Below are 57671 nucleotides of genomic sequence, written 5' to 3'. Positions count from 1 at the left end.
GAAACCATCCTGATGCACACCCTCTGGTGCTGGCGGTGTATCACTCTCAATGGCCAACATGCGGAACTGGTGTACTTCAATATCACGCTCATCACTGATGCCTGTCATTGCTTTAAACTCATTCAACAGATGTTTAAAACCGTCACTGTGGATCAGCTCATCTTCCAGGTTTTCATACACACGCTCAACATTACCCTGAAAGGTATTGATTGAGTCGTCCTGGACAAAGGCTTTGGTCGGCTGCAATGCCACCTCGCCACCGGCGAATTTCAATACAGAGTAACGGCGTTTTCTGAATGCGCCGTCTGCATACGGGTTATCTGGCAGACGGTTAAACGAAGGTTTAACGGCATCGATCTGCGCTTGTTGAATAAAACGAAGTTGTAGCAAATTCTGGTTGTTTACTGCGGTCATTTTGCTCTCGCCTAGGGATGACAATTTGGCGGTGATCTTAATCCATTTTTGAGGAAATTGTGATTTTGAATCTGTCTATTTAGTCGGTTTAAAAGAATAATTAGCCTGCTTTTTGCAATTTTTTAAATCAAAAATACACAAGTTACAAGTTGACAGCTTGCCACATAAAAAAACAGGACTTTGCACGCAAAGTCCTGTTTTTTCGTCAGCGCAATCGCAACTCTGGTTGCATCGCATAACACTATATTAGTACTGGGTCACGGTAGCGGTACAAACTCCACCTGCAGTACACAGAAGCCTTGCAGTGGACCTAGCGTGTAAAGCCTGTTTAATAAAACCCCCGGACAACCTGTGGCACTTCCCACTTGATAACCAGTATCTGGCTGCAAGAACAGATCAAGATACTGGTTATTTTCAAGTTCAATAGCAGATTCACTGACACTGCCCCGGCCCGTAATGACTATCTCGGCCAAAGAAGACTGACCGAAAGTCAGGTCATTGTACCCATCGTTTCGCAACTGTAGAAGGTAAGAAAGCGTATCGTTGCTCAGAGGGTTTTGACTAAGCTCAAGCCGCACATCTTTATTTTCTATCGCCTCAATCCCAGTTATTGAACGCAACGCATTAGCCCGCACATAGACATTATTCAGCAGCGGGTTATGCCGCAAATCTAGCTCAGCAATCGATGTGTAAGAAAAAGACAGACTCTCCAATAAAGAGTTGTGACTCAAGTCAATTTGCTTAATCGGGTTTCTGCTGAGTTTCAGACTTGTCAGCTGGACATGATGACTCAAGTCCAGCTGTTCAAGTGGTATAGCGCTAATATCAAGAATTTGCAGCTCTGGATTATTAGAAATATCCAACGTCGACAGCAAGTTATTACTGATTTTCAGCTCATTTAACTTAAAGTTTTGACTAAGATTTAGTACTTCTAGCTGATTATCCGCTAATGTCAGAGCAACCAAGTCAGGCCAACTCTCACCATTAAAGGTGCTGAGTGCATTACCGGTTAAATCGAGCCGCTGCAGTGAAGTAAAGCGTGCCAGTTCCAACGACGTCAGCACGCCATCACTTAGTTCAGCCTCACTTAATGTCAGCTCAAGCAACTTTTCAGGATGAGAAATCGTTAAGCTGGTGATCCCTCGCTCGCTTCCCTCAATGGCCAAAGATGTCAGCTGACTCAAAGCAGACAGATCAAAGTCAGTTACAGCCACAGGACCAAGCGTAAGGTCTTGCAAACCGGTTAAACTATTTAATCCATTGAGTGACTGAATGGCATCTTCTGGGGTGCAAGCCAGCGAGGTAATTGCCTGAGGCGAGAGAACTGATGCCTGGTTGACACACTCAGCAAGACGGAGATCCGTAATACCGGCCAGCTCAGCCAGGTTGGGCTTTTCAACAAAAGTTGCTGTAATTTCACAATCCGTATCACGTGCTGTAATGAGATAATCTAGACCATTTTGCTCACCATCACAGCCAATGATACTCTGCAGCATGTAACCAGCCTCCGGCTCAACATAGAAAAATGCAGAGTCTCCTTCTGGAGACTCCTGATAGCTCGGGTAAAATTTGCCCTGACCTATTACCTGAGTCGTTACCGCGTAACCGTCAAAATTGTAGTACCACTGTTGCTTATCTGACTCCTGACACCCTCGGCTGGCAGCATAAAAACAGATCTGCATACCATCTACATCATAGTTCAGGAGTTCCACATAATGTGCTTGCCCGTCAAGCATGATCGCCAGTTTGCCATTTTCTAGTTCATACTGATATACAGTGTTATCAATAATCAGCCGGTTTGTAACACTATCAGAACTCTCTGAGTACCAACGCATAGGTCCAAAAGTGACATTGCTCCAACCAGAGCTCTCGTCATTTGCCCACATATGGTGAATATCGTCCAAATTGCTTGGCAAAAACTCAGTTTGAACTATTTCAGGGGTATAATGATAGACCAGCAGACTGTGATAGAAAGAAGTGGTATTACCTTCACGATCAAATTGCTCAAACTGGCGGTTTACATAATAATGATCACCTGATTGTGCCACTAACTGATGTGTCACTTTAGCTTCCAAAATACAGTCAGGCATACCCGGCTTACATTCCGGAGTTAGTGTGTTGTCATACCTAAAACGCTCTCGGATTAACTCGCCATTGTCGACACGCCAGGCATATTGCCTGTCAAAAGTATCAATATATAATTCACCACTGCTAAACAAATCCATGTCGAAGGGCGCCTGACTCATACCAATAAACCCTTGCCAACGGCCAATCACATTGTTGTCGGTAAATGCTGCATCAGACTGCTGTTTAACCAGGATCCCATAACGTGTATCAGCCATGCCTGCCTCTCCTTTAGCCAGACTGACATATTGATAAGCAGCACCGAGTTTCTTGGTTATCCAGAACACCTCTGTTATGGTTTGTTCTCCTATTCGGTAGTCCACCTCAAGCATATTGTCATGTATACGCCAGGCCAGCACCTCACGTTGTGAGTCTTGTAAAGGTGTGGAGATTTCTCCGTTTCGCTCCAGCAGATACTGATCAGGGGAGCCTCGACCAGCCTGACCGTCGCTTTCGCGCACCTCAATATGCCACAAACCCAGCATCTCCTCTTCGCCAGGCAGGGCCAGGGTCATCTCTTTATTCAGCAAATTGCTGGTGTAGGATTTTACATAAGGTTCCGTATATGGGTCATTGCCGCTGAATACAGTCGTGCCCTGCTCAATAATGTCGACTGTTCTGAACACTGAATTCTCCGCCAGAATTGTCATTTCCAGTGAATCAATGTAGACGGAACGGTCAGGATTGTTCTCCCACGTTGAGATATGTAGCGGCTCAGCCAGAGAGATCCGAACTGTATTGTTGTCTTGTTGCCAGCTTTCGATCTTCACAGTATTGATTGCTGAGAGCGTGCCTTGTCCCGCATCGTTCAGGCTGACATGATATGCAGCTGCATTAAAGTGTTTCACAGCCTGCAGGATAAATTCGCCTCCCAGCGGAGCGGTTGTGTCGTCAATCAAGTCGCCATCTTGCTTTATCGCAGTTTTAATCGTCTCTATCAGCGTTGGATCTGCGACATTGATGTCATTCTCAAATTGTTGAGCTGTATGCTCATCGTCAATCAAGTCCAATGTCGAAGTAACGCCTTCCGGGAGGCTGTAATCACTATTATCAACAACAATTTTAATCAATGAAGCCAGCAACATTTTTTCGTCAGCATCGACATTGAGTAGCGCCTGGTTTAACTCGACGTCACTGTTAAGCGCAGTACCTGCGCGCGTCATCAGAGCATATTCTGCAGTCGACACGTTCGTGACATTAACGCCAAAGTTCTCGGTCTTATCAAGCTGAGCATCTTCACCCGCTTGTTGAACAAGATGTGTCATGGAGTTCAGCACAGAAACAAACTTAACCTCGCTCTGTGCATCAACACCAGTTGCTGAAATCATGACCGGGTAATGTACCTCGTTCTCATCCACAACCAATGTCGCAGAATAATGACCATCTGTGTTCGCCTTGACCTGCAACTTAGACTCACCCGCAGTCAATATCACATCAGCATTGGCAATCGGCTCATCCGTCACGCGCCCATTCAAGGTTACTGACGCTGTATTACGCCTGATCAACACACTGTGACTAGATTGTTGAGTTGCGCCCTGGTCGTCGGTCACCGTAACCGTAAAGGTAATATTCGCATCTTCGTGAATGTCGGGCACAGTGTAGGTGGGTGTTGCCGTATCCGTGTCGACTTCCAGCAAAGAAAGTGATGAGCTGTGAGACCAGGCATAGCTGGCCACTCTCCCGTCGGCATCACTTGCACTGGCTGTCAGCGAAAATGCGATGCGCTCCCGCTGTTCGGGCAAGGTAGCGATGCTCACCACCGGCACCTGGTTCTTTTCAGGTGTGACAGTACGCTGAACAGAATCAGATGTTCCGGCACTGTCACTCCCCCCTCCACATCCGCTCAATGTGAGCGCTAAGGCTGCACTAAGCGACCATTTACTCTGACCTAAATCCATTAGTCTCTTAATTTTAATCATTATTGTACTTCCTGCATTAAGGTTATCCATCCTCGTATTATTGTGTTGTCTCATCGCTTTGTAGCGTAATTTCAACGTTCATTTTAACATTGTTTCCATATTGTCAACAGGTAAATAAATAGCAATTATTGTCATTGCTGACTATTAACAATGTAGCGAAGAGAGTGAAGGCAAGAAGCAGATACAAAAAGACAAGGCTTTGCGCAAAAGCCTTGTCTTTTTATGGGTGCATCAGTTGAGTTTAAGGAAAGAGCTTCACTTGTCATTAACTCTTCTGTAAGTACTAATATTCAGAGCTCTATTGCTATAAATAAGCCCCCAGCACTCACAGCCTTTCATGGTCTGTTTGTGTATAATCTTTTGTGACAAGCGTTTGTATGACTGCCCATGTATTACAGGCGCTGTGTACCCTGTTGCTATAGCTTGTTGTTAATCGCCTCCAACTGCTCGCTAAAACTCAGATGACGCAAATCCCCCAGGCCTGCTTTTTGGGTCATTTGAAAAAGCTGAGTTTCAAGTGTCAGTAAATGTGCTTCAACACGCTTATCTTCTACAGCGGCTTTTCTGCTCAAGTGCTCCGAGAAAAGCTGTTCCATCCTTTTTATCTGTAACTCAGCGAGGTTAACAGTGTGTTTTATGTCGTCGTAAGCTCGCACATTTTGACGAATAAACCCCCGCGCCGACTCTGTCTTGGTTTTGACATCCTGATAAACTGTAGGTAAAACCTCGGCCTTGTCTGAGCTTGCTAATCGTTTCACATCTTCAAGTACTTTACCCAAAAAGTAGTGCTCGGCAGCATCTTGCTCTAATGCATGAAGCTGAGACTGAAATTCAGGTAACGCCTCTTCAACCTGTGCACGCTTACCCGCCACCAGCATTCCCTTGAATTCAAGGTGGCGACTTTGCGCACGCTCATAGCGGCGCGCAAAATGGCCTTGGGTTTCTAACTTATCGAGTACAGCAAAATGAGAACGGATCGGCTCCAGTACGCTTACTATGGCTTGTTTTGCGCTTTGCGCGGCTGCGAGCAAACTCACAATCTCCTGACTGCTTGCCATCACCTCATCGGCTTTTGTATCAGACGAAAACAGCGAGGCACTTTCGAGAGATTCACCTGGGTTCGCACGCAGCTCTGCGAAGTCTTGCTGCAGAGACTGCCACAGCTTGTTTGCTCTGGTGTGGCACTGTCACCGCTGACGATATTACTCACTGAATCAAGCGTTTTACACCCGCCTAACAAGGTTACTGCCAGTAATAAGGCGATACTGCTTTGTTTGTACATTAATAGCTCCACTGTAATCCAGCTGAAAAAGACACATTAGTATATTCGATATCTGGCACGGTGCGGCGGCTGCCATCTGACTCTGAGATAGCATCACGCTCCTTATAGGACACATCAACCCCCGCCATCACAGCAATCGTTTTAAAAACCTGATAACGAACACCCGCGCGGCCCTGAATGCCCCAGCCGTTAAACGTTTCACTGAGTGTTTTTTCTATGGTGCGGGTATTTTGCACCCGAGTATACACTGGGAGCGTAACTTCAGCATCGGCATACCAGCTGAATTTATTGCCGATATCCTGCAACTTACTATCATATCTGACTCCAACGGCCGCAATAATACTCATTTGATCTTCGGTCGTTGACACCACAGATTGCAAGTTACCTGGCAGGCCTTCTAAATCCCCTGTACCAATGTTGTTTTGCCCGGGCAAATTAAAACGGGCTACCGGATCATTTTCACCACGTGGTGCTGACTGTAAAACCTCATCAAACTGACCTGCACCGGGCTGTGCAAATTGAAAATCCGAGCGAGTGAAACTGGTGGTGAATACCCGTCCCCCCATAGTCACCTGCAATGCCCGCGTCATATTATAGGCGGCACTCATCGCAATTTCGTTGGACTTAACTTTAAAATCGTTGAGCTGTACGGCGCCAAATTGGTGTATCACTGAGCTGTCGTTAGGGTCCGTAAAATCATGCACATACCAGGTCTCTGTATCCAGGCCTGGATATATCGTTGCAGCCGTCCCGATATAGACTCCCCAGTCATCGTTGATGCCAGAATATGAAAGTTGTCGGATAGTCGGGTTCCTAACAGTCGCATCCTGGGTAAGACGACCCAGTCCGCTCAAATCATTGAGCGCTTCACTATAATCAATGGATTCAAAGCCAAGCCGGATTTCACTAAAAGAGGGGTTAGGTGCAGCGGCTGCTGTGCCTGTTGCGAAACAGCACACCATAATGAACGATTTATTCATAGAGTTAGACCTTGCGCAGAGTGGACGTGAACGCAACACAAGGAGCATGTAACGTTCCCTGGTCACAATTTCTTACATCATTGTACAATTTTAATCCAGCACACTGGATAGTCAAGGCGCCCAGGCCAATCAAGAAAAAACCTATAAACAGTTGAAATCGAAAACAAAAGCCACTTAACCCATAGGTTAATAAGAGGTTTTTTGATATACATAAGCGGCATCAAAGTGACCCATAAACCTAAAAAAGCCAGCACTAGGCTGGCTTTTTCTAATCAACAATCCTTACACGGCCTGCTGAATAATCACACTGTCCGCTTTTTTGGTGTAATGAGGCATTTTGTGGAAGTTCAGATAACGATACGTATCAGCCGCAGTGGCATTGATCCGTTCGGCATATTCCTGATATTCCGCAGGGGTCGGTAATTTACCCATAATCGCCGCCACAGCAGCCAGCTCTGCAGACGCCAGATAAACATTGGCACCAGTCCCTAAGCGGTTGGGGAAATTACGGGTCGACGTAGACACCACAGTGGCTTTGTCCGCCACCCGAGCCTGGTTACCCATACACAAAGAGCATCCTGGCGTTTCGATACGCGCACCAACACGACCATAAATCCCATAATAGCCTTCGTCCGTTAGCTGATCCCTGTCCATTTTTGTCGGAGGCGCCACCCACAGTTGAGTGGGTAGACGACCGCCGAAGTTATCCAGTAACTTACCCGCAGCCCTGAAGTGGCCAATGTTGGTCATACAAGAGCCAATAAAGACTTCGTCGATTTTCTCGCCAGTCACCTCTGATAGCAAACGTGCATCGTCCGGATCATTCGGTGCACACAATATAGGTTCTTTGATTTCTGCCAGATCAATCTCTATCGTATGCGCATATTCAGCATCAGCGTCCGCCGTCATCAGTTCAGGGTTGGCCAGCCACTCTTCCATTTTAGTAATGCGGCGCTCTATCGTACGAACATCGCCATACCCCTCGGAAATCATCCACTTCAACATGACGATGTTGGAGTTCAGATATTCTTCGATGGACTCCTGTGACAACTTCACCGTACAGCCTGCCGCAGAACGCTCAGCCGATGCGTCAGATAATTCAAATGCCTGCTCAACAGTCAGGTGTTCAACCCCTTCTATTTCCAGAATACGACCTGAGAATTCATTGATTTTTCCTTTCTTTTCGACCGTCAACAGACCTTGCTGAATGGCATAGTAGGGAATCGCATGAACCAAATCACGTAATGTAATACCTGGCTGCATCTGACCTTTAAAACGAACCAATACTGACTCTGGCATATCCAGTGGCATCACACCGGTTGCAGCAGCAAATGCCACTGCACCAGACCCGGCCGGAAACGAAATACCCAACGGGAAACGTGTATGAGAGTCGCCACCTGTGCCTACTGTATCTGGTAATAACATGCGATTGAGCCAGGAGTGGATAACCCCGTCACCCGGGCGCAACGACACACCGCCGCGGTTCATAATAAAATCAGGCAAAGTATGATGCGTATTCACATCGATAGGTTTTGGATAAGCTGAAGTATGGCAGAACGACTGCATCGTCAGATCGGCAGAGAAACCCAAACAGGCCAAATCTTTCAGTTCGTCCCGAGTCATAGGACCTGTGGTATCCTGTGAACCGACCGTAGTCATTGTAGGCTCACAATATTGACCAGGACGCACACCTGGCATATTGCAGGCACGACCTACCATTTTCTGAGCTAACGTGAAACCCTTGCCAGAATCCTGGATCAACTTCGGTTTACAGAATATCTCTTCCTGTGCCATGCCTAAAGACTGACGAGCCTTATCCGTCAAACCACGACCAATGATCAACGGGATCCGGCCTCCTGCACGCACCTCATCCAAAATCACTTCTGATTTCAGACTAAATGTGGTGATCACTTCATCACTGCCATGGCGCTTCACAACTCCCTCATATGGGTAGATATCAATCTGATCACCCATATTTAAATCATCAACGGGCAATTCAATAGGTAAAGCGCCTGAGTCTTCCATAGTGTTAAAGAATATCGGTGCAATCTTACCACCAAGGCAAACACCACCTACTCTCTTATTCGGTACAAACGGAATGTCGTCACCCATAAACCATAACACTGAGTTTGTCGCCGATTTACGTGAGGAACCGGTGCCTACAACATCACCGACATACGCCAATGGTAAGCCTTGTTGTTTCAAGGCTTCCAACTGGTCCACCGGGCCAACTTCACCCGGCTTGTCCGGATTAATACCATCACGTTCATTTTTCAGCATCGCTAAAGCATGTAATGGAATATCCGGCCTTGACCAGGCATCAGGCGCCGGTGATAAATCATCGGTATTTGTCTCGCCGGTGACTTTAAATACTGTCACGGAAATTTTTTCTGCAACAGCCGGTTTTTCCAAAAACCACTCAGCGTTAGCCCAGGATTCAATCACTTGCTTGGCAAAGACATTACCTGCTTTAGCTTTTTCTTCAACATCATAAAATGCATCAAACATCAGCAGGGTATGAGATAGCCCTTTAACGGCAATAGAAGCCAGCTCATCGTCATCCAGAAGATCTATCATAGGCGCAATGTTGTAACCGCCCAGCATGGTGCCCAACAATTCGGCTGCATACGCTTTTGAGATCAATGCGGACTCCGCCTCACCTTTTGTGATAGCGGCCAAAAATCCCGCTTTTACGTATGCAGCGTCGTCCACTCCAGGTGGTACACGATTGATAAATAAATCAACGATAAATTCTTCTTCACCTGCCGGTGGTGTTTTCAATAATTCGATCAGTTCTGCCGTTTGCTGCGCATCGAGCGGCTTAGGGACGATCCCTTGTGCCGCGCGCTCCTCAACATGTTTACGATATTCTTGAAGCACTGTTTTGCCCTCTTGGTGACGTGAACGGATAGTTAAATGCAGGTACCAAATAGCACCAATAAATTTACTTAACCATAAAATATGATGATTGATTATAAGGTCTTAGAGTATAGATGAAAATCAAACGACCACTTAGTCGCCTTATACTCACTATAAATTCCATGAATGAATAGAGTAAAAAGAAGTTCATTCATGAATAGAAGTAACAGCAAGTAATCAGTAATACGGATATAAAAAAGGCACAAAAAAGCCCGGTTCTTGCCGGGCTATCTTTATGCGAATGTGATTAGCGTTGAACTTTTACGCGTTCGATTGATTTCACTTTTGCTTCCACACGGCGGTTTTCCGCGTGAGCTTGTGCAGAATCACCCATGTTTTTCAGGCGCTCTTCACCAAAGCCAACCGTTGTAATACGCATTTCATCAATGCCTTTGTCTACTAGCTGTTTTGCTACGGCATCCGCGCGCTTCTTAGACAACCATTTGTTGTACTCGGCTTTACCTACCGCTGAGGTATGACCTTCAAGCACCACCGTTGTTTCTGGATGCTCATTCAGGAATCGTACCACGGCCTGAATGTCGTCCAGATACTGCTGAGACACACTAGAGTTATTGTTTGGGAAGCGCACCAGAAGGCTGACCGTTACTTCTTTGTCTTCATACAGTGTGCAACCCGCAGCATCGACGGCATCACTCATTGGTGTGTTAGCACACTGATCATCCATGTCATAAATACCGTCTTTATCGCTATCGACAGGCGCCGCAACCACAACCACAGGCTCAGGCTGCGGAGCTGGAGCTGGTTCAACAGGCTTACTGTGACCAGAGCTACCAAAGAAATAATTAATCCCCAGCTTGGCACCAATATCCGTGTACCCACGGTCGATGCCCTGATAAATCGCAGTCTCAAAGTTAGCTGCAAAGTTATCGCTGAAGTGGTGGCGATATCCTGCACCCACATTCACAAAGGTATTGCTATCAAATACATCTATTGATTTGAGACCCGCCAGCGCATAGAACGGACCACCGTTGAAGTGATACAAAGCATCAAGGCCTATTCTGTCGCCATCAACAGAATCGCTACGGACACCCGACAGATCAAAATCCATGTCTGCATATTCAATTCGGCCACTCCAGTACTTACTGAAACGGTAACCCAGCTCAGCACCCCAGCCAGTTGAGTCATCCACCGTCACACCTGCGGCATCTCGGCTATTTTCCCACTCTGCATTGTAGTAATCGCCAAAGACGCCCAAATAAACGCCTTCTTTATGTTCGTCGGCCTGCGCTCCCGTTGCAATTAAAGCTGATACAACAACGCTTAGCATTCTTAGTTTCATCATCCTTCCCTCTGTAAAATAATAGTGCAATCTGACATTTGCAGTAATAATAGTAGATGATGTCTTAATATTTACTTAACACCAGGTAGGAATTTTTTGTTAATTTTACATTCAGCTCTGATGACCAAATAAAACACGGTAAAGACCTTCCTCAGCAACCAGGCTAAGATGATCACCAGCCTGACTCACCACCCCATCATCTAACACATAGATTTGATCTGCCTGGCGAATCGCACTTAAACGGTGTGCGATAATGAGCGTGGTTCTGCCTGATAAGAAAGTATTTAAGTTGCGGTGGATTTTCGCCTCTGTCTCAACATCCAATGCCGAAGTCGCTTCATCGAGTATCACCACTTTAGGGTCGGCAGCCACCATACGCGCAATGGCCAGCCGCTGCTTTTGACCTCCCGACAAGCGCACGCCATTTCTGCCTACCACAGTGTCTAGCTGCTGTGGCATTTCCATGACAGTGTGGGCCAATTCAGCCACCTTTAAGGCATGCCATAATTGCTCATCGTCACATGATTTACCCATTGCCAAGTTTTCCCGAATACTGGCATTGAACAGAATTGGCTGCTGCAGCACAGTAACAACATGCTCCCGAATAGCATGAAAGCCCACTTTTTCAACTGGTATATCATTAATCAAAATATCCCCGGCCTGCTTTTGGTATAGTCCCAGCAGTAACTGAACAACCGTTGATTTTCCCCCACCAGACACCGCCACCAAAGCCGTTTTTTTACCACTGGGCAAAGTCAGAGACACATCGTTGAGCACCGGCAAACCATCCTGATAGGCAAAACTCACATGCCTGAAATCTATGCGAATATTGGGCTGTTGAAACACCTTGCTGTCTACCACCTGATAAGGCTCAGTGTCGAATGCCAGAACCTGATTGAGACGTTGTAGCGCAGCCGTTGCACCATAGTAAGCATACTGAATACTGAGTATTTCCTGTACCGGCCCCATCATAAACCACAAGTAACCAAACACCGCAAATATCTGACCAACGGTCAGATCGGAAAAAACCACCATCAGCATAGCAATGGCGCGAAACACCTCAAAGCCTAATAGGAATACCGTAAAGCTCAGGCGATTGACTGCATCGGTCTTCCATTGAGATTGAACAGAGTGATGACGCAGTGACTTTGCGGCATCCACAACGGTATCAAAATAACTTTGCTCTCGTCGCATGGCTTTTAACTGGGCGATGGCATCTAAGGTATCAACCAGTGCGCTCTGAAACGCTTCAAATGCATTGTTTTGACGCTTTTTAAGATCCTTAACACGTTTGCCAAATTGGCGGGAAAAGTAAATTACTGCCGGGTTCAGAGTCAGAATGATCAATCCCAGCACCCAATCAATCCAGAGTAACACCACAGCCGTTCCTATAATCGTCAAAATTCCGATTAAAAAACGGGATAAAGTTTGGCTGATGAACCCATCGAGCGTTTCGATATCTGTGATACAACGGGAGCTTATCGCCGCAGCTCCCTGTGTTTCATATTCCTTCAGCTGAACTTTTGCCAAATGCACCAGCAGCCTTTCACGGATCCGATAAGAAATATCCTTACCGATAATAGTAAACTGCCGAGACTGAGCAACACCCAATAGTAGCGCTGAGAGCCTCATACACACCACTGCAATCAGGATCGACACGATGTAGCCCGTTGCACCTTGCCACTGTGTCGGTAAGAAGGCATTCAGGGTATCTACAGCCGCCCCGGGGTGTGCCAGTAGTACTTCATCAACCAGTAAAGGCATCATCAAAGGAATAGGAACACTCACTAGCGCAGCACACAATGCAATGAGGTGGGCATAAATCAGTGGCGTTCTATGTGTGAGGATCTGTCTCTTTATTTCCTGCCAGGTCAATACCTGGTCGGTCTGTTCACTCATAACTTAAGTACCACAAAATGTTTGATAAGCTTGTTCGTTAGTCATGGTTGCCAACCACTGCGCTGGGTATGCCTGATACACATAAGGCGTTTTAAGTGCATTCAGCCATTGCGTAAACTCATCACTATGCTTTGCCAGGTTAAACTCGCTAATAAAGTGCTCAACCATGCCATTACGTGGAATTATCGCAGGGTTAGCCGACTGCATGATGGAGTGTGCTGCTGGCAAATTACTCTCACCAACTCGTTTACGCCATTTTCCCACCCAGTCAGCTAAGGCCTCTGGTATCGCATAACCTGGAAGTGGAGTGGGCTGCAACGAGTTGGTGAGGGCTGCAAAGGTATTGGTGTAATCGAGCTTATTTTGCTGCATAAGCGACAAAAGTTCACTCAGCAATGTCTGATCAGACTCCTGCCAGCTTAGTAGTCCAAGCTTGTTAGACCACATCTGTTGATAGCCCTTATTAAACTCTTCAGCAAACTGGCTTAAGATAGCTGAAAAACGTTCCAGCGCGGCATCTTTGTCACTCATTAACAGCATCAGCGACTCAGCAAGGCGACCACAGTTCCAACTGGCGATATTCGGTTGCTGGCCAAATGCATAGCGACCCTGACGATCAATGGAACTAAACACCGCGTCAAATGAGAAAGACTCCATCATTGCACAGGGACCATAATCAATGGTCTCGCCGTTAATCAAGGTATTATCGGTGTTCATTACTCCATGGATAAAGCCGACCTGCATCCACTCTAGGACCAAAGCACACTGGCGCAAACACACTTGTTCAAAAAAGTCGAAGATTCTCTGCTCACCACTTGAGGAGATATCATTAAACTGATCTGCAATGCAAAGCTCTACCAATGTCTTCATTGCATCAACGTCCTTCTTCATTGCCATTAGCTGAAATGTCCCAACCCGAATATGACTTCTGGCAATACGACAGACAACGGCACCTGGCTCCTGCTCTTGTCGCATCACCAGCTGATTGGTTGACAATACCGCTAAACATCGAGTCGTTGGTACCCCCAGCGCATGCATTGCATGACTCATGATGTATTCTCTAATTGCAGGGCCAAGTGCGCACAACCCATCACCCCCTCGTGAGAAAACCGTCGCGCCAGAGCCCTTTAGGTGCATATCATAGGCGTCCCCCTGCGCTGTAACAAAAGAGGCTATCAAATGCGCACGGCCATCACCTAATTGCGGATTAAAGTGACCAAATTGGTGACCACAGTATGCCATTGCAACCGGCTCAATATTCTCAATCTTGGATACCCCAGCCAGATAACCTCGCAACTGCTGCTTATCTATATCCATACCCAATTCAGTCAGTAACTCTGCATTGGTTAGTATTAGCTGCGCCTGCTCAAACTGTTTAGGCTGTTGCGGCACCAGATAAATGTCACCCAATTCGGTATAACGGGAAAAAAAGCCACTCATGATGAAACTCCTACCACATTGTCTCCCACGCTATATGCAACAAGCTGACTTAATTTTTGCAACGAATAACCACTTTGTCTATGTAGCTCATTGAAGAAGCCTTGCGCAGCGCGCAATGACTTTAGGCTATGCAATCCACCAGAAATCACATCATGCGCTCTGAGATAAGCCTCAACATCACGGCTCAGAATAAATGTATCTTTACCAACGGCCCTCAATGCATAAGGGCCCGTATTTCCACCCAGTCGGCTCCCCAGCTTTTTCAATAAGAGCCACAATTCTATAATGTTGTCTTCCGGCCAGTCCGCTACGAACTTACTAAACTTGCCATGCTCCAGTGCCAGCTCATGGATCATCTGACAGTTATGAGCAACGCTCTGCACTTTTTTGTAATTACGTACTATACGTTCGTCTTGCGCGCGCTGCTCGTACATCTCAGGCGACATATATAGAAGCTTTTCTATCGAAAACTCCCAGAATACTTCGCGAAAACCTGGCCACTTGGCATTGATAACAGACCAGTAAAACCCACTTTGAAATATTTTTCTCGTAAACTCTTCTAACCAAACATCATCGGATAGCTGTGTCAGCTGTGCTTGTGACAACGGATCCTTGAGCAATGACTCCAGAACACCTTTCGAGCCTTTTCTCGCGCATGCTCGTTCATAAATATCTAAAAAACTTTCCACAACTTAGCCTTTTATTCTAATCATTTGGTTAATCGCTTTTATTGGCCTATTCGTTTTATTCAACAATAAGCGCTATAGTTTTGTTTAGCCCAGTTTTCAGAGCTTTGTCAGTGAAATACTTTATTATTGCTTTATTTTTTAGTCTCACTACCGCAGCCGAGACGGTACATATTACAACAGGTCAATGGCCACCATACGTAGACAGGCACCGTGAGGATCAGGGCTGTACCGCTCAGCTTATCCGAGATGCATTTGCTTTGCACGGGATCCGAGTCAGGTTTGTGTTTATGCCATGGCAGCGGGCCTATGAGGAAGGAAAAAAAGCTGAATTTATCGGTAGTGCTTACTGGTATTATAATGAAAAGCGGGCATCGGAGTACATTTACACCAGTTATCCTATTACCTCAGAGGTTTCTCACTTTTATCATCTTGATACTCTGGCATTCGAATTCAACTCTTATGCTGACCTCAAGCCATATCGATTACTTCTCAATAAAGGCCTGACTTATCCCGATAAGCTTCGCCAGGCAATCAAAGAACACGAAATTGAAGTGATGGAAGCAACTTATACCACCAAAAACTTACAATTCCTGCTGCGCCAACGCACAGACATTATTATTTTAGATGAGCAAACAGAAAGAGAATATTCCAAAGCTTTACCTGAATCTGACCTAAAGCGCCTGGTAAGGCAACCAAAACCCGCTTTCTTCAACCAAGGTTTTCTGCTGATAAATCAACATAGTGAGAAATACGCAAAAAAATACAACCAGTCAGTGAAACAGCTGATGTCTGACACCACTTATCAGGAAAAATATAAGACAAATTGCTCAGCGATTAACGACTATTAAAAGTTGTTTTTTGACATCGAGTAAAAAGCTCACTTTATCGAGTCAGGTTTTATCTTGATTGGAGTTTGATAATGATTGTCTCCTCTGAGTACGGTCCATGCTCACGGCGTGGTCTGTTAGTAGATTCCGGTATCAAGTGCGAAATGATGGTATTGGGGGCTTGTTTGGAATGGAAAAATAGTGATATTTCATCAGTAGTAGCTCTATGCAACAAAAGTGCAGGAGTATGTTTGATCAGGCGTATTGGTTGGTTTTCCTGCTGCGATCCAGGCTCCCCCGGCTTTATACCAATTTCACTTAATACCTGTTCTATTTGAAGGAGCAAATATGACGCTAACGGCGTTAAAAATTTCTCATTTAGAACAACTAAATAGCAAAATCTTTGCCTTGTTATCGACCCTATTTTCTCGCCTCAAAATAGAACACTTAATTAAACAAATTGGTATCATTGTGCTTCAGGGACTGGATAAATCTGACCAGTTAATTAGTCAAAATGGTATTATCCAGCTCTACCACACCTCCGTTGTCATTCCGCACTTGATGCGGCCACTGTTTAAACCTTTCTCTCGGTGCTGAGTGTGTCTGTTCCGGCGCATTTGTCATACGAGCGGTGTGGATTGCCAGCAGCTACAGCATTTACAGCTTCTTTAAATCACTCCATACGCAAAAAAGCCCGACTCTTTCGAATCGGGCTTTTTTTTATTAGGAGCTTGGCAATGTCCTACTTTCACATGGGTGAATTGCGACCGAAGCACCGCTTCGCAGCGCAATGAACGCGAGGCATGGACGCCGAGCCGGGAGCCCTCCACAGGGAAGTGTGTCCAAAGACTGCTAGATACCAGCTTCATGGATGAATAGACAACACCATTCTATCTACAGCTTCTTTAAATTACTCCAAACGCAAAAAAGCCCGACTCTTTCGAATCGGGCTTTCTTTTATTAGGAGCTTGGCAATGTCCTACTTTCACATGGGAAACCCCACACTATCATCGGCGCTATTTCGTTTCACTACTGAGTTCGGCATGGAGTCAGGTGGTTCCAAAACGCTATGGTTACCAAGCAAATTCTTTCGTGCAAATGGTTAATGACATCGCGTTGTGTGCGAGCATTTCATTTGCGCAAGGTGAACTGATTTCCGCAATACTGCTGCGGGTGTCACCTTACTTAAAATCTGGAAAAGCGTATTAAATTCTGTCGTCTACTTTATTTCTTAACTTCTAACAAACAAAACCACTTTGGCGTTGTATGGTTAAGCCTCACGGGTAATTAGTACGAGTTAGCTCAATGGCTCACACCACTTCCACATCTCGCCTATCAACGTTGTAGTCTTCAACGGCCCTTTAGTTAACTCTAAGTTAAAGTGAGAACTCATCTCGAGGCTCGCTTCCCGCTTAGATGCTTTCAGCGGTTATCGATTCCGAACGTAGCTACCGGGCAATGCCATTGGCATGACAACCCGAACACCAGCGGTTCGTCCACTCCGGTCCTCTCGTACTAGGAGCAGCCCCTCTCAATTCTCAAACGCCCACGGCAGATAGGGACCGAACTGTCTCACGACGTTCTAAACCCAGCTCGCGTACCACTTTAAATGGCGAACAGCCATACCCTTGGGACCGACTTCAGCCCCAGGATGTGATGAGCCGACATCGAGGTGCCAAACACCGCCGTCGATATGAACTCTTGGGCGGTATCAGCCTGTTATCCCCGGAGTACCTTTTATCCGTTGAGCGATGGCCCTTCCATTCAGAACCACCGGATCACTATGACCTACTTTCGTACCTGCTCGACGTGTCTGTCTCGCAGTTAAGCTGGCTTCTACCATTACACTAACCGTACGATGTCCGACCGTACTTAGCCAACCTTCGTGCTCCTCCGTTACTCTTTGGGAGGAGACCGCCCCAGTCAAACTACCCACCAGGCACTGTCCTCAACCCCGATTAGGGGCCTAAGTTAGAACATCAACACTACAAGGGTGGTATTTCAAGGTCGGCTCCACGTGCACTAGCGTGCGCGCTTCAAAGCCTCCCACCTATCCTACACATGTAGGGTCAATGTTCAGTGCCAAGCTGTAGTAAAGGTTCACGGGGTCTTTCCGTCTAGCCGCGGGTACACAGCATCTTCACTGCGATTTCAATTTCACTGAGTCTCGGGTGGAGACAGCGTGGCCATGGTTACACCATTCGTGCAGGTCGGAACTTACCCGACAAGGAATTTCGCTACCTTAGGACCGTTATAGTTACGGCCGCCGTTTACCGGGGCTTCGATCAAGAGCTTCGTCCGAAGACTAACCCCATCAATTAACCTTCCGGCACCGGGCAGGTGTCACACCGTATACGTCATCTTACGATTTTGCACAGTGCTGTGTTTTTAATAAACAGTCCCAGCCACCTGGTCACTGCGGCTCTCGTCTGCTTACGGAGCAAGTCCTTCACAAACAAGAGCGTACCTTCTCCCGAAGTTACGGTACAATTTTGCCTAGTTCCTTCACCCGAGTTCTCTCAAGCGCCTTAGTATTCTCTACCTGACCACCTGTGTCGGTTTAGGGTACGATTCGATATAAACTGAAGCTTAGAGGCTTTTCCTGGAAGTAGGGCATCAACAACTTCACTACCGTAGTAGCTCGTCTCGACTCTCAGCCTTAGCGACCCGGATTTTCCTAAGTCACCAGCCTACAGCCTTTCACATGGACAACCAACGCCATGCTTGCCTAGCCTGCTCCGTCCCCCCATCGCATTTATACCAAGTACGGGAATATTAACCCGTTTCCCATCGACTACGCTCTTCAGCCTCGCCTTAGGGGTCGACTCACCCTACCCTGATTAACATGGGATAGGAACCCTTGGTCTTCCGGCGTGCGGGTTTTTCACCCGCATTATCGTTACTCATGTCAGCATTCGCACTTCTGATACGTCCAGCAAACCTTACAGTTCACCTTCAGCCGCTTACAGAACGCTCCCCTACCCCGCGAACATAAGTTCGCAGCCGTAGCTTCGGTGGTATGTTTAGCCCCGTTACATCTTCCGCGCAGGCCGACTCGACTAGTGAGCTATTACGCTTTCTTTAAAGGATGGCTGCTTCTAAGCCAACCTCCTAGCTGTTTTAGCCTTCCCACATCGTTTCCCACTTAACATACACTTTGGGACCTTAGCTGACGGTCTGGGTTGTTTCCCTCTCCACGATGGACGTTAGCACCCACCGTGTGTCTCCCGGATAGTACTTTACGGTATTCGGAGTTTGCAAAGGGTTGGTAAGTCGGGATGACCCCCTAGCCTTAACAGTGCTCTACCCCCGTAAGTATTCGTCCGAGGCTCTACCTAAATAGATTTCGGGGAGAACCAGCTATCTCCCGGTTTGATTAGCCTTTCACTCCTAGCCACAGGTCATCCCCTAACTTTTCAACGTTAGTGGGTTCGGTCCTCCAGTCAGTGTTACCTGACCTTCAACCTGCCCATGGCTAGATCACCGGGTTTCGGGTCTATACCCTGCAACTTAAGCGCCCAGTTAAGACTCGCTTTCGCTACGGCTCCCCTAAATGGTTAACCTTGCTACAGAATATAAGTCGCTGACCCATTATACAAAAGGTACGCAGTCACCCTCGAAGGGCTCCTACTGCTTGTACGTACACGGTTTCAGGTTCTATTTCACTCCCCTCACAGGGGTTCTTTTCGCCTTTCCCTCACGGTACTGGTTCACTATCGGTCAGTTGGGAGTATTTAGCCTTGGAGGATGGTCCCCCCATATTCAGTCAAAGTTTCACGTGCTCCGACCTACTCGATTTCACTTTAAATAAGTTGTCGTGTACGGGACTGTCACCCTGTATCGTCATACTTTCCAGAATGTTCCACTAACTACATTAAAGCTTAAGGGCTAATCCGATTTCGCTCGCCGCTACTTTCGGAATCTCGGTTGATTTCTTTTCCTACGGGTACTTAGATGTTTCAGTTCTCCGCGTTCGCTTCGTTAACCTATGTATTCAGTTAACGATGACCCAAAGGGCCGGGTTTCCCCATTCGGAAATCCTAGTCTCAAGCGCCTCTTACTGGCTTGACTAGGCTTATCGCAAGTTAGTACGTCCTTCATCGCCTCCAACTGCCAAGGCATCCACCGTGTACGCTTAGTCACTTAACCATACAACCCAAAATAGTTTTGAATTGTACTGCTAAAGACAGTTTTAACTTCGCCAGAAGTTAAGTAATACTAAAGTAGACGCTAATAAATTCTTGCGAATTTATCGGCATTTTTCTTTCGAAAACTCTATAGAACAACAATTTTCATTGTCATTCCGAGAATTTAATATCAGCTTTCCAAATTTTTAAAGAGCAAGAGAATTACTTCTCAGAGTTAAAAACTCTCAGCTTCTTATTTAAAGTCACTGCCTTAAGAGTGTTTATCTATGAGGAGTAGGTAGTAAAGTGGTGGAGCTAAGCAGGATCGAACTGCTGACCTCCTGCGTGCAAGGCAGGCGCTCTCCCAGCTGAGCTATAGCCCCACATTACTAGGATAACATTGTTCTGAACCAAGCTTCTTTTCGAGGCCAGGCATTAAGTGAGGACGTTTAGTGTTTTCTAAACGACGAGCTTAATAACGCAGCATCGGGAAGAAGTGGTGGGTCTGAGTAGACTTGAACTACCGACCTCACGCTTATCAGGCGTGCGCTCTAACCAGCTGAGCTACAGACCCAAACAATGTTTGTGTTCTCTAATTCTAATCAACAATCATCTGTGTGGACACTTCGAACAAATCAGTTCTAAGTCGATAAGGAGGTGATCCAGCCCCAGGTTCCCCTAGGGCTACCTTGTTACGACTTCACCCCAGTCATGAATCACTCCGTGGTGAACGCCCTCCCGAAGGTTAAGCTATCCACTTCTGGAGCAACCCACTCCCATGGTGTGACGGGCGGTGTGTACAAGGCCCGGGAACGTATTCACCGCGGCATTCTGATCCGCGATTACTAGCGATTCCGACTTCATGGAGTCGAGTTGCAGACTCCAATCCGGACTACGACATACTTTAAGTGATTCGCTTACTATCGCTAGTTCGCAGCACTCTGTATATGCCATTGTAGCACGTGTGTAGCCCTACACGTAAGGGCCATGATGACTTGACGTCGTCCCCACCTTCCTCCGGTTTATCACCGGCAGTCTCCTTAGAGTTCCCGACCGAATCGCTGGCAACTAAGGATAAGGGTTGCGCTCGTTGCGGGACTTAACCCAACATCTCACAACACGAGCTGACGACAGCCATGCAGCACCTGTATCAGAGTTCCCGAAGGCACCAAACCATCTCTGGTAAGTTCTCTGTATGTCAAGTGTAGGTAAGGTTCTTCGCGTTGCATCGAATTAAACCACATGCTCCACCGCTTGTGCGGGCCCCCGTCAATTCATTTGAGTTTTAACCTTGCGGCCGTACTCCCCAGGCGGTCTACTTAATGCGTTAGCTTTGGAAAAGTTGTCCGAAGACCCCAGCTCCTAGTAGACATCGTTTACGGCGTGGACTACCAGGGTATCTAATCCTGTTTGCTCCCCACGCTTTCGTACATGAGCGTCAGTGTTGACCCAGGTGGCTGCCTTCGCCATCGGTATTCCTTCAGATCTCTACGCATTTCACCGCTACACCTGAAATTCTACCACCCTCTATCACACTCTAGTTTGCCAGTTCGAAATGCAGTTCCCAGGTTAAGCCCGGGGCTTTCACATCTCGCTTAACAAACCGCCTGCGTACGCTTTACGCCCAGTAATTCCGATTAACGCTCGCACCCTCCGTATTACCGCGGCTGCTGGCACGGAGTTAGCCGGTGCTTCTTCTGTCAGTAACGTCACAGCTAGCAGGTATTAACTACTAACCTTTCCTCCTGACTGAAAGTGCTTTACAACCCGAAGGCCTTCTTCACACACGCGGCATGGCTGCATCAGGCTTGCGCCCATTGTGCAATATTCCCCACTGCTGCCTCCCGTAGGAGTCTGGACCGTGTCTCAGTTCCAGTGTGGCTGATCATCCTCTCAAACCAGCTAGGGATCGTCGCCTTGGTGAGCCGTTACCTCACCAACTAGCTAATCCCACTTGGGCCAATCTAAAGGCGAGAGCCGAAGCCCCCTTTGGTCCGTAGACATTATGCGGTATTAGCCATCGTTTCCAATGGTTGTCCCCCACCTAAAGGCATGTTCCCAAGCATTACTCACCCGTCCGCCGCTCGTCATCTTCTAGCAAGCTAGAAATGTTACCGCTCGACTTGCATGTGTTAGGCCTGCCGCCAGCGTTCAATCTGAGCCATGATCAAACTCTTCAATTAAAAGTTTTTTGAAACCGAAGTTTCGTGCTCAATGAATTCTGTATAAATTGACTATGTTAGTCACTCATAAGAAATTGAGACTCTAAATTTTTGTGCGTCATCTAGCGAACTAGAATCTGCTGTTAGAACTCAACCTGTACGAGTGCCCACACAGATGATTGCTTCATATTTTTAAAGAACTGTGCGACTTAATGTCGCTGCGCTGTTAGCGCTGAGGGTTGTGCATTCTAATCACTTCCCATTTTATGTCAACACTTAATTTTGATTTTTCTTTCAAAACATTCAAACCTAAGTTTTATTTGACTCCCAACTCGTTGACTCGTTGCTTTTCAGCGTTGTGCCCCGTGTCGGTGGATGCGCATTATAGGGAAATCAAAACTCAGCGCAACCCCTTTTCTGAAGAAAAGTGAGAAAAACAGTGCGTTCGGACAAAATACAACCAAAACACCTATTTTTAGACATTTATTAAACAAAAAGAGCGCTAATCGCGCTCAATTTTCAGTATCCACCCTGCTTTTTCCTGATACCCAGCTTCTAACTCCAATTCGCTGCGCATTAAAGGGTGCTCATGCAACCAATCATCTGGCAATGTTAGAGTTAGTGTCTCTGGCTCAGTTGCGGTAATGTACAGATCAGGCAAAACATCATCTTGACGGCGCATAGATAAAATCACCGCAACCCGAAGTATCCTGACCAGCAATTCAATGAAGCCTTGATGATTACCAAACTGAATGAAAGATTGTTCTTCGACATCGAGCCTATGGTTACCCACCAAAGTGACCACCATCTGCTTTTGAGAACGGGAATACCCTGGCATGCCAGTGTGCTTCAATATATAGGCGCTGTGCTGATGATAAGACTTGTAGTCAATGACTAAACCAATCTCATGCATTGACGCTGCAGCGCTTAGCAAGCCACATGCACTTTGAAAGTCAAACTGCATGGGCGCTTCTAATTGTTGAAGTAAAATTTTGCATATATCAAACACTCGCGTCGCTTGTCCTGTATCGACGTGATATCGGGACATAAAACCATCAAGTGTCCGTTTACGAATGTCAGCCTGATTCAGCTGGTCTATCATGCTGTACAGGATACCTTCACGTAAGGCACCGCCCGCCAGGCCCATTCGTTCAATCTGCAAAGCCTCAAACAAAGCAATTAATATGGCAAGCCCAGAGACAAATACCAAACGGCGTTCTTCACTTAACCCAGGTAACTCAAGTTGCTCTATACTTTCGAACTGGATTGCCTGTTCACGAATTGCCTGGAGCTTATCCAGAGTCAGCATTTCGTCTAAGCCGAGCGCCGCAAAAATCTCCTGGATAGCCTGAACCGTGCCGGATGCGCCTATAGCAAGCTCCCAGCCAGAAGTTTTGTATTGAGCGGCATAAGGAGCAACAACTTTGTGGGCAGCTGCCGTTGCAGCGGCAAAATTGCTTTCACTAAGCGCACCATCTGAGAAATAGCGTTCCAAGTAGGTAACGCAGCCCATATTTAGACTATGATAAAGCTGAGCATCAAAGCCTTGTCCAATGACTATTTCAGTGCTCGCCCCACCTATGTCGACGACAAGCTGTCGCCCCTGACAGGCAGAAGTATGTGCTACACCTTTATAAATAGAGCGGGCTTCTTCTTCCCCACTAATGATAGAAATAGAATGACCAAGAATTTGTTCAGCTTTTTGCTTAAATACATTGGCATTCGTTGCCAGGCGCAAGGTCGCAGTAGCCACAATACGTATGTTGTCAGCCGGAATATCCTGGAGCCTTTCAGCGAATAAAGATAAGCACTCCAGACCCCTCTGCATTGCTTCTTCACTCAGCAAATTTTGCTCATCCAGACCTGCAGCCAGCCGAACTTTACGTTTGACGCGCCCGATTGTATGTACGCCACCTGCCATATGCTTTGCAATTAACATATGGAAGCTGTTTGATCCTAAATCAATCACCGCATACACATTTTCATGTGGGGATCTCTGAACCACGCTTACTAACCTCTATCTACTTCTACCAAAACGTCCAATTAATTACGCGGACGCGGTTTTTGGTAACTACCTTGTCGACGGTTACTACCATTGCGATTGCCGCGCTGACCGGATGGATTTCTGCGCCTTTGCTGTCTGGCTGGCGCTTTGATGTCATCTAGTAGTGCCGACTTATCATAGTGAGAAACCGGAATTGCATGGTCAATGTATTCTTCAATCTCATGTAAGTTATATGCATACTGCTCACAGGCAAAGCTAATTGCATGCCCTGATGCACCAGCTCGACCAGTACGACCGATACGATGCACGTAATCCTCGCAATCGTCTGGCAGATCAAAATTGAGTACATGACTCACTTCAGGGATGTGCAAACCACGTGCAGCAACATCCGTTGCAACCAGCAGATCCAGTTCGCCTTTAGTGAACTTAGACAGAATCGACAAACGCTTTTTCTGATTAACGTCACCGGTTAATAGTCCAACTCGATGCCCGTCATTTTTTAGCCATTCATAGACGTTTTCACAACTGTGCTTGGTATTGGCAAATACAATGGCCTTGTCTGGCCACTCTTCCTCAATCAGAGTGAGCAGTAAAGGAATTTTGTCCTCTTGGGAAGGATGAAATAGCTCCTCTTGGATCCTTTTTCCTGTTTTGACATCTGGCTCTATCTGAACATGAATCGGGTTATGCATGTGCTCAAATGCCAGCTCCTGGACACGATAAGACAAGGTTGCAGAAAATAGCAGGTTAAGCCTTTGCTGCGTATCAGGCATACGATTAAACAAGTACCGAATATCTTTGATGAAGCCCAAATCAAACATGCGATCCGCTTCATCCAGTACAACAACTTCAATGTTATTAAGGTTATAGGCACCTTGTTTATAGAAATCGATCAGGCGACCGGTCGTGCCGATTAGGATATCCACCCCTTTTTCTAACTGCGACCGTTGTTTTTCGTATTCTTCGCCACCATATACTAAGCCAAGCTTTAACCCACACGCCGGCGCCAATATTTGTGCGTCTTTGTGGATTTGGATCGCAAGCTCTCGTGTCGGTGCCATGATCAACGCACGTGGCTGACCGGCAACCTGAGCGTCAGATTGGCTTTGCAACAGTCTGTGACAAGTCGCAGTTAAAAACGCGAGCGTTTTACCTGTACCTGTTTGCGCCTGACCGGCAATGTCTCGACCCTCACTGATGTAGGGCATGCACTTTGCTTGGATTGGCGTACAGTATTCGAAGCCACTCGCTGTCAAACCGGCGACCACTTCCGGTGCTAAAGCAAAGTCGATAAATTTTTTATTGGTCAAATGTGTCTTAGTCATAGCAATTAAGCATAACGTTTAAACTTGCAATAAGAAACAAGAGTGTTTAAATACGCATTAAATAATTGACCTAATTCTAACGGAGAGCGCAATGAGCGACAAAATTATTCAATTAACTGATGACAGCTTCGAAGCAGACGTGCTTAAGTCGGATACCCCTGTACTGGTAGATTTCTGGGCTGAATGGTGTGGTCCATGTAAAATGATTGCACCTATCCTAGACGAAATTGCAGACGAGTTCGAAGGTCGCGCAACTGTAGCTAAGCTTAACATCGACCAAAACTCACTAACACCACCTAAGTTCGGTATCCGTGGTATCCCAACTCTGCTACTGTTCAAAGACGGTGCGGTTGCAGCCACTAAAGTTGGTGCGTTGTCAAAAACACAACTGATCGAGTTCCTTGAGAACAACATCTAACTGATAACTTATCTTTGGCGTCAGCTCACGCTGGTAGCCAATAAGTCACAGTCTGAATGTGTCAGGTAGCGCTGTATCGGCCCTACCTGATTAAATTTGTATAAAGACTGGACGACTGCTCCCCTAGCTGCTAACTTATAGAGCCACTAACCTTAAGCAATTTCAATTCAATCCCTCGTACCACGAGAGAACAACTTTTAAATAAAGAACCCACCAATATGCATTTACGCGAACTGAAAGACAAGTCAATCAATGAGCTTGTAAAACTTGCCGAGTCTATGGGGCTCGAGAACGTTGCCCGTCTAAGAAAACAAGACATCATCTTCGCCATCTTAAAAGCGCACGCTAAAAGCGGCGAAAACATTTATGGCGGCGGCGTGCTGGAAATTCTTCAGGATGGCTTCGGCTTTTTACGCTCATCGGAAGCCTCCTACCTGGCAGGCCCGGATGACATTTATGTTTCGCCCAGCCAGATCAGACGTTTTAGCCTGCGCACAGGCGACAGCATCAGCGGTCTGATCCGCCCACCAAAAGATGGTGAGCGTTACTTTGCGCTGCTGAAAGTAAACGAAGTTAACTTCGATAAGCCAGAAAACTCCAGAACTAAGATCCTGTTCGAGAACCTGACACCAATTCACGCCAACGAACGTATGGTGATGGAACGTGGTAACGGCAGTACAGAAGACATCACTGCGCGTGTTCTGGACCTGGCTTCTCCAATCGGTAAAGGTCAACGTGCACTGATTGTTGCACCACCTAAAGCCGGTAAGACCATGTTGCTACAAAATATTGCTCAATCTATTTCTTACAACAACCCAGACGCAACCCTGATGGTACTGCTGATCGACGAGCGTCCGGAAGAAGTAACTGAGATGCAACGCCTGGTACAAGGTGAAGTTGTCGCCTCAACCTTCGATGAGCCAGCAAGCCGCCATGTTCAGGTAGCTGAAATGGTTATTGAGAAGGCGAAACGACTGGTCGAGCACAAAAAAGACGTTATCATCCTGTTAGACTCTATCACGCGTCTTGCACGTGCCTACAACACTGTGATCCCATCATCAGGTAAAGTACTGACGGGTGGTGTTGATGCCAATGCACTGCATAAGCCAAAACGTTTCTTCGGTGCTGCACGTAATGTTGAAGAAGGTGGCAGTCTGACCATCATCGCAACAGCCCTGATTGACACGGGTTCTAAGATGGACGAGGTCATTTACGAAGAGTTTAAGGGTACCGGTAACATGGAACTGCACTTAAACCGTAAGATTGCTGAAAAGCGTGTCTTCCCGGCCATCGACTTCAACCGCTCAGGTACACGTCGTGAAGAGCTGCTCACTAAGCCGGACGAACTACAAAAGATGTGGATTTTACGTAAAATCGTCCATGAAATGAGTGAAATCGATGCAATGGAATTCCTCATCGATAAGTTGTCTATGTGCAAAACAAACAACGAGTTCTTTGACTCAATGAAGCGTAAGTAATTATTCACGCTAGAAAAGAAGCCTGCTTATGCAGGCTTTTTTTATGCGCTCTTTGCTTGGAACTCTCTGGGGGGTGTTCTATATATTAAAGGATATGCAAAAGACATTTGAACGCAAATAAGGACACGATCCTTATCCTGCAAGTCTGATAAAGGAACCCATACCCATGCGTTTAGTAGCCAGTGCCATGGCCGTGACGACAGTGAACATAGCCGCCGTGCTGGTCTGTACTGCCATCTTTTCCCTCCCTCTTACTGTGACTGCCACTTTAATCATTATGATGCTGATTGCGTCTGTGCTGATCACCGTATGGTTAGATAAAAAACAAGAAAAGGGGGCCTATTTACAAAGCTTTGTCAGCGCACTACATCACCAGGACACCATAGACCTCACCTTTCGCTTTGACGAACAAGACAAAACTCTGCCCAAGGCTTGCCTGGCCATTAATGCCAGTATGGCCATGATGGAACACATTATTGGCGAAGTCTATGCGTCTTCTTCCCGTCTGACCCCGATGGCCGATAGCCTGCGCGATACCTATGCCTCAATGACACAAAAAGCCACCATCCAGCATGCGCACGGCGCGGATCTCGCCACGGCCATCAACCATATGCTGACGGTATCTAGAGAACTGGATGACAGCCTGGAGAAAATTTACAGCTCTGTCGAAAACGCCACGCAGGCGGTCAAGAAAACCCGTATTGATACTGACCGGAGCCAACAAAGCCTGATGACGCTGGCAACAAATATTCAGGCCACCAGTGAACAAATAGCGGCACTGAAAGCTGACAGCGACGCCATTAGTTCCGTTATTGATGTGATCAATGCCATCGCTGATCAAACTAACTTACTGGCCCTGAATGCCGCTATTGAGGCGGCCCGAGCAGGTGAGCAAGGCCGAGGCTTTGCAGTGGTCGCGGACGAAGTACGCAGCCTGGCCGCACGCACCAGTCAGTCAACGCAGGAAGTGCGGACCATGGTCAATAAAATTCAGGCAGGCACAGACAGTGCCCATGCGCTGATGCTCACCGCACTGGAAGAAACCGATAAAACGGTCAGTTTATCAGAAGCCTCCACCAAAGAGGTCGACCAGATAGAAGGCGCCATGATTGAAATTAATGCGATGTCGCACAGTATTCACGATCAGGTAAGCCGGCAAAAGGCAGTCTCAGACGAAGCACAGTCAAGCATCGAGTCTATGGTTGAACTCAATTCAGATGCGCTATCCGCCTCTAAGATCCAGGCCGTATCAAGCAGCGATCTGATTAACCTGGCCGCAAGCATTCATGAAAAGCTGTCAATTTTTACAGCCCAGCGACCCGAGTTGGACATGTCCCACCGCACCGATACCAGTCGCTATAACTATGACGCAGAGAAGACCGTGGTGTCGAAGCCTGACCACACTAAACAGCCTGACCAGCACAGTGAATTAGGTGACATCGAGTTGTTCTGAATAACTGCACACCTTGAGTTCATCACACAAGATCAGAAACAAGTCCTGATACAGTGCAGTTTGTTGGTGCTTCAGCGCAGCTTCAAATTGCGAGGCGACATCGGCGATATGTACAAACTCAAACATGCTCGCTGCACCATTCAATTTGTGGCAATGATGCTGCAGGGCTTGCCAGTCCTGCTCCTGCCACAGATCAATCAGCTTATAGCGCTCTTGTTCCAACGTTTGTGCAAAGCTCTGTTTGAGATCACTCATATCGATCGACAGATCCAGTGGCTGTGATGCATTGATACGCTGCAAAGACTGGGCAAGTGTCTGATACAATAAATCGCTGTTAATTGGCTTGCTGAGGTGACCACTGAAGCCCTGTGCCAGATAACCTTTAATCTCATGCTCCATCACATTGGCCGTCAGTGCATACACTTCTCCTTCAAAACCGGCCTGACGTATCAGTTTCAGTGCCTCCAGACCATCCATTTCAGGCATCTGAATATCCATCAATACGACGTCCGGATAGGTGCTGAGACAGCGCTCTACCGCTTCTCGCCCATTACCTACAGTATCAACCTCAAGCCCCATCTTTTCTAGCAAGCGGGAGATCAGGGCACGATTATCATCATGATCCTCAGCCAGCAACACAGTGCCTGATAAATTCACATCTGACGCCAGAGGCTGCAGGTGCGATACTTTTTCAACGTTATCAGGCTGGCTGGCGTGGCTCAACCGGGCACAGGGCACACTCAATTTAAACTGACTTCCCCTGTCAACCTCACTATAAACAGAGATCTCTCCCCCCATCATTTTAGCCAAATGCTGCGACAGGCTAAGCCCTAATCCGGAACCGCCAAACCGACGCGTTATACTATTGTCTCCCTGCTGGAAACACTCGAAAATCCGGGCAACTTGAGGCTCCGACATGCCAATACCGCTGTCTCGAACAATAAATAACACACCGTCCTCATGCTGTCTGATGATCAGCTCGACCTGTCCTTCATGCGTAAACTTCACTGCGTTACTGAGCAGGTTGATCAGAATTTGCTTCAGGCGCACATAATCGAGCCGCACTAAATAGGGAGTGGGTAAGTCATTCTCGACCAGTAACGCAAGCGATTTCTCCATACAAGGACGTTGAAACATATCACTGACATCGGCAAGTAAACTCTCAATGGTAAATTCGGTGTACTCCAGCTCCAGCCTCTGCGCTTCAATCTTGCTCAGGTCAAGTACATCACTAATCAGGTCTTTCAAGTGATTCCCTTGCCTTGTCACCACCCCTAACGATGAGAGTAAATGAGGATCATGAGCATAGTCCTGCTGCAGACTTTCCGCATGGCCTAATATAGCGGTCAAGGGGGTACGAATTTCATGGCTGATATTAGCCAGAAACTGGCTCTTTATCTGATTTGCATTACGTAACTCATCGGCAGTCTGCTGCAACTGCGCCGTTCTCTGGGCTACTTTTTTACTGAGTTCAATTTTTGCGCGCCGCTCCGTCGCACGATGATAAAATGCAAAGACAGAAATCAGCGCCAGGCACAAGATTAAGCCACTCATCCATAACAGTTGATTTTGCTGCTCATCCTGGAGTTTTTGCAACTCCTGCGCCTGCTTCATTTTTGCCAGCTCCTGACTTAGCTGACTTTCTTCAAATTTACTTTGATATTTATTCAGGCGAGTGATCAAACCTTCGTTCAGTAGGGAAAACTGCAGATCCCGATAATAGTCGAGAGCTTCTGCCGCCGCCTGCATATTACCTTTAGCAGCCTGAACCAGGGCCAGTAAATGCAAAAACTCTCGCTCTCTGAGCCGGTCACCTAGTTTACGTGTTAAGGTTAGACCCTGATCGATACTGGCCTCTGCGGCATCTATTTCTCCACGCATCAATTGCAGCCTGGCTGTCGGGTGCAAGGCATGCATTACGCCAGCCTGATTATCGGCTTTCTCCGCATAATACATAGCAAAATTGACTTCCTGCTCAGCAGATGTGTAATCCCTGGTCAATAAACTTAACTTAGCCATATTGACGTACTCAAACGCCAGATGCCGTGTATTGTTGATACTATGATAGTAATCAACCGCCGCTTTAACAGCGGTACGCGCCAGCTCTGGCCGGTTTGATTCTGTATAAATGACCCCAAGGTTTCCTTGCGACAGTGCTACGCCATACTCATCACCCAGCCGCTCGAACAGCGTTATGGCGCGTTTGAGTAACTCCTCAGCTTTGTTGTAACGAAATTGGCGAATGTACACGCCGGCAAGATTCAACAACATATCAGCTCTGTCTTGCTCATTGCCATGTTGTTCGTACAACATATAAGCTGCCAGGTAGTGTTCCAGCGAGGCTTCCAGGTCATGGATCTGGATAAAAGACATGCCCAGATTATTGTGGATGTCGGCCCGCTCAATGGGTTTACCCCTTTGCTCAGCAACCACTAAGGCCTGTTGGTAGTCGATGACCGACGCCGAATAGTCCCCCTGATAAAAAGCACTAATCCCCTGCATTTTAAATGCATGGTATAAACTGTCTGACAGCCCGGTTTCACGGCTCAAGCCCTCAAGCTGTTCAAAGTAACGTATGGCCATCTCATAGCGCGTGCTCTCTAGCGCGATCTTACCGATAGTTTTGAGTGTACTTGCCCTTTGCTCTGGCGTTAATTCTGAAAGCTGCAGTAAACGCTCCGCACCCAGCATCTGTTCTTGCCAGTCTGTCATGTCTGACAACGCATTAATTTGCTGCGTGATAGCAGGCGCAGAAACAGAGGCGTCGGCATTAACTCTGAGTGACCATACTCCGGTCAATAACACAGCCGCTATAGCCCAAGCCCAGTTAAACCCCTTTATCATCCCTGTCTGCCCCGTATTACTTGCAATAGACGTGTCAAAAAATAAGAATTGAACAAAGAAGATACACCATGTTTACAGGCGGAACAATGTTGAACCCCCTCCTTGATGCCACTTTTAGGATAATCACCCGTGAGCGCGCAACGCAATTACATCGACTGGCTAGCGCCTTGGACAAAGAAATGGGGTTCCCACGGTTGGACGATGACCCTGACAAAGCGCTTTTTAAGCGTAACTTTTTGCTGATGAATGCACTCTATCAACTACAGCAAGAGTTTGCTGAGCGAGGATATTATTTGCAGGTTGAGGCCATGGACATCCGCCTGTTTGAGCAGCAAGCACGCGCCACATTGCAAAACCAAGATCCTCTCAGGAACTATTATTTAGATTGGCGCAACTATGACGCCAGTAAAGACGAGGTCACCGCGCTGCTGACTCAATTCTGGCAACGCTACATGAAGATGCCTGAGACGGGGGCCGAGCAGCCCGTTGAGCTCATCAAGAAGTGGCAACTGCCATGCCCGTATTCCAAGCGCCAGCTTAGCAAACGCTGGCGCACACTGGCATTTGCAGCTCACCCAGATCAACAAGGGGAACAAACCTTGTTCCAACAACTTCAAGAGGAGTATGAGCTACTAAAATGCTATGCAGAAGCAGATGAATAATATCAACCCCGATGATTAATATGAATGCGGATGGATATAGCTACAGACTCATCCGCTTGGCTTTAAATTTACGCCCCTTAAGCTTGCTCTCCTGTAACTTTCTGAGCGCGGGTTTGACTCCTTCTCTGGCCACAGCAACAAACGCCTGATGATCCAGTAAATCGATGTTACCAATCAGACTGGCACCGATCCCCTGCTCTGAGGTCAGACAACCGACAATGTCGCCAGCGCGAAGCTTGTCTTTTTTCCCCCCATCCACTTGTAAAGTAACCATCGGGGGCTTGAAGACGGGCTTGTCGAGCAGACTCAAAGGTGGCGGCGCTGCTGGCTCAAACGCCTGTTCATAGATCTCACTCAGTTTAGCGACTTTAAATGCTTCATTTTCACCGTACAAAGAGCAGGCAAGCCCTTTTTTACCACCCCGCCCGGTGCGACCGACCCTGTGTACATGAGTTTGCGGATCCAGTGCCATGTGGTAATTAACCACCATATCGACATCATCAATGTCCAGGCCCCGTGCTGCAACATCCGTAGCAACCAGCACTGATGCACTTTTATTGGCAAAGCGGATCAATGCGCGAACCCGCTCAGCCTGATCCAGGTCGCCATGCAAGGTGACCACATTCACGCCACTACTTTTGAGCTCACTATATAACTTCTTCGTTTCGACTTTGGTGTTACAAAATGCAATGCAGCTAACTGGCTTGTAATGCTGCAACAACAGGCGCAGTGTGTTGAATCTCAGTTTGTTATTTTTAAGCGCAAAAAATTGCTGTTTAATTTGCCGATTGAGGGTTTCTTCCTCCCCCTTAACCATCACAGGCTCACGCATAAACTGTTGGGTCAGCGCCTCAATATCTTTCTGATAGGTGGCACTGAACATCAATGTCTGACGCTCTGGAGGCAGATAAATGGCGATGTTTTCCAGCGCTTCAATAAAGCCCATAGCCAGCATTTGATCGGCTTCATCCAAAACCCAGGTCTGCACTTGAGTCAAATCGAGTGTGCCTTTATACAGATGCTCTTCAATCCGTCCGGGGGTACCAACCACAACGTGCGCCCCATGCTCCAGTGAGCTGACCTGCGGGCCTATAGGCTCACCACCACACACTGTCAGCACCTTGATGTTTTGCATGCCACGCGCCAGCTTGCGGATCTCCGTGGCCACCTGGTGTGCCAACTCTCTGGTAGGTGCCATTACCAGGCTCTGGATCACCTGATCTTCAGCCACCAGCTTGTTTAATAAACCAAGACTAAATGCCAGGGTTTTACCCGATCCGGTCTTTGCCTGAGCGATTACGTCCTGCAGGGCAATAATGGCAGGTAATGCCTGCGCCTGAATCGGTGTCATGGTGGTAAAACCGGCTTGCTGTAAGCCACTTTGGAGATGCCGGGCCAACGGCACTTGATTAAACGATTGGGTCACACTATTACCTCGGAGAAACTCAATTTGCCAAGTTTAGCAAATCCCGCATAGCGCCGTCACTTCAGTCAGTAAAAACGCCCGTTCACCCCGAAAAAGTTTAATTTAACACCATTTGTTGCGACAATCTTAAGCGATTTAAATTACCAAGGGTTACTATGGTTCAGATGATACGCTTTATGCCTTTTAGCGGGCTAACCAGCGCCGCCAGACACTGGCTGTTACCACTGTGTGCACTAACCGCCAGTGCGGTTGTTCAGGCACAGGAATTCACGCAAACACAACTCGAAGAAGTCGCCAAAGTACGTACACTGGCGAGCAAGAGTGATTTGAGCTGGCAATTACTGGAGTCGCTGACGACAGAAGTAGGTCCACGCCTGCCAGGCACAGAAAATGATAAGCTGACGGTGGCCTGGGCTGAGAAACAGTTTAAACGTCTGGGTTTTGACAAGGTCTGGCTGGAAGCCGCGACTTTTCCTGAATGGCGCCGCTATCACGAGTCGGCGAAACTGCTTACACCGAGTGAACAGCCTCTGCACATCACTGCACTGGGCAATAGCGTCAGCACCCCTCAACAGGGCCTGAGTGGTGAAGTCGTGTTGTTTGAAACCTTTGATGAACTAAAAGCTGCACCAGCGGGTAGCCTGAAAGGCAAAATTGCTTTCATCAACTATAAAATGAATCGAGATATCGATGGCAACGGCTACGGTCCGGCAGTCCAGGCTCGCAATAAAGGGGCCGTTGAAGCGGCAAAGAAGGGGGCCATCGCTTATATGATGCGCTCTGTCAGTACTGCTCATCATCGTTTTGCGCACACCGGTGGCAGCCACTATGACCAGCAGGTCACTAAAATCCCGGCAACCGCCATTGCAAACCCAGACGCCGATCAAATTGCGCGTCTGTTCAAGCATGGTCACACTCCCAGAGTCGAAATCAATATTCAGACCGAAGATCTCGGCGAAGGTACCAGTTTTAATGTGATTGGTGAAATCACCGGTTCAGAGTTTCCTGACCAATACGTTTTACTTGGCAGCCACCATGACTCCTGGGACCTTGGAACAGGTGCTCTGGACGATGGTGCAGGCATGGCGCTGACCATGGCCGCGGCCAAACACATCGCCGCAGTGACTCGACCCAAACGCAGCATCCGGGTCGTCCTGTTTGCCGCCGAAGAATTGGGATTATGGGGTGCCAAAGCGTACTTCAAACGTCATGAAGACAAACTGGCGCAAATTGTTGCCGCCGCTGAATCTGACTTTGGTGCGGATGTGGTGTATGCATTCGAGTCCAAAGTGAATGCCGCTTCTCTGCCGCTGGTTCGCGCCATTGCTGAGCAGTTAAAACCTTTGGGTATTACCTACATTGGTGCCAATCGTGCGCGAGGAGGTCCGGATCTGATCCCGTTAAATAGCCTGACATCTGCACCGATTTTCGATCTGCACCAGGATGGTACCGATTATTTTGACTACCATCACACCGCAGACGACACGCTGGATAAAGTCGATCCCGCCAAGTTGAAGCAAAATACCGCGGCCTATGCCGTCTTCGCGCTGATGGCAGCCAATGGAAAAACGCGTATGCAGGGTAAATAAAGCTCGCTTTTATCGTTAAGTGAGTGCATACAAACTTCAGGCGTCAAGCACCAGGGCTCGACGCCATATTCAAACAAGGAGCGAACAATGGAGAAACTCACCGCAGGCCTGTTTACCTCTCATGATCTGATCAGCCGCTTTCTGATCCGCTTTAAAAATACGTTACTACTTACGTCTATACTGGGTGTTATTGCGTATTTTTGGTTCCAACATGTGCAGCAGACAGCACACTACCAGCACCTTCTGGTAGAACCGAAAACGGATGACCTGATTTTGATTGATCTGGGTCGTTTTGAGACTCAACGAGTCTATCAGGCCCAGTATCGGATCACTCAGGTCATAGCAACCACCGAAGACACTGTCATGGTTAAACAAGGGCGTTACACCTATGGGCGAAAACGGGATGTAAAACGGGCGATCCAGCTGGATAACCTGATGCTGGACAACTATTTTGACCCAGAGCCAATTGAGTGGCCCAGAGGTGCATTGGCCAACTACTTTGAGCAAGGCGCAATCTACGCCATACACAGACCCAATGATATTTATGTTATGGGCGGCATAGTCAAGCCTCGCGTTATTCCCCGCCTGCATACACCCATAGCTAAACATCGGCTTTCACCTGATAACCAACGCGGCATTGCGCATTATCAATTAGGTGAACTGTCTGAAGCGCGTGAAGCCTTTACCAAGGCAGCAGAGCTGGGCGACCATTGGGGACAATATAATCTGGCCACCATGCTCCTTGCCTCGGAAGGAGGAGATGCAGATTCAGAGCTGGCAATCCAACTGCTCAATCAGGCAGCTGCGCAGGGCAATCAAAAAGCAAAAGCACTGCTCAGTGAGTTATGTTCAAACACGCTATCGTGTGGCTAGCGGGCGATACTCGCCTGCTCTGAGCGATTGTGCTGTTGCCGAGCGTAGTCGTGAATAAAAGCCTCAAACTGCGCCGTGTCTGATGGCTTAGCGTGCAAGAAGCCCTGTGTATAATCACAGCCCAACTCCTGCAAGAAACTCAGTTGCTCCGGTGTTTCAACCCCTTCGGCAATAACTTTCAAATGCAACTGGCCGGCCATAGAGATAATGGCGCTCACCAATGCCCTGTCTTCTTCGTCATCAGGCAGATCACGAATAAAGGCGCGGTCTATCTTCAACTTAGACAAAGGGAAGCGCTTCAGATAACTCAGTGAAGAGTACCCGGTGCCGAAATCATCAATGGCCAAACCTACGCCCATAGTACGCAAGCTCTCAAGCTGACGCTGAATATGGCCAGAGTTATCGGCCAATACGGTTTCGGTGATCTCCAGCGTTAATGCATCGGCTGCTAAACCGGTTTCTTTAAGTACCTTGCCAACCAGGCTGGCAATGTCTTGACGCTTAAACTGTGTACTTGAGACATTCACCGACACAAACAAAGGCTGACCGGTTTGCGTGATCCAAGACTTAGCCTGTGCACAAGCCTGATAAAGCACCCATTCACCAATGGTGATGATCAGCCCTAACTCTTCACAGATGGGCACAAAGTCTGCCGGTGAGACCTGTCCCAGCTGCGGGTTGTGCCATCGTAGCAACGCTTCACACCCGAGTCGCTCTTGCCCGACTATCGGCTGATATGCAAGATACAGCTCACGGTTAGTCAGAGCGCGATGCAGTGCCCCTTCGAGCGCACTGCGTGCTTTGGCATGCTCGTGCATCGCAGAAGTGAAAAACTGAAAGCAGTTACGGCCATGCTCTTTTGCCTTATACATGGCACTGTCGGCATTTCTGAGCAGCACTTTGCGATCTGCGCCATCATCGGGATAGAAGGTAATGCCCATACTGCCTGACACAAATGCTTCATGGCCTTCGAGAAAAAATGGCTCGCTCAGTGCGTGCAACACTTTGGTTGCAAGCTTTTCCATATCGCTGATTTTTGCCATATCGGGTAATAAGAGGGCAAACTCATCACCCCCTAAGCGTGCCACAGTATCTGAATTTCGGGTGCATTCGCGGATCCGGTTAGCCGCTTCAATGAGTAGCTGATCACCAATGTGATGCCCTAACGTGTCATTGACTGCCTTAAAGCGGTCCAGATCGATAAAACACACCGCCAGGCGGGTTTGCTTTTGCTTAGCCTGCGCCAGTGCCAAATCGAACTTAGTATGGTAATGATGACGATTGGCCAGGCCTGTGAGGTTATCAAAGTTGGCCTGCTGCCACATCAGCTGCTCATTGCGCTTGCGAGAGGTAATATCGTTAAACAGGGCCACGTACATATCGATTTCGCCGGTTGCATCGAACACCGCCGACACCTGTAACCAGCTGGGATATACTTCGCCGTTTTTACGCTTGTTCCAGATTTCGCCTTCCCAGTGACCCCGGGCAGTCAACGCATCATATAACTGAGCGAAATAGGCGGCATCATGTCGGCCCGAATTAAATATCGATGGGGTATTCCCCAGCACTTCCTGGGCTGTAAAGCCGGTGATATCTGTAAATGCCTGATTGACCATCTGGATCTGGTTATCACGGTTGGAGACCAGTACACCCTCGCTGGTTGTCGCAAAGACGGTACTGGCAAGTCGTTGTTCCTGCTCCTGGACTAGGCGCTTACTGATATCCTGAATTAAATAAATCGACCCGGTTTCCACGCCGGCACTGTCCAGTACAGCTGTCTTACTGATCTCGACATCCCGACGTTGACCTGCCAGTTTTACTTCACACTCAATGGGCTCAGCCCTAAGCCTATCCAGGCAGCTACATTCTTCCAGAATAAACCCTATCGGGCGCCCCTGTATGTCGCCTAAGTCGCGCATCGCAGCCTGATTTGCCGAGACCACAACATTGCTTGAATTAGTGTAAATAAGATAATCGCCGATGGCGTTAAAAATGGCACTGAAGCGGTTTTTCTGTAACTCTGTGCGGCGTTTAGCACGTCGCAATCGCAGCGTAAACATCACTAACACCAAAATAGAGCCGCCCAAAATGGCAATTACGCTCCCAAGCAAGATCAGCTGCACCGTATTGGCGTCTTTGAGTTCTGCGGTTTGCAGTGCAACTTGTTGTTCCAGATTGGATTGATAATGCCACAAATCTCGCTCTAGAGTGCGTTGTGCACTGATATCCTGGATCACCGATAACAACAGCGGCAAGCCCTCTTCACTCGTAAATGGTGCAGAATACACACTCACCGTTCTGACTTGCTGATTGGCAAGCTGGTGCTGAAATATAAAATAATTGCGTCCTTCGCTCAGCGCAGACATCCGCTCCTGCTCCACCTGCTGAGGTGAAAACTGGTTGATTTGCTGGATCTGCATGTCTTCCAGTTGAGCCTGACTGTAACCATAGAACAAAGCTGCCGCTTCATTCGCCTGAACGATGTCTCCGGATTTAGGTTCAATGAGTAACATCACTGCACTATGTTGCTCAAACGCACTCATAGGCAAAACTTGTTGCGCCGCAGCGCCGTTCACTGCAGGACAAAATAAGGCCAGAATGGCAATACATGAGCTGGCTATTGTGGTTGTTATTTTCAAGCCGCCTCCAAACAAATACTGCGCAATGCAACCGACTATAACTGAAAGCAAAAAGCAAAGATACATAGAGGATCCAGACTATTGCGCCGAATCAATTATTTCCACCGATAGCATAATAATAGTTAATAAAAGTGTGAAACACACTCAGGTGGCACTTTATTCATCTACCGCGTGCAGCGACAGTAAACCAAACAGGCTAACCAAACGTAAATGTCTGTTCTACATCTGGCGACTTGTTATACTAGCGCCATTGAATCAGTGCAGCCCTAGATAGTGATGAAATATAAAGATTTAAGAGAATTTATAGCTCTGCTTGAAAAGCAGGGTGAGCTGGTGCGGGTGAGCCAGCCCATTTCCACCAAGCTGGAGATGACCGAAATAGCAGACCGCACATTGCGCGCCGGCGGGCCCGCTATCTTGTTTGAAAATCCCATAGGCTTTGACATGCCTGTACTCGCTAATCTTTTTGGCACACCAAAACGGGTTGCCATGGGAATGGGTCAGGATGACGTGGAAGCGTTACGCGAAGTCGGAAAACTATTGGCGTTTCTGAAAGAGCCTGAACCACCTAAAGGGATCAAAGAAGCACTCGGTCAAATCCCAGTGTTTAAACAAGTGCTCAATATGCCCACAAAAGAGCTCAAAAAAGCCCCCTGCCAACAGGTCGTGTTGAGTGGTGATGAGGTCGACCTGACTAAGTTACCAATCCAGCACTGCTGGCCGGGTGATGCAGCCCCCTTGATCACCTGGGGCTTAACAGTAACCCGCGGGCCCCACAAGAAACGCCAGAATCTGGGTATTTATCGTCAGCAGCTGCTCGGTAAAAACAAGATCATCATGCGCTGGCTGTCCCACCGCGGTGGAGCCCTGGATTTTCAGGAATGGTGTCAGCAAAATCCCGGTGAACCTTATCCGGTCTCAGTCGCCTTAGGTGCAGACCCAGCAACGATCTTGGGTGCTGTCACACCAGTACCGGATACACTGAGCGAGTATGCCTTTGCAGGCCTGCTACGTGGCAGCAAGACCGAAGTTGTTAAATCAGTTTCTAATGATCTGCAGGTACCCGCCACAGCGGAAATCATTCTGGAGGGGTATATTCAACCAGGTGAAACCGCGCCGGAAGGCCCCTATGGCGATCATACGGGTTATTATAATGAGGTCGATGACTTCCCGGTGATGACGGTCACCCACATCACGCATCGTGAAAACCCGATTTACCACAGCACCTATACCGGCAGACCACCCGATGAACCAGCCATTCTGGGCGTTGCACTCAATGAAGTCTTTGTGCCTATTTTACAAAAGCAGTTCCCGGAAATTGTCGATTTTTACCTGCCACCAGAGGGATGCTCATACCGGATGGCCGTGGTTACCATGAAGAAGCAGTACCCAGGCCATGCCAAGCGTGTGATGCTGGGTGTGTGGTCGTTCCTGCGCCAGTTTATGTACACCAAGTTTGTCATAGTGTGCGACGACGACGTCAATGCCAGAGACTGGAATGACGTGATCTGGGCTATTACGACCCGTATGGATCCGGCCCGGGATACCACTATGATAGAAAACACGCCTATCGACTATCTCGATTTTGCATCACCTGTGTCTGGACTGGGTTCCAAAATGGGCATGGATGCAACGAACAAATGGCCGGGTGAAACCGATCGGGAATGGGGTGAGCCCATCGTCATGGATGACGCAACGAAACAGCGTGTTGATGAGATTTGGGATAGCCTCAAAATCATTAAATCGTAATGAATAAGACAGACTTTTTTCTGGCTTGCTGATGATAGCGACGCGGGAAACTGTCTGTCTCGGTGTGAAAGCGGTTACAGGGCAATCGCGAGTGTGCTAAAGTGCACACACTTTCACCACCGTGCTTATTTTCTAAGGTAAAAAATGCAAGTACTCAAAGCCACAGTGGCCGAGATTTCGCCACTGACTGAATACGTATCTAAAGTTGTCTTAACACCCGAGCAGGATGCCGAATTTGCCGCTGGCCACTACCTGCAATTAGTACTTGGTGAAAAAGACAAACGTGCGTTCTCAATCGCCAGTAGCCCGTCGAAGAAGAATGCACTGGAGCTGCATATAGGCGCATCTGGCGCAGACTCTTATGCCATGCAGGCGCTGGATCATTTAAAAGCAGCACACAACAACCAGGCACAGGTCGATTTAGAAGTCGGACTAGGCGTTTCGCAAATTCGCCCTGAACAGGCGCGTCCGCTGGTATTACTGGCAGGCGGTACCGGTTTTTCCTATGTTAAATCTATGGCCGACCACCTGGCGGAAATTAACTATGACCAGCCAGTCTTGTTCTACTGGGGTGTAAAAGAAGAATCAGCACTGTATGCCAAGGCTGAGATGGAAGCCTGGGCAAGCAGTCGAGCAAACTTCCAGTTTATTCCTGTGGTTGAACATGCATCAGAGACCTGGGCAGGTCACACCGGCTATGTACACCAGGCGGTGATGAAGGACATTGTCTCTTTGGAGCCATACAGTGTTTATATGGCCGGCCGCTTTGACATGATTGGCATCGTACGTGATGACTTCATCAACCATGGCGCGCAGCGCGAATTTATGTTCGCCGATGCATTTGCATTTATTAAGTAATGCACTGAATGCGCGGTCACCCGATCGCGCATCCATCAAAAAAACCAATCATTGCGATACAAATAATCCATTTTTAAAATAAGTTTTGTTTATCCATACTGGGACTGTCACTTAACAGGAGAACTCACATGGCTAAACAATTTATCTCAGACATCATGTCTACCCAGTTTCCACTGATCACACCCGATACTGAAATCACCGACGCTATTGTGCAGCTCGAAAAATTCGCCCTATTCGGCGCGCCGGTACAGGATCATACAGGCAAATTAGTCGGCTTTATTTCTGAACAACAATTGCTGGCCCCACTACTGCAAAGTAGTTACTTCTGTGATGGCGCCACCGCAGTTGGCCAATTGATGCGTAAAGAGACTTTAGCGGTCAGCAAAACCACCACAGTGGTAGATTTAGCCACGCAGATGCAGCAGAACAAGCCCAAAATCTATCCGGTTATCGATAACGACAAGGTGATAGCTGTGGTGACCCGCAGTCAGGTGCTCAATGCCCTAAAAGAAAACTACTTGAGCTGCTCAGCACACTGAGCAGCTGGTAATTGAGAGGATGTGCGCCAGTTAGGCATATTTTTGTAACAGGGCCTGCTTATCTGCGTCACTTAAAAAGGCAATCTCAACCGCATTGGCCTGTGCCTGTCTGATATCAGCTTCACTGAGGCCAGCCAGTGGCGCGGCCTGTTCAAATTCGTTGTCCAGCTCCACCCCTTGCACCGCCGGGTCATCTGTATTAATTGTCGCCAGAATACCATGATCTAAGAATTGCTTGAGTGGATGAGTTTCAATACTTGCAACAGTACTGGTTTGCAAGTTGCTGGTCAGGCAAGATTCAATACCTATTCGGTTGTCCCGCAGATAATCCATGAGCTTAGGATCTTCAATGGCTTTCACGCCATGGCCAATGCGCGTCGCACCCAGCTCGTTGATCGCCTGCCACATACTGCTTGCACCTTCCGCCTCGCCTGCATGAATGGTCACGCCCAGATACGCATCACGGACTTGTTTAAAATGGTCGTTAAACAGCGTACCCGGAAAACCGATTTCATCACCGGCAAGATCCACAGCGACTAAGTCATTTTTAAACGCCAACAGAGCATCGAGTTCATATTGGCATTTTTCAACACCAAAGGTACGCGACATAATACCAATCAGGTTGACCTTAATATCACGCCCCTGAGTAGCCGAATGAATCCCGTCAACGACCGCTTCCACCACACCTTGTGGATGTAAGTCATGGGTTTTGGCCATATAGTAAGGGCTAAAACGCAGCTCGGTGTAATCCATCTTCTGAGCAATGGCATCTTCGACATTTTCAACTGCAATACGGCGACAGGCATCATAATCACCCAGCACTTTGACGCCCCAGTCCAGTTTTGCCAGAAAAGCCATCAGGTTTGGCGCATTATCGAGTACCTGGACATGTGGCCTCAAGCCTTCCACGTCGTTTGCGGGCAGCGGCATATTGAACTTCTGACCAAGGTCCAAAATGGTTTCAGGACGCACATTACCGTCTAAGTGGCGGTGTAAATCAAGTAAAGGTAGTTTGGTATTGATCATAAGGCACTCGGATTGCAGATAAAATTTTTCAGATCATACGCAGCTTAAGTGTAGATTCAAGGACAAATATCCGCAAAGCCGATTATTTATACCAATCCACATTCAAACATACTCAACCCAACGGATTACTTTATTGAGCTTACGGTTTTCAGGGTTTTTAATAAGAGCAGGTAGATAGCGAGTTGTCGCCAAGGTTGTTCAGTTCAGAAATGACGGCTTTGTTTAGCTGGCGAGTAACAGAGTAAAAAAACCGGTCTGACGACCGGTGTTTCTCTGTATTTGTGATTTACTGAGTGGCCAGTAAGTAGGCCTTATCAAATTGCCCCGTTTTAGCATAGGCCTGCTCGGCTTGTTGCTGCCACAGCCCTTGCCAGGGTGATTTAGCCAGCGTATCGAAAATCTTGGCTGCCAATTCATGCTCTCCCTGTGCATTGGCCAGACACGCCAAGCTGAACAGCAGTTCGGGCTGTTCCGGCTGTTTCTTCAAAGCAGCCTGGATCAGTTTACGCAATTCAGGGTCGGAGCTAGTGGCGTACTGTAACGCCTCAGCCAGATGCTGATACTGGCCTTTTTTAAGGTATTTCAATAAGTCACCACGCACAGCATCAAACTGCCCATGGCGCAACGCTTGTTGGGTCAGCGCTGGCGCTGCCAGAGGCCGCAACGACTTAGGCAGTCCATTAAACGTGGTCTGAGCCGTACTGTCATCGATCGCAAACAAGGCATGCAGACACGCCTTCCAGCGCGCCTCTGACCAGTCCAGCAGTTTGTACTTTTGCTGGATCAATGCCAGTGCTTGTTCACTCTGCCCAGCCTGGATCAAAGCCTCAAGATAGCTTGCCACCACACTGTCGGACACTTTTTTATCGGTCATCTGTGCCTCCAACAGTGTCAGAGCCTGCTCACCCTGATTGGCTGCCAGCCAAAGCTTGGCAACTTGCCCTTGCGATTGGGGAGACATCGCCTGTAGTTCTGCCAATGCCTGCGTCGGCTGCTGCTGTTGCAACGCAACCCGAGCCGCCATCGCGCGCTGCTGATCCTGCCAGTGAGCGGGCAGGTCACCGATCGCCAGGGCTTGCTGCAGTTGCCCGTCATCACCATTAATACATGCCCAGACAGCGGCTTCCAGTGCGTGTTGTTGACGTTTATTTTTGCGTCCTTTCAGCCAACCACGACTACGGGCGAAGGTCCGCCAGAGTGCACCGAGCAAGTTCAGCACCAAAGCACCGAGCAGCACAGCAAAAATCATCATGACAGCGAGTGCAAACAAGGAGGTCTCTATGGTGTGGTTGTTCACCGCAATCAGCAGATAGCCTTTTTCGTCGATCAACAAATGTCCGGCTGCCAGCACACCCAGAAGCACTAAAACAGAGATCAGTGTGCGTGTCATTGTAACCACTCCTTCACTGCCTGAGGGGCTTGTAACTCAAGGGCTGTTGGCGCTGCAAACTCTTTGCGTTGCAGTGCTTTCAGGCCCGCCTGCATTGCCACCACCGCACTGTCTTCAGTCCGGTAGTAACGCGCTAAGGTCGCGCCCGCCCCTTCCAGTGCAGTGAAGTAAATACTCTGCTGTTGCTGCATCAATGCCGTCTGCGCCTGACGCAGATAACTACTCAGCTGAGCACGAATAAGCTGTTGTTCCTCTGCATCCAACAGTGGATCAATAACCGGCTTATCATGGCTACGTACCTTAATGAACTGATCCTGGATTTTTAACCAGGAGCGCCAGACATTGGCCTTCCAGTCACTCACCTGCTCCGTCAGCTCGCTTTGCTCAGATTGCTGCTCCGCAGGTTTAGTCATAACCTGTAATGGTAAGTCATCAGCCTGGGCAACATAACCGTGCAGATCCAGATACAGCGCTTCCAGCTGAGGTTTTGGCTGGGCATGCAACAGCGCCAGATCGGCAGCAATGGCCGTTTGCACTGCTGATGTGTTGCTCTGCTCGCGCATTAAATCGTTCAGACGAGTCAAGGTCGCGGCTGCGGCCAGGTAGTGTTTTTGGATATTGGCCTGAAACTCCGCAGTGCGTATCAAAGCGGTTATCTCTGCTTTTTGGGCACCACCCAGTTGCTGTTTAGCTGCCTGCAGTGTGTTCTGTAAGCGTTGTTCAAGCTCTCGAGTTTGCACGCTAAGTTGCTGTGCAACCTGCTGCTCACGTTCAGTGACCTCGCCACGCAGTGCACTAAGTGCCTGTTTGCTGGCCGCCAATTCAGTAAGTAACTGCTGATTTTCACTACCCAGTTGCGCCAGCGTTTGCTGGTATTGGTGCAGCTGCTGCTGTCCCAGATAATACACTCCCCCCGCGCCGGTACCGGAAGCCAGTGCGACCAATAGAGCCAAAACAGCCGTTTTACTGATTTTTTCGGATGCATTAACGGGTTTAGATGTTTTGCCCGAAGACTGAGGGCCTGAGTGACTTTGTTGTTGTTCTGTCATAGTTCCACCTTGGCGGGGCTGATTGTCCATAATGCAGGCCAGTAACGCATTGTTATCTGCTCCTGCACTGATGGCGATTTGTTTGTCCTCAATCGCGTATTGTTCGCGAAGGTATTCTGCACTGCGTTGACTAACCAGATAAAACCGGCGACTGCTCAGCCAGTTCAGTAATTCACTCTGCTGGGTATTGAAGATGGCGTCAATGGCTGCATTGCTGGTGATTACTATACCGTCAATGCCCAGCCTTTGCCAGTGGTCCAACCAGATATCGGACCCAGTTGCGGCCGGGATCCGTTCATAGACCACGCAATGCGATACCAGCGCACCACGCTGTTTCAGCATCTTGCTGATCAGTGTGCGGCCGCCTCGCCCCTTGACTACTACAACCCGTTTACCCTCAACCTGTTGTAATGCCGCTAAGGCGAGCAATCCCTCCGAGTCATGTTGCTGCGGCACACAAGCCTTACGGTCAAAGCACGCTTCTATGGCTGCGGCGGTCTTATCGCCTACGGCGAAAAACTGGCAGTCGGCAGAGAAGTTAGGCTGATGCTGTGCCAGATAGTGCACCGCATCCTGAGAAATGAAAATCAGTAGATCAGCATCTGTGACGGGGGCCAGTTCAGTCTCACTGACCGGCAGTTTTACCAGCTCCAGCACGGGGGTGCAGTCACAACTGATCCCCTGTGCTTCGAGCTGATCGGCAAGCAGTGTTCCTTTGCCTGCCGGACGTGTGATGGCTAGTTTCACATTAGTTGTCCCGGTAAACCTCAGCCAGAATTTGGTCCGCACCTTGTGCCAGCAAAGACTCAGCAAGGCGGATCCCCAGCTGCTCAGCATCAGCGACCGGACCGCTTTGCTCCCCTCGCAGGATCTGGCTGCCATCTACCGCACCCACCAGACCACGCAAGGTCAATTGTTCACCGTCAATTTCGGCATACGCACCAATAGGGACCTGACATCCCCCTTCCAGGCGACGGTTCATAGCCCGCTCAGCCAATACACGCATGCGCGTTTCACTGTGCTCAAGCGGAGCCAACCAGGCCTGAACCTGCGCATCGTCACTTCGACATTCGATGCCCACGGCACCCTGACCATTCGCGGGTAGCGAATCTTCAACCGTGACAAAACTGGCGATCCGCTCTGCCATTTCCAGTCTGATCAATCCCGCCGCGGCCAGAATAATGGCATCGAACTCACCGGCATCCAGTTTGGCCAGGCGCGTATTCACATTACCGCGTAAGTCTTTGATCACCAGGTCTGGACGTACTGCACGGATCTGACACTGACGGCGTAAACTGGACGTACCCACGACAGAACCTGCCGGTAACTCTGCCAGCGATTGATAGGTATTCGAGACAAACGCATCGCGGGGATCTTCGCGCTCACAAATGGTATGCAGCTCAAGTCCGTCAGGAAACTCCACAGGAACATCTTTCATTGAATGTACCGCGATATCCGCACGTCCTTCCAGCATGGCCTGCTCGAGCTCTTTTACGAACAAGCCCTTACCACCAATTTTAGCCAGTGGCGTATCTAAAATTTTATCGCCTTTGGTCGACATAGGAACCAGTTCAACTTCCAGATCGGCGTGAAACTTTTCCAGTTCGGCTTTCACAAACTCGGCCTGCCACAGGGCCAGTGCACTTTTTCTTGTTGCGATACGCAACACATTCTTTTTTGTCGTCATGCTTTACTCAGTCTGCTCGCTATTGAGCGGTTGCAATAATTCTAAAGGTTTTCTGTGCCAACAACCGGTCATCAGCGGTGATCGCTTCAATCCGCCACTGACCACTTTGGCTTGGCATAATATTTTTACTGGAGTAAGTCCTGTGTCGGTAGGCACTGATGGGCAGCTCAATTTCTGCCATCAACTGATCCTGATGAAACCACAGGTGTCGTATGGTTTGTCCCTGCAACCCACGCACTTCGGTAAAGAAATATAACTTCTCCGAAAAGGCACTTTGCTCAACACTGTCTTTGAGTACGTTGACCGGCTCCCGATCCACAACCTCTGTGGTCAGCACCGCACGGCTCACGTGAGTGGTGTCTACCTGAGCAGCCATAGCCACACTGGCAACCCGGGCATCTTCAGCAAACCGTTTGGTCGTCTCACTGTCACGACCAATGTCAGGATCGTCCACTTGTACATCGGCATTGGCCACAGCATCATCATTCAGAGCAACATAATCTGACTCAACAGCCACCAACATTTCCGCTTTAGGTTCAGATTCAACCACAGCGGCAAGTTCGTCAGTCGGCTGGGCCACCAGCTCGGGGAACGACTCTTCCAGGGCAGACTGAGCGTCTTCAGCAGACACGACAAGCGTCGTATCAGTAACCAGCAACTCTTCTGCAATGACGTCAGACACACCGTTTGCAGACTCCGGGAGCTGATACGCATCTACCACCTCAACGGGTTGTTCGTCTGCACTCACCGAGTTCACTATCCCATAAAACGTGGCAGCTAAGCCAATTGCAGCCACGCTACCAACCGCACCAATACGGCGCCAATGATATTGGTAGGTGACGGGCCTTGCCGGGACCTCGTTTGCTTTGGTTACTGCGGTTTTAATCACAATACGTTGTGTCATGGGTGCTCACTCTGTTGTCACGTTAGCCTGGCCAGTAACCAGGTGCGGATTGCCTCCAGCTCTTCCTGGCAAACCTGATGCTGCATCGGGTAATCCTGCCAGCTAACTTCGTAGCCTTGAGCTTGTAAGGTGTCAAAGGCCTGCCGTCCAGCCACCATAGGAACCACAGGATCTAAGCTGCCATGGGCCATAAACACATTCAGGTCGCTCTGCACCGCTTCCTGTGCCAGTTTATCTGGCGCACACATATAGCACGACAGGGCCATTACGCCACCTAACCGCACTTTTAAACGCGGCGCCAGGTGCAATGCCATCACGCCACCTTGTGAGAATCCAGCCAGAATAATACGCTCTGGTGGTATGCCAGCCTCCAGCTCAGCCTCAATCACTGCCTGAACCAGCTTCGCAGAGTCTCTCACACCCGCTTCGTCGGCTCTTTTATCCAGATCAAAAGATTTGATGTCATACCAGGAGCGCATCACCATGCCATTGTTCACGGTCACCGGCTGCTCTGGCGCATGGGGGAAAATAAACCGCACGCCCAGTTCGGCGGGTAACCGCAACTCAGGTGCGATCGGTAAAAAACCGTCTCCGGAGTCACCGAGACCATGCAACCAAATCACGCTTGCCCTGTGGGTTCCCTGGGCCGGGTATTCTACAAATGGCAGCATCAGTCGTGCTGCCACTCTATGGTCTGGCCCGCCTGACGGGTTGCTGCATCGCTCATAAACTGCCAGAACTCGGCACCACTGCGGTTATCTATCCACTGTGTATCGCGCAGCTCAAAATGATGCCCGTTAAACTTAGTTGCGACCCACACCTGGTGCAGAGGGGCTTGTTTGTTAATCACTATCTTACTGCGGTCCGGAAAAATGATTTCCAGGATCCCGGATGCCGATTCATAATCCAGGTCAACCTCACAGTCGTCAATTTGCTCCTCAATGGTCAACATTAACGCATCTGCTAACTCGTGATACTCATGATCTGTCATAGCTTGATCCTTACTGTGCAAACCCCGAAAGTCCGCTACTTTAGCGCAATTAAATTTACTTTCTAAGCTGCTTTTTTTACCAATTCTGTTACTCTGCGATTATAAAGGCACTGACATCATTAATCTAATGAAAGCGACATACACTCAATTTAGCCTATTTACCCTGATCTTGACCAGCCTCTTGCTGCTAAGTGCATGCGGCCAGAGTGGGCCCCTATATTTACCTGAACAACGCACCCAACCGACCAATGCGCCCGAGCAAACGCCTCAGCCTGCTCAGGATACCGCACCGTCTGAGGACGATGATACGAAACAGGAGTCGTAAATGGATTTCTTTCACTACCAGGATAATCAGCTACATGCAGAGCAGGTCGCCATCAGTGACATCGCCGACAACTACGGCACGCCCTGTTATGTGTATTCTCGAAAGACGCTGGAGCGCCACTACCATGCGTTCACTGACGCGGCAGAGGGTCACCCGCATTTGGTCTGCTATGCAGTCAAAGCAAACAGCAACATCGCAGTACTGAATGTACTGGCTAGGCTGGGTGCCGGGTTTGATATAGTCTCGCAGGGAGAGCTAGCACGGGTGCTCAAAGCTGGCGGCGATCCGGCCAAAATCGTATTTTCTGGCGTAGCAAAAACAGCACAGGAAATCGCTTTTGCGCTCGAAACCGGCATTAAATGCTTTAACGTCGAATCCGAGGCGGAATTACGTCGTATCAGCCAAGTGGCAAGTGAGCTCGATTTACTCGCGCCGATTTCAATTCGGGTCAATCCAGATATAGATGCCAAAACACATCCTTATATTTCGACCGGGCTAAAGGAAAACAAGTTCGGGATTGATATTAAAGAAGCCTTCAATGTCTATCAGCTTGCCTGTGCTTTGCCCGGCATTGATGTTGTGGGCATTGATTTTCACATCGGCTCCCAGCTTACCGAAGTCACGCCGTTTATTGCTGCTCTGGATAAAGTGCTTGCACTGGTAGAGACACTCGCATCGGCAGGCATTACGCTCAGGCATCTGGATATTGGCGGCGGTCTGGGCGTGCCCTATGACAGCGAAAAGCCGCCACACCCCAGTGCCTATGCAGCTGAGGTCAAAGCGCGACTCGCCGAGTATCAGCACCTGGAACTTATCTTTGAGCCAGGCCGTGCGATTGCCGCGAATGCCGGGATACTGGTCACCAAAGTTGAATATCTTAAACCGACCAAAGATAAGCACTTTGCCATTGTTGACGCCGGCATGAATGACATGTTGCGCCCTTCTCTGTATCAGGCGTGGCAACAGATCATTGCGGTAACACCCCGCCAGGATGATACGCCACTGCATACCTATGATGTTGTAGGGCCCGTGTGCGAGACAGGGGATTTTATAGGTAAAGATCGGCCGCTGGCGATTCAGCCTGGCGACTTGTTGGCCCAACGAGGGGCTGGCGCCTATGGCTTTACCATGAGCTCGAATTACAACTCACGCCCGCGCATTGCTGAAATCATGGTCGATGGAGACACCTGTCACCTGATCCGCGCAAGAGAGACGCTGGAATCCTTGTGGCAAGGCGAGCAAGTGCTTCCGTAAAGACGCGCGGCATGGCAAAGTTAGGTTATCACAATCATAAAATAGGTGCGGCGCCGACTGGCTGCCGACACCAGAATAGATAAGGCTTTATGTTTGTAAATTTTTCTAAGATGCATGGTTTAGGCAATGATTTTGTGGTCGTTGACAATGTGACCCAGAATGTCTTTTTGTCACGAGACCAGATCCGTAAACTGGCACACCGTAATTTTGGCATCGGTTTCGACCAGCTGTTACTGGTTGAGCCGCCCTATTCACCCGACCTGGATTTTCATTATCGGATCTTCAATGCCGACGGTACCGAAGTAGAACAATGCGGCAATGGCGCACGCTGTTTTGCACGCTTTGTCCGTATGAAAGGCCTGACCAATAAGCATAAAGTCAGTGTGTCCACCAAAGGGGGCAATATTACCCTGTTCACCGAAAAAGACGGCCAGGTCACGGTCAATATGGGTAAACCGGAATTTGCACCCACGCAAATCCCATTTAAAGCAAAACAACAGGAGCAAACCTATATTCTGCGCGCGCAGGAGCACACAGTTTTTTGCGGCGTTGTATCTATGGGTAATCCACATTGTGTGATTGAAGTTGAGGATATCGACCAGGCAGAGGTCGACACGCTGGGGCCCCTGCTAGAGCAACATGAGCGTTTTCCAAAACGTGCTAATATTGGTTTTATGCAAATCATCAACCGTGAGCACATTAAATTGCGAGTCTGGGAGCGAGGCGCGGCTGAAACATTGGCATGCGGCAGCGGCGCATGTGCCGCGGCAGTCGTTGGCATTGCTCAGGATAAACTGGCCAGCACCGTGCGGGTCGATTTACCAGGCGGTAGCATTCAGGTGCGCTGGAATGGCCCGGGTCAGAGCGTAAAAATGACCGGTCCTGCGGAACACGTATTCGACGGACAAATCGCCTTATGAGTAGTAACGCGGGCTCAGTAACACATCAACAGGTGCAGGATTTTCTTCACCACAACCCTGAGTTTTTGCTGCAACATCCTTATCTGTTACTGGAGCTTAACTTATACAACGATTCGCAGGGCGCGCCTAATCTGGCTTTATTGCAGCAACGTACCTTACGCGAGCGCAATCAGCAACTTGAAAAACAGATCGCACAGATGGTTGCGCATGCTAATGAGAATGAACAGATTTATCGTCTGTTCAGTGAGTGCCAGCGACGTCTTTGGCAGTGTCAGGACGTATCTTCACTGGGCGATTTATTGAGCCACGAATTGACCCAACTGCCCAAAGTCAGTCATTGTCAGCTGATCAATCTGCAAGAAGACAATGAGCAGGTGAGTGCAGTCAGCGCATTGCAATCCAGCCGGCTTAGAGGTTCGAGCTGTTATCAGGGTCGCCTGAGTCAAGCAGAGCGTGCCGGGCTGCTCGAAGACGCTCAGTGTCAGTCCTTTGCTTTATATACCTTAGGTGACAGTGAGACCCCCAAAGCCATGCTGTTATTCGCCAGCTATTGTGCCGATCACTTCGCGCCTGGTAACGGTGACCTGTTCGTCAGTGAGCTGGTCACTTCACTGACACTTCGATTACATCACCTGGCATGAGCAAACCGCATCTCGATGTGAACCCAAATAACCTCGGTCCGGGCTGGCTGGAACCGATTGCTGAGTTTGCCGCTTACCTGCAATTTGAACGTCAATATTCGGCACATACGCTGGGCCAGTATCGTCGACAACTGTTGCAGGCTGCCGCTTTTTTTGCACCTCATTGTGACCACTGGTTGGCTGTCAGCAGTGAGCTGGTCAGGCGCTATTCGATACAACTGCGCACCCGGCAATATAACCCGCGCAGTATCAACCTGAAACTCAGCTGCGTACGCAGCTTGTATAAGTTTTTGCAGCACAAGCACCAGGCCCACGCCGAAACGCCGAATCCGGCTCAGGGATTGCGCGGTCCTAAATTTCAAAAGCCCCTGCCAAAGAGTCTGGATGTCGACCAAATGGCGCAGCTTCTGGATATCCGGGACGATGATATTCTGGCACTGCGAGACAAAGCCATTATGGAGCTGATGTACTCCAGCGGGCTGCGTGTCAGTGAGCTGGTTAATGCCAACCTTCACGACATCCGTGATGGCGAGATCCGGGTGCTGGGTAAGGGCAATAAAGAACGCGTTGTGCCGGTTGGCACCAAAGCGCTGGAGGCCATCACACTCTGGCTCAAGCATCGCCCTCAGTTTGCCACAGCCGATGAGCCCGCGTTGTTTGTCAGTAAGCGCAAAACCCGTATTTCAGCACGCCATGTGCGTGCCAGAATGCAGGAGTGGGGGATCCGTCAGGGGATCTCAGGCACCATTCATCCTCACAAACTGCGCCATTCCTTTGCCACCCATTTACTTGAATCCAGTGGTGACCTGCGGGCCATTCAGGAAATGTTAGGTCATACCAGTTTATCCGCCACTCAGGTTTATACCCATGTGGACTTTGGTCACCTTGCCAAAGTGTATGACAACGCCCACCCCAGAGCCCGCAAACAACGTAAAGACTGAGTAGGTCTTTGGCTATTAATTAGGTAAACTCTGGTAGACTTTCAGCAAAGAGACATGTTATGCGTTTTAACCGTGCCATTGATGAGATCCAGGTTCTGAGCTTCGACCTGGATGATACTTTGTATAACAACCATCCAGTCATCGCCGCTGCGGTTCAGGCCATGAACGACTACGTCGATGCATTATCGCCCTGGCGTGCTCAGGGGTCAGAATTTTGGCTCAAATGCCGTAAACAGGTTGCACTTCAGCACCCTGAATTGACCAATGACGTTACCCGCTGGCGTCAGGTGGCATTGCGCTATGGTTTGCAGCAAGTCGGCTTCAGCCCAGCTGACACAGAGGCACATGCCGAAGCCGCCTACCAGGCGTTTGCAACAGCACGCAGTCAGATTGTCGTTGATGACTCTGTGCTTAATCTGCTGGCAAGCCTGAGAACACGGTTCCGGCTGATCGCCATCACCAATGGTAATGTCGAAGTCGAGCGATTTAACCTTGCAGGTCAGTTTGAGCAGGTACTGATGGCCGGCAGAGATGGCCGCGCCAAACCCCATGCAGATCTGTTTGATGCAGCCTGCCAGCACTGTAATGTGGCACCTCATCAGTTACTGCATATTGGTGACAGCCTGGACACCGACGTGCAAGGCGCAAACCTGGCGGGTTGCCGCAGTGTGTGGCTCAATAATCAGGGGATCCGGTATCGTTATCAGGGGCTGGCAGATATTGAAATCTGCGATATTCATGCCCTGTCGTTATTGCTCACTTAACACTATACGCCGGTTGTGCTCCCGACCACAGGTGGCCCCACTTCTGTTGCAAACTTTTAACAAATCACGTACTAATAAGACTTTCGTATAATAAAACAACAATCGGAAGTCTATTATGTCATCGCAGGATACTCATCTTGATACGGGGTTTTTTGGCCATCCCAAAGGTTTATCTACGCTTTATTTCACTGAAATGTGGGAGCGAATGAGCTACTACGGCATGCGCGCACTCTTGGTGCTTTTTATGACCGCTTCTTTACAAGAAGAGGGCCTTGAGTTCACCGTTGCAGCGGCTGCCGCTATCTACGGATTATACACAGGTGCGGTGTACTTTCTGGGGTTGCCCGGAGGCTGGATAGCTGACCGCCTGCTGGGCGGTCAGCGCACAGTCTGGTATGGCGGTATTATCATTATGTGCGGTCATATTGTACTGGCCATTCCAGCTCAGGAGACCTTTTTTATCGGTCTGATCCTGGTTGCAGCGGGTACCGGCCTGCTGAAGCCGAATATCAGTGCCATGGTTGGTCAGCTTTACCGCGATGAAGATGAGCGCCGTGACGGCGGCTATGCCTTGTACTACATGGGGATCAATGTGGGCTCCGTACTCGGCTACACCATCTGCGGGTACTTTATGGAAAACCTGGGCTGGCACTGGGCATTTGGTGCTGCCGCAGTCGGTATGGGTGTTGGCCTGATCCAGTATCGTAAAACACTCGGTTATATTGCCCATGTTGGCGATCAGCCCAGCAGCCCTCTGTCACCTGAGAATGCCCGCAAAGCCTGGTCGGTCATTATTGCCGTTATTGCCGCCGTAGCCGGTATCGTTGCATTGACCTATACAGGTGTGCTGGTCATCAATCCGGTTGTCGTCGCCCAGTACGTCGCAATCGCTTTTACCCTTATCTTTTTAGCCTATTACGGATTTATTTATTTTGCGGGCAATCTGGAACATGATGAAAAGCGCAAGATGTGGGCACTGTTTCTGGTCTGTGTGGCCTCAGCCTGCTTCTGGTCTGGGTTTGAGCAGGCCGGTTCTTCATTGAATCTGTTTGCCAGAGATTATACCGACCGACTGCTTGGCGGCTTTACGATTCCGACAGCCTGGTTTCAGTCCACGAACTCCTTTTTTATTATTGTACTGTCCCCATTCTTCGCAGCACTTTGGATCAACCTGGCAAAACGCATGATCTCCCCCTCATACACAGTAAAATGCGCGATTGGGCTGGTGATCATGGCCAGTGGTTTCATTGTTATGTTCTTCGCCGCCCAATATGCAGCTCAGGGTCTCAAAGTTGCTCCTATGTGGCTGGTAACCACCTACTTCCTGCATACCGTCGGTGAACTATGCCTGAGCCCGGTGGCCCTGAGTGCGGTGAGCAAACTGTCTCCTAAGCGGTTTGCCGGTCAGATGATGGGCGTGTTCGTTTTAACCTACTCGATAGGCAACATCATCTCAGGGTTGCTGGCAGGAAATTTCGATCCGGAAAACGTCGAGCAAATGCCAAACTTATATCTTCAAATTAGCCTGTTTTGTATCGGCGTGGGGATCCTGGTTGGCCTGTTTGGCTTACGTGCCAAAATCTGGGAAGGCCAGGGTCAGCAACAAACCGCTTAATGTTCCAGGGCCGATTAAACCGGCCCTTACCCCATCAGCAGGTGCCCTGGTTGGGCGCCCCAGGCTGGAAAAATCAAGGTTTCCATCTGGACACCGTCTGGAATTTGGGTAAGCTGGCAAAGCTGCTGCCACCAGTCTCACCAATGTGACAGTGGCAACAGAAGCAACATAGTATGCAATGGAAAGTTAAGCCTGATGTCAGCAGTCTTCAAATAAACTTTCCTACATAGAAAAGCCAGATACACAATGGAGGCAGTATGCAAACCATCGCCATTACCGGTGCCACAGGATTACTGGGGCGCGCGCTTGTCAAAACATTAGAAGCACATTACCACATTATTGGCTGTGGATTTCGCCGGGCAACCCCGCCACAGGTGTCTCTGGACTTATCTGACAAAGAGGCCGTCTGCGCTTTTTTGGATAAATACGTGCCGGACGTACTCATCCATGCCGCCGCAGAGCGCAAGCCCGATGTCTGTGAAAACGACCACGAACAAACACTCGCTCTGAATGTCGCTGCCAGTGAACACCTGGCAAAACAGTGCACTCAGCGTGGTATCAGATTGTTTTTCATCAGCACCGATTATGTTTTTGATGGTGCAGAGCCTCCTTACATCGAACAAGCCACGACCAATCCGCTTAATTTTTATGGGCAGAGCAAACAACAAGCTGAACAGGCCGTACTTTCGAGCGATGACACACATTGCGTTATCCGCGTGCCTGTCCTGTATGGGGATGTCGAATATCTGGCAGAATCCGCGGTAACAGTGATAGCCGAGCAACTTAAATCTGATCCGTGCAGTGCCCATGACGACTGGGCGATCCGCTACCCTACTCATGTTGAAGACATAGCGCTGACATTGGCAGATCTGATTGCATTACCAAAAGCGCATTTGGGGGGAATTTATCATGTGTCAGATACTCAGGCACTGACCAAGTATCAGATGGCGCTGACCATGGCATCCGTGCTGGGGTTAGAAAGGGCAAACATTGTCGCTTTACCAGAGCCCTCACAAAGTGCGGCTCGCCCCCACAACTGCGCTCTAAAAGACACCCGTTTACACGCACTGGGTATAGCACACCGCCGAGACTTTGCTGGTGCGATAGCTGACACGCTTTACCAACATTTGCAGGGGTAATACATTATGCGGGTGCACTCTGCGCTTCTGAGCCTTTCTTTGGCACTGAATGCTTATCTGGGCTGGCAACTTTATCAATCATCAACAGCGGCTCTTGCCGATGCCAAAGTCCCATCATCTGCTGTGCCGGCTCCCATTTCACGCACCAGCTCAGACCGAATACCCGTCTCACTTACCCAAGCCCAGCAGGCATTTCAGCAGGGACACTATGAACAGGCGCTGGCTTATCTGTTACAGACACACCAGACTCACCCTGGGGCAACAACCCGCCATGCCAAACAGTGGTGGCAATGGATCAATGCACACCTTGATCAGAGCAGCGAGTCTCAGCTGTTTGCCCAGTTAGCTTTGGTGCAGGGTTACCTCAGGATTGATCCACAGGCGCTTGTGGTACAGCGCCTTGAAATTCGCCTTTACCAGTCACTGCAACAGCCCGATGAAGCGCTCACACGATTGATGGTCGCCTACCAAAGCAACCCCGCGTACTCTCGCTGGCAAACTCTGATTGATGACTTGCTGGTACCACGCCTGGTCGAACTGAAACAGCAACAGAAATGGCATGAACTACTGATGCTTGCAGCCCCCTGGTACGATGAAAAACCGCAAATGCTGGCATTACTGACGCACCAGATAGAAGCGCATCTGGCGTTGCTGCAACCTACAGAAGCGCTGTTTTTGATTGCACAGGCAAACGATACATTGCGCCACCACCAGGATGTGGAAGCCCTTTACAATCAGGCTCAGGCACTGCAACAGGGGGCCACACATGTGCCGCTGCGCCGTCTGGGCAGTCACTTTGTGCTTGAAGCTCAGCTGGCAGGCAGTACCATCGAGCTGATGATCGACACCGGAGCCAGCGTGACCTCACTGACCCAGCAGCAATTTGCCGCGCTGGATCAGGCTGTTGAATATCTCGATACCAGAACAGTGTCAACGGCTAATGGTTTGGCTAATGTCGAGTTCTATCAAAGTGAGCACATGCAGGTAGGTGACCAGCTCAGAGGCCCCATGCAGTTTGCAGTCATGAATGAGATGCGTGCTGGCCCGGGGCTACTGGGTATGAACTTCCTACGCCACTTTGACTT

General features: G+C 48.8%; 40 protein-coding genes, 2 tRNA genes and 3 rRNA genes (2 of these 45 cut by a window edge). 19 read left to right on the top strand and 26 right to left on the bottom strand.

The window, feature by feature from the left end:
• The 9 genes from ELR70_RS05615 to ELR70_RS05575 form a co-directional block, all read right to left on the bottom strand.
• Positions 1–414, bottom strand: partial view of a 2OG-Fe dioxygenase family protein gene (locus tag ELR70_RS05615; RefSeq protein WP_054017005.1) — the 5' portion only. 219 nt of this gene lie to the left of the window's left edge; 414 of the gene's 633 nt are visible here — the first part of the coding sequence; the start codon lies at positions 412–414; the stop codon falls past the left edge of the window.
• 257 nt (positions 415–671) lie between these two features.
• A complete protein-coding gene (locus ELR70_RS05610) occupies positions 672–4457 on the bottom strand; it encodes a hypothetical protein (RefSeq protein ID WP_054017006.1) in 3786 nt (1261 codons plus the stop codon).
• A gap of 416 nt (positions 4458–4873) precedes the next feature.
• Positions 4874–5494: a hypothetical protein gene (locus tag ELR70_RS05605; protein WP_128064524.1), complete on the bottom strand. Its 621-nt coding sequence runs from the start codon at positions 5492–5494 to the stop codon at positions 4874–4876.
• Between the two features lie 244 nt (positions 5495–5738).
• Entirely contained in the window at positions 5739–6719 is a 981-nt protein-coding gene (locus ELR70_RS05600) for a hypothetical protein (RefSeq protein ID WP_054017009.1), read from the bottom strand.
• Between the two features lie 282 nt (positions 6720–7001).
• Positions 7002–9599: a bifunctional aconitate hydratase 2/2-methylisocitrate dehydratase gene (gene acnB, locus ELR70_RS05595; protein ID WP_054017010.1), complete on the bottom strand. Its 2598-nt coding sequence runs from the start codon at positions 9597–9599 to the stop codon at positions 7002–7004.
• Between the two features lie 286 nt (positions 9600–9885).
• A complete protein-coding gene (locus ELR70_RS05590) occupies positions 9886–10938 on the bottom strand; it encodes an OmpA family protein (protein WP_054017011.1) in 1053 nt (350 codons plus the stop codon).
• A gap of 111 nt (positions 10939–11049) precedes the next feature.
• Positions 11050–12837 (bottom strand): ABC transporter ATP-binding protein, encoded by a 1788-nt coding sequence (locus tag ELR70_RS05585; protein WP_054017012.1) that lies wholly within the window; start codon positions 12835–12837, stop codon positions 11050–11052.
• Between the two features lie 3 nt (positions 12838–12840).
• Positions 12841–14277: a protein adenylyltransferase SelO family protein gene (locus ELR70_RS05580; protein WP_054017013.1), complete on the bottom strand. Its 1437-nt coding sequence runs from the start codon at positions 14275–14277 to the stop codon at positions 12841–12843.
• Entirely contained in the window at positions 14274–14966 is a 693-nt protein-coding gene (locus tag ELR70_RS05575) for a DNA-3-methyladenine glycosylase I (protein ID WP_054017014.1), read from the bottom strand. Before ELR70_RS05575 ends, ELR70_RS05580 begins: the two co-directional genes overlap by 4 nt.
• Positions 14967–15076: 110 nt before the next feature.
• Between ELR70_RS05575 and ELR70_RS05570 the strand changes: the two genes are divergently transcribed.
• On the top strand, positions 15077–15814 hold the full coding sequence (locus ELR70_RS05570) for a transporter substrate-binding domain-containing protein (protein ID WP_054017015.1): 738 nt from the start codon (positions 15077–15079) through the stop codon (positions 15812–15814).
• Positions 15815–16759: 945 nt separating this feature from the next.
• Here the strand turns inward: ELR70_RS05570 and rrf are convergent.
• The 7 genes from rrf to rhlB form a co-directional block, all read right to left on the bottom strand.
• Positions 16760–16874 (bottom strand): 5S ribosomal RNA (rrf, locus tag ELR70_RS05560).
• 185 nt (positions 16875–17059) lie between these two features.
• Positions 17060–19942 (bottom strand): 23S ribosomal RNA (locus ELR70_RS05555).
• Positions 19943–20227: 285 nt separating this feature from the next.
• A tRNA-Ala gene (locus ELR70_RS05550) sits at positions 20228–20303 on the bottom strand.
• A gap of 114 nt (positions 20304–20417) precedes the next feature.
• Positions 20418–20494 (bottom strand) — tRNA-Ile (locus ELR70_RS05545).
• Positions 20495–20570: 76 nt separating this feature from the next.
• Positions 20571–22103, bottom strand: a 16S ribosomal RNA gene (locus ELR70_RS05540).
• The 16S, 23S and 5S rRNA genes sit together here with 2 tRNA genes alongside, the layout of an rRNA operon.
• A gap of 481 nt (positions 22104–22584) precedes the next feature.
• A complete protein-coding gene (gppA, locus tag ELR70_RS05535; protein WP_054017406.1) occupies positions 22585–24087 on the bottom strand; it encodes a guanosine-5'-triphosphate,3'-diphosphate diphosphatase in 1503 nt (500 codons plus the stop codon).
• Between the two features lie 38 nt (positions 24088–24125).
• Positions 24126–25412: an ATP-dependent RNA helicase RhlB gene (gene rhlB / locus ELR70_RS05530; RefSeq protein ID WP_054017405.1), complete on the bottom strand. Its 1287-nt coding sequence runs from the start codon at positions 25410–25412 to the stop codon at positions 24126–24128.
• 91 nt (positions 25413–25503) lie between these two features.
• Between rhlB and trxA the strand changes: the two genes are divergently transcribed.
• The 3 genes from trxA to ELR70_RS25680 all read left to right on the top strand — a co-directional run bounded on the left by trxA (position 25504) and on the right by ELR70_RS25680 (position 28761).
• A complete protein-coding gene (gene trxA / locus ELR70_RS05525; protein WP_010387092.1) occupies positions 25504–25830 on the top strand; it encodes a thioredoxin TrxA in 327 nt (108 codons plus the stop codon).
• A gap of 218 nt (positions 25831–26048) precedes the next feature.
• Complete coding sequence (gene rho / locus ELR70_RS05520) at positions 26049–27308, top strand: transcription termination factor Rho (RefSeq protein WP_010387091.1); 1260 nt, start codon at positions 26049–26051, stop codon at positions 27306–27308.
• A 166-nt stretch (positions 27309–27474) separates the two neighbouring features.
• Positions 27475–28761 (top strand): methyl-accepting chemotaxis protein, encoded by a 1287-nt coding sequence (locus ELR70_RS25680; protein ID WP_054017404.1) that lies wholly within the window; start codon positions 27475–27477, stop codon positions 28759–28761.
• On the opposite strand, the gene ELR70_RS05510 is transcribed toward ELR70_RS25680, so the two are convergent.
• Positions 28738–31605, bottom strand: coding sequence for an ATP-binding protein (locus tag ELR70_RS05510; RefSeq protein ID WP_054017403.1), 2868 nt, complete (start codon positions 31603–31605; stop codon positions 28738–28740). The two genes, ELR70_RS25680 and ELR70_RS05510, sit on opposite strands and share 24 nt — an antisense overlap.
• Before the next feature lie 86 nt (positions 31606–31691).
• On the opposite strand from ELR70_RS05510, the gene ELR70_RS05505 reads away from it, so the two are divergent.
• Positions 31692–32267 carry a DNA-J related domain-containing protein gene (locus ELR70_RS05505; RefSeq protein ID WP_082353362.1) on the top strand — a complete coding sequence of 192 codons (576 nt, stop codon included), beginning with the start codon at positions 31692–31694 and terminating at the stop codon, positions 32265–32267.
• Between the two features lie 40 nt (positions 32268–32307).
• Here ELR70_RS05505 and dbpA read toward each other — a convergent pair whose 3' ends face one another.
• Complete coding sequence (gene dbpA, locus ELR70_RS05500; protein ID WP_054017401.1) at positions 32308–33693, bottom strand: ATP-dependent RNA helicase DbpA; 1386 nt, start codon at positions 33691–33693, stop codon at positions 32308–32310.
• A 176-nt stretch (positions 33694–33869) separates the two neighbouring features.
• Here dbpA and ELR70_RS05495 point away from each other — a divergent pair, with 176 nt between their 5' ends.
• Complete coding sequence (locus ELR70_RS05495) at positions 33870–35282, top strand: M28 family peptidase (RefSeq protein WP_235577147.1); 1413 nt, start codon at positions 33870–33872, stop codon at positions 35280–35282.
• An 87-nt stretch (positions 35283–35369) separates the two neighbouring features.
• A complete protein-coding gene (locus ELR70_RS05490; protein WP_054017400.1) occupies positions 35370–36155 on the top strand; it encodes a sel1 repeat family protein in 786 nt (261 codons plus the stop codon).
• Here ELR70_RS05490 and ELR70_RS05485 read toward each other — a convergent pair.
• On the bottom strand, positions 36152–38794 hold the full coding sequence (locus ELR70_RS05485) for an EAL domain-containing protein (RefSeq protein ID WP_082353360.1): 2643 nt from the start codon (positions 38792–38794) through the stop codon (positions 36152–36154). The two genes, ELR70_RS05490 and ELR70_RS05485, sit on opposite strands and share 4 nt — an antisense overlap.
• 276 nt (positions 38795–39070) lie before the next feature.
• Between ELR70_RS05485 and ubiD the strand changes: the two genes are divergently transcribed.
• The 3 genes from ubiD to ELR70_RS05470 all read left to right on the top strand — a co-directional run bounded on the left by ubiD (position 39071) and on the right by ELR70_RS05470 (position 41940).
• Positions 39071–40543 (top strand): 4-hydroxy-3-polyprenylbenzoate decarboxylase, encoded by a 1473-nt coding sequence (gene ubiD / locus ELR70_RS05480; protein WP_054017399.1) that lies wholly within the window; start codon positions 39071–39073, stop codon positions 40541–40543.
• Between the two features lie 144 nt (positions 40544–40687).
• A complete protein-coding gene (fre, locus tag ELR70_RS05475; RefSeq protein WP_054017398.1) occupies positions 40688–41401 on the top strand; it encodes an NAD(P)H-flavin reductase in 714 nt (237 codons plus the stop codon).
• 128 nt (positions 41402–41529) lie between these two features.
• Entirely contained in the window at positions 41530–41940 is a 411-nt protein-coding gene (locus ELR70_RS05470; protein ID WP_054017397.1) for a CBS domain-containing protein, read from the top strand.
• Between the two features lie 30 nt (positions 41941–41970).
• Here ELR70_RS05470 and add read toward each other — a convergent pair whose 3' ends face one another.
• The 7 genes from add to cyaY all read right to left on the bottom strand — a co-directional run bounded on the left by add (position 41971) and on the right by cyaY (position 48987).
• Entirely contained in the window at positions 41971–42966 is a 996-nt protein-coding gene (add, locus tag ELR70_RS05465) for an adenosine deaminase (protein WP_054017396.1), read from the bottom strand.
• A gap of 286 nt (positions 42967–43252) precedes the next feature.
• Positions 43253–44356 carry a heme biosynthesis HemY N-terminal domain-containing protein gene (locus ELR70_RS05460; RefSeq protein WP_054017395.1) on the bottom strand — a complete coding sequence of 368 codons (1104 nt, stop codon included), beginning with the start codon at positions 44354–44356 and terminating at the stop codon, positions 43253–43255.
• Positions 44353–46152, bottom strand: coding sequence for a uroporphyrinogen-III C-methyltransferase (locus ELR70_RS05455; RefSeq protein ID WP_054017394.1), 1800 nt, complete (start codon positions 46150–46152; stop codon positions 44353–44355). The genes ELR70_RS05460 and ELR70_RS05455 overlap by 4 nt, the downstream gene beginning before the upstream one ends.
• 1 nt (position 46153) lies before the next feature.
• Positions 46154–47092, bottom strand: a complete 939-nt coding sequence (gene hemC, locus ELR70_RS05450; protein WP_054017393.1) for a hydroxymethylbilane synthase — start codon at positions 47090–47092, stop codon at positions 46154–46156.
• 19 nt (positions 47093–47111) lie between these two features.
• Positions 47112–47996 carry a DUF2914 domain-containing protein gene (locus ELR70_RS05445; RefSeq protein WP_054017392.1) on the bottom strand — a complete coding sequence of 295 codons (885 nt, stop codon included), beginning with the start codon at positions 47994–47996 and terminating at the stop codon, positions 47112–47114.
• Positions 47997–48013: 17 nt separating this feature from the next.
• Entirely contained in the window at positions 48014–48667 is a 654-nt protein-coding gene (locus ELR70_RS05440; protein WP_054017391.1) for an alpha/beta fold hydrolase, read from the bottom strand.
• Positions 48667–48987: an iron donor protein CyaY gene (gene cyaY, locus ELR70_RS05435; protein WP_010387071.1), complete on the bottom strand. Its 321-nt coding sequence runs from the start codon at positions 48985–48987 to the stop codon at positions 48667–48669. The genes ELR70_RS05440 and cyaY overlap by 1 nt, the downstream gene beginning before the upstream one ends.
• Before the next feature lie 127 nt (positions 48988–49114).
• Here cyaY and ELR70_RS05430 point away from each other — a divergent pair, with 127 nt between their 5' ends.
• The 9 genes from ELR70_RS05430 to ELR70_RS05390 form a co-directional block, all read left to right on the top strand.
• Positions 49115–49312: a lipoprotein gene (locus ELR70_RS05430; protein ID WP_054017390.1), complete on the top strand. Its 198-nt coding sequence runs from the start codon at positions 49115–49117 to the stop codon at positions 49310–49312.
• Complete coding sequence (gene lysA, locus ELR70_RS05425; RefSeq protein ID WP_054017389.1) at positions 49313–50566, top strand: diaminopimelate decarboxylase; 1254 nt, start codon at positions 49313–49315, stop codon at positions 50564–50566. It begins immediately after the preceding gene.
• An 89-nt stretch (positions 50567–50655) separates the two neighbouring features.
• Positions 50656–51486, top strand: coding sequence for a diaminopimelate epimerase (gene dapF / locus ELR70_RS05420; protein WP_054017388.1), 831 nt, complete (start codon positions 50656–50658; stop codon positions 51484–51486).
• Positions 51483–52127 (top strand): DUF484 family protein, encoded by a 645-nt coding sequence (locus tag ELR70_RS05415; RefSeq protein ID WP_054017387.1) that lies wholly within the window; start codon positions 51483–51485, stop codon positions 52125–52127. The genes dapF and ELR70_RS05415 overlap by 4 nt, the downstream gene beginning before the upstream one ends.
• Entirely contained in the window at positions 52124–53068 is a 945-nt protein-coding gene (xerC, locus tag ELR70_RS05410; RefSeq protein ID WP_054017386.1) for a tyrosine recombinase XerC, read from the top strand. The genes ELR70_RS05415 and xerC overlap by 4 nt, the downstream gene beginning before the upstream one ends.
• Before the next feature lie 59 nt (positions 53069–53127).
• Positions 53128–53832 (top strand): HAD-IA family hydrolase, encoded by a 705-nt coding sequence (locus ELR70_RS05405; RefSeq protein WP_054017385.1) that lies wholly within the window; start codon positions 53128–53130, stop codon positions 53830–53832.
• A gap of 115 nt (positions 53833–53947) precedes the next feature.
• A complete protein-coding gene (locus ELR70_RS05400; RefSeq protein ID WP_054017384.1) occupies positions 53948–55447 on the top strand; it encodes a peptide MFS transporter in 1500 nt (499 codons plus the stop codon).
• A gap of 257 nt (positions 55448–55704) precedes the next feature.
• Complete coding sequence (locus tag ELR70_RS05395; protein WP_054017383.1) at positions 55705–56586, top strand: SDR family oxidoreductase; 882 nt, start codon at positions 55705–55707, stop codon at positions 56584–56586.
• Between the two features lie 6 nt (positions 56587–56592).
• Positions 56593–57671, top strand: the 5' portion of a protein-coding gene (locus tag ELR70_RS05390; RefSeq protein ID WP_054017382.1) for a retropepsin-like aspartic protease. It continues 55 nt past the right edge of the window; 1079 of the gene's 1134 nt are visible here — the first part of the coding sequence; the start codon lies at positions 56593–56595; its stop codon lies off the right edge, out of view.

The organism is Pseudoalteromonas sp. R3 (genome assembly GCF_004014715.1).
Lineage (GTDB): Bacteria > Pseudomonadota > Gammaproteobacteria > Enterobacterales > Alteromonadaceae > Pseudoalteromonas.
Note: the sequence above shows the minus strand (reverse complement) of the source record. Positions and strands in the feature narration are given on the sequence as shown.

Excerpts from the sequence above, each read along its gene's own strand:
- ELR70_RS05610 (WP_054017006.1), bottom strand. The coding sequence starts at position 4,457 with ATGATTAAAATTAAGAGACTAATGGATTTAGGTCAGAGTAAATGGTCG.
- ELR70_RS05600 (WP_054017009.1), bottom strand. The coding sequence starts at position 6,719 with ATGAATAAATCGTTCATTATGGTGTGCTGTTTCGCAACAGGCACAGCA.
- ELR70_RS05590 (WP_054017011.1), bottom strand. The coding sequence starts at position 10,938 with ATGAAACTAAGAATGCTAAGCGTTGTTGTATCAGCTTTAATTGCAACG.
- ELR70_RS05585 (WP_054017012.1), bottom strand. The coding sequence starts at position 12,837 with ATGAGTGAACAGACCGACCAGGTATTGACCTGGCAGGAAATAAAGAGA.
- ELR70_RS05580 (WP_054017013.1), bottom strand. The coding sequence starts at position 14,277 with ATGAGTGGCTTTTTTTCCCGTTATACCGAATTGGGTGACATTTATCTG.
- rhlB (WP_054017405.1), bottom strand. The coding sequence starts at position 25,412 with ATGACTAAGACACATTTGACCAATAAAAAATTTATCGACTTTGCTTTA.
- trxA (WP_010387092.1), top strand. The coding sequence starts at position 25,504 with ATGAGCGACAAAATTATTCAATTAACTGATGACAGCTTCGAAGCAGAC.
- rho (WP_010387091.1), top strand. The coding sequence starts at position 26,049 with ATGCATTTACGCGAACTGAAAGACAAGTCAATCAATGAGCTTGTAAAA.
- ELR70_RS25680 (WP_054017404.1), top strand. The coding sequence starts at position 27,475 with ATGCGTTTAGTAGCCAGTGCCATGGCCGTGACGACAGTGAACATAGCC.
- ELR70_RS05510 (WP_054017403.1), bottom strand. The coding sequence starts at position 31,605 with ATGATAAAGGGGTTTAACTGGGCTTGGGCTATAGCGGCTGTGTTATTG.
- ELR70_RS05505 (WP_082353362.1), top strand. The coding sequence starts at position 31,692 with ATGTTGAACCCCCTCCTTGATGCCACTTTTAGGATAATCACCCGTGAG.
- ELR70_RS05495 (WP_235577147.1), top strand. The coding sequence starts at position 33,870 with ATGCCTTTTAGCGGGCTAACCAGCGCCGCCAGACACTGGCTGTTACCA.
- ELR70_RS05490 (WP_054017400.1), top strand. The coding sequence starts at position 35,370 with ATGGAGAAACTCACCGCAGGCCTGTTTACCTCTCATGATCTGATCAGC.
- ubiD (WP_054017399.1), top strand. The coding sequence starts at position 39,071 with ATGAAATATAAAGATTTAAGAGAATTTATAGCTCTGCTTGAAAAGCAG.
- fre (WP_054017398.1), top strand. The coding sequence starts at position 40,688 with ATGCAAGTACTCAAAGCCACAGTGGCCGAGATTTCGCCACTGACTGAA.
- ELR70_RS05470 (WP_054017397.1), top strand. The coding sequence starts at position 41,530 with ATGGCTAAACAATTTATCTCAGACATCATGTCTACCCAGTTTCCACTG.
- add (WP_054017396.1), bottom strand. The coding sequence starts at position 42,966 with ATGATCAATACCAAACTACCTTTACTTGATTTACACCGCCACTTAGAC.
- ELR70_RS05460 (WP_054017395.1), bottom strand. The coding sequence starts at position 44,356 with ATGACACGCACACTGATCTCTGTTTTAGTGCTTCTGGGTGTGCTGGCA.
- hemC (WP_054017393.1), bottom strand. The coding sequence starts at position 47,092 with ATGACGACAAAAAAGAATGTGTTGCGTATCGCAACAAGAAAAAGTGCA.
- ELR70_RS05445 (WP_054017392.1), bottom strand. The coding sequence starts at position 47,996 with ATGACACAACGTATTGTGATTAAAACCGCAGTAACCAAAGCAAACGAG.
- ELR70_RS05440 (WP_054017391.1), bottom strand. The coding sequence starts at position 48,667 with ATGCTGCCATTTGTAGAATACCCGGCCCAGGGAACCCACAGGGCAAGC.
- cyaY (WP_010387071.1), bottom strand. The coding sequence starts at position 48,987 with ATGACAGATCATGAGTATCACGAGTTAGCAGATGCGTTAATGTTGACC.
- ELR70_RS05430 (WP_054017390.1), top strand. The coding sequence starts at position 49,115 with ATGAAAGCGACATACACTCAATTTAGCCTATTTACCCTGATCTTGACC.
- lysA (WP_054017389.1), top strand. The coding sequence starts at position 49,313 with ATGGATTTCTTTCACTACCAGGATAATCAGCTACATGCAGAGCAGGTC.
- dapF (WP_054017388.1), top strand. The coding sequence starts at position 50,656 with ATGTTTGTAAATTTTTCTAAGATGCATGGTTTAGGCAATGATTTTGTG.
- ELR70_RS05415 (WP_054017387.1), top strand. The coding sequence starts at position 51,483 with ATGAGTAGTAACGCGGGCTCAGTAACACATCAACAGGTGCAGGATTTT.
- xerC (WP_054017386.1), top strand. The coding sequence starts at position 52,124 with ATGAGCAAACCGCATCTCGATGTGAACCCAAATAACCTCGGTCCGGGC.
- ELR70_RS05405 (WP_054017385.1), top strand. The coding sequence starts at position 53,128 with ATGCGTTTTAACCGTGCCATTGATGAGATCCAGGTTCTGAGCTTCGAC.
- ELR70_RS05400 (WP_054017384.1), top strand. The coding sequence starts at position 53,948 with ATGTCATCGCAGGATACTCATCTTGATACGGGGTTTTTTGGCCATCCC.
- ELR70_RS05395 (WP_054017383.1), top strand. The coding sequence starts at position 55,705 with ATGCAAACCATCGCCATTACCGGTGCCACAGGATTACTGGGGCGCGCG.